We start from the raw sequence: 57,671 nt of genomic DNA, 5'->3' as shown, positions 1-57,671 counted from the left end.
GTATGGCCGTTGATGCCAACGTACTTATCTTCGAGCGTATTCGTGAAGAACTTGCTGATGGCCGTAGTCCACAACAAGCCGTTCACTTTGGTTACGACAGCGCATTTAGCACAATTTTAGATGCTAACATCACAACGCTTATCGCAGCAGTGATCCTATTTGCAGTGGGTACTGGTCCTATTGCTGGTTTCGCAGTAACGCTAGCGATTGGTATTATCACCTCTATGTTTACAGCCATTGTTGGTACCCGTGCGGTAATCAACTTATTCATTGGCGGTAAACGTATTGATAAGTTGTCGATTTAGGAGTCAACATGCAAATTTTAAAACTTGGTGGTAAAACACTCCCGTTTATGAAGTTAAGAAAGTTTGCCATGACATTATCAACCTTGTTGATTTTGGCTTCTTTCGTGTCGTTTTTTACTAAAGGCTTGAATTTTGGTCTTGACTTCACTGGCGGTACCGCTGTTGAGGTAGGCTTTACACAAGCACCTGATCTTAAAAACGTTCGTGATGCAATCACTGAAAGTGGCTTTGAAGATTTCTCGGTGCAACTGTTTGGCTCAAGTAAAGAAATTTTAGTGCGTCTTGCTCCGCAAGGTCCTGGCGTGAAAGCAGAAGTAATTGGTAACCAAATCATTACGGCATTACAAAAAGTAGAGTCGACAGTAGAAATGCGTCGTATCGAATTTGTTGGCCCAAGTGTTGGTGAAGATCTAAAAGAGCAGGGTGGCCTTGCCATGTTAACTGCGCTTATCTGTATCTTAATTTATGTAGCGTTTCGTTTTGAATGGCGTTTTGCGATCGGTGCTGTATCGGCACTATTACACGACGTTATCATCACACTAGGCTTATTCTCAGTACTTGGCCTAGAGTTTGACTTAACGATTCTTGCGGCTATTTTGGCGGTAATAGGTTACTCACTGAACGATACCATCGTTGTATCTGACCGTATCCGTGAAAACTTCCGTAAAGTGCGTATTGATGACACGATTGAAATTATCGATATCTCATTAACGCAAACGTTAAACCGTACCCTAGTAACATCAATCACCACTATCCTAGTATTGATTGCGTTATTTGGTTGGGGTGGTCAAACGATCCACGGTTTCGCAACGGCATTACTATTTGGTGTGTTCATCGGTACTTATTCATCTGTTTATGTTGCTTCAGCTGTAGCAATTGCAATGGGTGTAAGTAAAGAAGACTTAATTCCAGAAGTAATTGAAAAAGAAGGTGCGGATCTCGATCCTATGCCTTAATAAGTGATACAAAAAGAAACCGCCCTAATTAGGGCGGTTTCTTTATTTTTAAACTTACTTTGCCTGATACTATTTGGCCTTATAATTATTTAACAACGCTTCCATAATGTGCTCAATTGCCACTCCTGCATAAAGTTTGCTGATGTAATATTTATATTCATTACAAAATGACTCGTTCTCGATAATTGAGCCGAAAATGCTCGGTTGCTCAAGAAAAGCAAGTGGTGAAATTCGTGATGCATGAGCTGCCTGCTGTAATGTTTCAGCCATATCATCGATAACTTCTAAAGGCTGACTTTGTTGAGACGAATGCGTGTCGCTGTATAAGCACCAAGCTGCAATCACTAAATTAGCAATCGCACTATTACCACCAATTTTAAGGTTTTCTACAATCGTAGGTACTAAAAACGTGGAGACTTTACTTGCGCTTTGAGAGCAAATTCTTGCAAGGCTGTCCTTGATGTTAGGGTTTGCAAATCGAGTTATCAGCGTTCGCTTATAATCACTCAGATCAATACCAGGCACGTCATCTAAAATCGGTGTTACTTCGTTATCCATGAAGCTGCTTACCACTGTTGCAAATAAGGGATCTGAAATTGTTTGCTCTATGGTTTGATAGCCACGCAAAGACCCGAGTATTCCCAAAACAGTATGGCTTGCATTTAATAAGCGAATTTTCATGGTTTCATAAGGCGTAACATCATTGACTATTTGCGCACCTACTTTCTCCCAAGTTGGGCGTTGTTGACAAAATTTATCCTCGATGACCCATTGGTGAAAAGGCTCGCAAGTGACAGGCCATGAATCAATCACTCCCAGCTGTTCTGCTAGAGCAATATCTTTATCAGTGGTTGCAGGGGTAATACGGTCGACCATTGCATTAGGAAAGCTAACTTGGTTTGCTACCCAATCAGCAAGCTCTGAGTCATATGAACTAATGTAAGTAACTAATATTTTACGTATCACATCACCGTTGTGTTGAACATTATCACAAGACTGAACTGTAAACGGTTTTTGTCCACTCTTTCTGCGGCGCTCTAAAGCAGCAGCAAGGTAACCAAAAATCAGCTTTGGCTTGTTTGGGTTTGCTAAGTCATGTTGTATATCGGGGTTTGAAAAATCGAACTCGCCGGTTGATGGATCATAGTTATAACCCCCTTCGGTTATTGTTAATGAAACAATCTGGGTTTCCTCAGCGGCCATTTTATTTATAACAGCTTCTGGATCATCTGGCGCTAATAGAAAATCAGTTAAACAGCCAATTACTTGCACATCAGTTTTGCCATTTGGGTGCTTTACCAATAGGGAATACAGATAATCTTGTGCTGCTAGAGATTGCTTAATAGCCCGATCAGTCTCGCGTAATCCTATACCGCATATGCCCCAACTTAGATCGCCAGTATGGTTGATGTAGTTATCAGTATAGAAAGCTTGATGAGAGCGGTGAAATCCGCCCACACCAACATGGACAATCCTGGCTTTTAGTGATTGTCGGTTATAACGCGGCACTGATATAGATGTAGGAAAAGAGCTCAGTGTTGAGTTATTTAAAGAAAGTGCGCTCATGTTTTGCCCCCGAGCAGTTAAACGGCTGAAAATTGTTTTCTACGCTGCATAGCCCAATACGCACTCGCGAAGTAAATGATGGTACAAGCGAATCCACTATTGAAAAATAATGTTCTATTGTGTTCATAGGAAGCAACATCTGGTGAGTTGAACATAGCATTTGCTGCTAGCACGACAGTTATACCTAAACTTAACCAAGCAACCGCAGTGAGTACTTTGGTCAACAGACGTTGATCAAGAATAAATGCTGGTTCATTGGCTGCTTGCTCGGCGTGAAATCTTTCTACTTTTTTATCAAAATTAGTCAGTTCAGCTTCTTCTTTAGGATACTTCTGCGCAGCTCCATTTCGTTTTGCTAATAAAATATATACGACAATACTGAATACCCAAGTTGGTAAGAAAAGATAGTAAAATGGGATTATATTGATTGCGTTTAATGTAAATCCGAACACTAGGCCAAGTGCCCATGCAATAACAGCCGCAGAGCTATGCTCAAGCTTTTTGTAGGTAACCCAATAACGAGTTAGGCCAATTTTTGGAAATAAAAAGTGTTCAGCAAAAACGATAGCGCCAACAGGTACGACTAAAAGCCCTGCGTATGTAAGAAGTGGCAGTAACTTAGTAAATACAAATGGAAAGCAGGCAATTAAAACAGTAACTATACCCACTAAAAATGTCGTTCTGGTACGCGAAAGGTTACTAAATATAGCTTGTGCAGCAAGACCTGCACGGTACAAGTTTGCGTTTGCTGTTGTCCAGCCTGCAACAATAACAATAACTAACCCAGATAACCCAAGAGCATGGAACGCAACATCACCAGGATCTAGCTCCGTAATAGACTTTTTCACCAGGACAGCTGTGCCCGCACCCATAATACCAGCAGAGATCCAAGCGATATAGTGACCAAATAACATCCCCGCTGATGTGCATAAACCATAGCTTTTTTTCTTCGCGTAACGTAGCAAAGCCATGTCTATTAAACCAAAGTGAGTGATGGTGTTCGCAGCCCAAGAAAAACCGATGACTTCTAATAGCCCTATACCTGGCTCACCATTGGCATCTAACCCAGTCCATACGGAGACACTGCCAATGTGCATGAAGTCTCCCCAACTCGAGACTGAGGTTTCACCAATGACCGAATTGGCAAGTTCAGGCATGAGTACTAATGGACCGCTGATGAACATAACAAATAACCACGGAGCACAAATACCGGAGAATTGCGATACAGCGTTAAAACCATACATGGCAACCAATACAACGATAATGCCAACGGCAAGAACGACCATGACAAACCATGCGTTTGTTGGATACCAATTTAATTGCGCGGGAATATCAAGTGCAAAGCGAACAGCCGTTGCAGAGACGGTGATCATAGCAGCAGATATTACTGTAAAGATTATGACGTTCGCCCAGTTATATAACCGGGTCATTGAGTTTCCTGCTATTTTTTGAAGGTAAGTATATAGACTCAGGCGTGTTTCAACAGCGATTGGAGTTGTGATTAGTGTCCAGCTCAGCACGGCGAGAATATTACCAATTAGCAAGCCAAGCAGAATATCCGTCATGGTTGCGCCAAGTGCGACAAAGGTGGCGCCAAATACAAACTCAGTAGCAGCAACATGTTCACCTGCGTATAAACCTAAAAAATGTCTCCATCCTTTGAGCTTATGTTTTGCAATAGGTAATTGCTCTTCTTCTATGTGGTTTAGGTCTTTATGATCAGTATTCATAAGTAACGATCCCAGTGCTTTTTAGGCATGCTGATTTGTAAGCAAATAGCTTAACTGCATCTTTATTTATGTGTTCATTGTTTAACACTTAAAACTTTTTATTAAATAAATAGAAAATTTCAAAATTCAACACGCCCATGATTGTTGTCATTTATCATTTACATAAAAGTAAATGCTTATTTTGAGCAAATTTATGCTTAGTGGGCATAATCCTATTCTGTTTATTGTTTGTCAATGTTGATGAATCAGTCTATTTAATCGGCGGGTTGTCATTAATAAGTCGAAGTGATTGCACTAGTTTAGCAAATTTAAACCTCATTAAATTAAGCTTGGTAAGGTTGTTATCTTTTAATTAATTCCATCAATGTCTTATTTTATGTTTGTTTTGTCTCAAAGAGCCGTTCACATAAAAGAGGATTAGTTTTATCCATTTTAATTTCTCTTTTACCAATTCTAATTCCATTTCATTAGAATTCGAGCTCTATTTTTTGATGTTGACAAATGTGTTTGCATTAGGAATATGCTCATGCAGTTGTCATTTGCCCTTTTCTGGGCGTTGAATACTAGATGTTGATCAAGCTAGGACAAATTAAAATGGAGAACACGCATATGAAAATAAATCTACAACCTAAGTTTTGCCGTATATGGAAATGGAGCAGTGAACGCTATTTAAACGTAGATTGGCGTAAATCTATTGCAGCCATTATGTTGCTGTATTCTCAGTCAGGTTATGCAGATGATATTTTTGATGTTCACAGCCACCTAAGTGGCGATTGGCTAGGGGCAAGAGATAATCTAGCAGAGCAAGGTGTGGATATTCGCTTAAGCTACTTCAGCCAAACGGCGCATAACTTAAAAGGAGGAGAAAGCACAGAAACAGCCTATGCTGATCAGTTTTTTGTCGGTGGCTACTTTGATTTAGAAAAATTGCTTAATTGGTCGGGTGCTGAATTTAAGGTTGAGCTTACCAATCGTAATGGCGAACTTATTAATGAAAAAGCAAATCTGCCAGTTTTGCTGCAATCGCAACAAATTTATGGACGAGGCAATGTCACGCGTTTAACTCAGCTCTCTCTAACTCAACATTTATTTGAAGATCAACTGAGTATTAAAGTGGGTCGAATTTACCCAGGTGCTGATTTTTTTGCCATGAGTTGTGCTTTTCAGCACCTGACATTTTGCAGTGGCGGCTCATCCAATTATTTGAGTAGTAGTTGGTATGGTGACCCTCTCAGTGCACTAGGGGGGCAACTAACATACAAAGTCACTGATAATTTGCTATTTAAACTAGGCAGTTATGATGCAAACCCTGCAGCTATGTCATTAAATCAAGGGTTAAAATTAATAACATCAGGTGATGTTAACGGAACGACCTTGGTCGGTGAGCTGGAATATAAACGCCAATACAAGAATGGTTTAGATGGAGATTATCGGTTTGGCGTTGTCCGCAGTAGTTTAGATAAAACTAAATTAGTCAATAATGCGAATTTTTCAGATGATGAAATACTCGTAAGGGAGCATGAGTACCCGATTGAGTTAAATTATAATTATGTTGTTACCCCAGCAATACAGTTAATGCCTAATATTCAGTATATCATCGACCCTAATGGTGATAATGATGCTGAGAATGCAATGATTGCGGGTTTGCAGCTGAGTTTAAATTTTTAGCTAAAGCTTTTAAATTGACGTTATTTGTCAGCAAGTGCTCGACTTTTTCATGCAGTTGCGAATGGCTTGCGGTTATTAACACTTTATGAAATACATAGGCACCTCACTAATTTTGAAACAAATCTAGTTAGGTGCTTTTTTAGTTGAGAGTGTGAACCCTAAAATTGTTATTCATGACAGATTATGTATAGAATAGCCGCTGAATAGCTGATTTTGCTAATCATTTACCTCATTTATTGTTCAAACAGGCGTATAAAATGGCTTCAATTCCTAGCAATGATAATCAAAAATTAGAGGAAGCAGCGAGGGCAGGCTGGCTCTACTATGTTGCTGGTAAAACACAAGATGAGATAGCCAAGCAACTTAATACGTCTCGCCAATCTGCGCAAAGGCTTGTGGCTTTGGCAGTATCGCAGGGGTTAATAAAAGTACGATTAGAGCATCCAATTCGACGTTGCATGGAGCTTGCTGATGCACTACAAAATCGATACGGTTTGCTTAGTTGTGAAGTGGTGCCTAGCGAGAGTAACGATATTAATTCTACCATTGGCTTGGCTCAAGCGGGTGCCGCAGAAATTGAAAGGCAGCTAAAGCAGCGCCATGCAAAAATCATTGCGTTTGGTACTGGAAGAGTGTTGCGTGCATGCGCAGAGGAGCTCCCTACGATGCAATGCCCACACCATCGTATTGTATCTTTAGTTGGAAATATTGCTCAGGATGGCTCAGCAAGTCGCTATGAAGTTGCAATTCATGTTGCAGAAAGGGTTGGTGCGCAACATTTCCCTATGCCAGTTCCTGTTATTGCAGGATCTGAAGCTGATAAAGCAGGCTGGCAGCAATTAACGCATGTTAAAAATGTACATCAACTGGCATCACAAGCTGATGTTGCATTTGTGGGCGTTGGTGATTTAGGAATAAATTCTCCCCTTCATTTAGACGGCTTTGTTACTCGACATGAACTAGCTGCGCTTGACGCTATTGGTGCAACAGGTGAAGTAATTAGCTGGATTTACGATAGTGAAGGTCATCTCGTTGAATCAGAAATAAATAATCGCGTGACGAGTGCAGTACTTTCTCCAACTAATGATAAACGAGTAGTTGGGATTACAGCGGGTGACAGTAAAGTGCCAGCCATTGCTGGAGCGATAGAATCAGGAATGATCAATAGTCTCATTACAAATGAATTAACGGCAGAGGCACTGTTGCTGAGGTAAGTTTTGGTATGAATAAGCTTACTAAATTGGTAACAAGTGACAGTTTTACAGTGGTTAATGATTTCTTAAAACGAGTCTAACTATACTCCCGGAGACATTATGAAACACCTGATGTTTTGCGTGTTTGTACTTTTAATGCTTAGTGCTTGTGACGATAAGCCTGAGCCAGAACAGACTAATGTGCAGCAAATACCTGAGGTAACACTTAAGCAGCAGTTCGACAGCTATAAAGGGTTGGCTTGGCAAGTTGTAGAAGCACTACAAAACCAATCAACTGCTCAGCAATTACAAGACTTGACGCTTAAGCTAATTACTTCATCAACAGGTTTGTTTTTGAATCTAAAAGCACAGCTGCCAGAGTGTGAGGCAAGCTTGCAAGCGATGGCAGACGCTACAGAGTTTCAGCAACAACAAAGTGATGATACAGAGGCGTTGAAGAATGTAATAACAATTAATGTAGAGCCTGAACTACCTGAGTTTGCTGCGCCAAGCTGTTATCACGCACAAAAGTTATTACTTAATCCGCTCGCAGTTTATAAATTTGCGCAACAAGCTGATTTAGCACAGAGTGATTACCAAAAGGCTAAATTAAAAATGACTGATAATTTTGCCCGCATTAAGCAGCTTGAGCTGATCACCGCTATTGAGTAATCTGCACTCGTCATAGCCTTGCCATAAAATTGTCATACAAGGTTGATAATTTACCCACCAATTTGTATTACTAACGCTAGGTGTAAGGTGAACGCACAACTACAGCAGATCTTAGATAACAGTGCAATTGAGACCTTGTTTCAACCTATCTTTGATATTTCTAATCAACATATTTTGGGTTATGAGGCATTAAGCCGCGGCCCGAAAGGGTCTGAGTTAGAAATGCCGAGTGCATTATTCAGTGCAGCTATTGCTTGTCATAAGATCTCTGAATTAGAGCTACTTTGCCGCAGTAGAGCAATTGAGAACTTTGTTAAGCTCAATCTAGAAGGCAAGCTATTTTTAAATGTAAGTCCTAAAACCTTACTTGACCCTTGCCATCCTAAAGGTGAAACATTACACCTAGTTGAACACTTTGGCCTTGCAACTAACCGGGTAGTTATTGAGGTTACAGAACAAGAAAAAGTCGATGATGGCTTTTTATTGTTAAAGACCATTGCTCATTATCGTGAGTTAGGTTTTTCGATTGCCATTGATGACTTAGGGGCTGGCTATTCGGGCTTAAAGCAGTGGTCTGAGCTATGCCCTGAGTTTGTAAAAATAGACCGCTACTTTATCGACCACTGCGATCAGAGTGTGGTTAAAAAAGAGTTTTTAAAGTCAATTATTGAGCTTGCAAAAGCCACTAATACGCAAGTTATCGCAGAGGGCATAGAACGGGCAGAGGAGCTTCGTTTACTCGAAAGTTTAGGCGTACAACATGCGCAAGGCTTTTTACTCGAAAGGCCGAGTTTACAGCCAAGTTACGAAATTAATATCCACTGCTTAAAGCACTTAGAGTCATCAGATAATAGCAATGCATTTGAGCAGTCTATGGCGATTGGTTGGTTGGCAGTCGAGCACGCCAGCATTGAAGCAACAACCCGCTGTAAAGACGCTCACAGTATCTTTGAGCAAGATAAAAGCTTAACGAGCTTGGCAGTACTTGAACACAATATTCCTGTTGGTTTATTACACCGAGATCAACTCACTGAAGTGTTTGCCGCTCCCTATGGCCATGCACTTTATGATAAGCAGCCAGTTACTTCTTTAATGGATAAACAGCCGTTAATCGTTGACGAAAACGAGTTACTCGATACGGTGAGTCAGCAAATTACTGAGTTTGAGTTTGATATTCGACGCCACATTGTTATCACCCGAAGTGGTGAATACTTAGGTTTGGCGCCATTGCGTAATATATTAAAACACATTACCGAAGAAAAAATCCGCCATGCACAACATGCCAATCCACTGACTATGCTGCCGGGTAATGTCGCGATTAACGAAGCAATTGAGCTGAGGCTTCGTAATAATTATCCGTTCTCACTCGCGTACGTTGATTTAAACCACTTTAAACAGTTCAATGACCTGTACGGTTATGCCAGTGGTGACAGCGTTATAAAATTACTTGCAGAAGTCATCGTAGAGGCCTGTAGTACTAGCAAAGGGTTTGTCGGGCACATTGGCGGTGATGACTTTATGGTGGTGTTCGATAAAAATGATGCAGAGCAAGTTTGCCATGACATCATTAGTAAGTTTGAGCTGCAGTCTCGCGCCTTTTTCACCCCAGAACATATTGAGCAAGGGGGTTATTGGGCAAGCAATCGAGAAGGTAAAAAGCAGTTTGTGCCACTACTTACATTATCAATCGGTTTAGTTAAGCCTGATTTAGAGTTATGTATTAACAGCCACCAAGTTGCAGCGCTGGCAACTGATGCGAAAAAAGAGGCCAAGCGTTATCAGAGTAGTCATTTGTTTGTATGTAAACGTAGCCGACCAGCCCCCGCAGTGGTGCGTTTAAGCAGCCAAAAAGATGAAGCATTCCCTATTAGTTCATGAAGAAATTTTAAGTTCGCTTAATTTTACTTGTGTCCCTGTTTAACTGGGTGTAGCTTAAAAAAAACACAATAAACAAAAATAACAATGAAGCGACTATGTAGTGCAATTCTAGTATTGCTAAGCCTAGGATACAGCCTTACCACAGAAGCTAACAATGTGGTCAATTTAGCGATTGAACAACGCCCACTGTATAAACGCGATTATTATCTTCATGAATTGCTGGCAGCGGCTTTACGCGCCAGTAATTATCAAGCAGAAATTAACGAAGTTCTGGTTCACCCTCATCAACAACGTACCTTGCTGATGCTCGATGAAAAGCAAGCCGATGTGTTTTGGAGTATGACAAGCCCTGAGCGAGAACACCTTGCAATAGCAGTTAAAGTACCTTTGTTTAAAGGCTACATTGGTAAACGCGCATTACTAACTAAGCGAGCGTTTTTACCGCGTTTTAAAGATTTAAAAACGAAACAAGATTTAGCGCAGTTTAGTGCCATTCAAGGCCATGATTGGCCCGATACTAAAATCCTTGCGCAAAACGGCTTAACAGTCAGACCGCTGGCAAATTACCAGGCAATGTTTAGCTTAGTGATCAGAGGGCGAGTTGATTATTTTCCGCGTTCGTTCATTGAGGTCATTTCTGAAATGGAACAAATCAAAAGTGACGATCTGGCTATAGTGCCTGACCTTTATATTAGCTATCCAACGGCATTTTACTTTTTTGTCAGTAACCACAAGCCTGAATTGGCAGAAGCTCTGTTAAAAGGACTCAAGGTGATGAAAAGCACTGGCGAATTTGAACAGTTATTTGCCAGTTACTTTGCTGAAGACTTGGCTAAGTTGCCATTTAAAGAAGGTGAAGTCATAGAGATAAAACTCGACAACGATTATTTTCAGCCACAAAAAAAGGAGCCTTAGCTCCTTTTTTGCATTTTTACATTACAACCCGCTATTAGCGAAGTAGTGACTCAGTTAACACTGGGCGAATTTCACGAATGATTGCTTGAGTTAACTTAGGTGCACCACAAATGATGTTGCCGCTTTGGTTGTAGTTAATACCACCTGCGAAATCAACAACCATACCGCCAGCTTCTTTAACTAAAAGCTCGCCTGCTGCTGTGTCCCATGGCTTAAGGCCAATTTCAAAGAAACCATCAACACGACCCGCTGCAACATAAGCCATATCTAATGCAGCAGAACCTGCACGGCGGATATCAGCAGTGTGCACGAAAAGTGCTTTAAACGCTTCAGAGTATGCGTCTAAGTGGTGCTTTTGTTTGAATGGGAAACCAGTTGCAAGTACAGAGCCCGCTAACTCGTTAGTTTTAGTTACGCGTAAACGCTTGCTGTTAAGCTGTGCGCCTTGACCACGAGAAGCAGTGAATAATTCACCACGGATTGGATCATAGATAACAGCTTGGTCTAAACGACCTTTAACTTTAAGTGCAATAGATACTGCGAAATGAGGGATACCCTTGATGAAGTTAGTTGTGCCATCAAGAGGGTCTACAATCCATTGGTAATCTGCATCTTTACCTTTATGCTCACCAAGCTCTTCACCTACGATAGTGTGATCAGGGTAAGATTTTAAAATGGTATCACGAATTGCGGCTTCAGCTTCTTTGTCGATGTTAGTCACTAAGTCGTTAGTGCCTTTTTGTTGTACATCAACTTTTGATAAATCTTCACTTGCGCGAAGTAAAATTTTGCCTGCGTTACGCGCAGCGCGAACCGCAATGTTTAACATTGGATGCATAGCATTACCTTTGGGTTGTAAAAGAACGAATATATTTAAGCCGGCGTATTCTAGCGATTTCTAGCGTAAAGTAAACAATAAACTCGAATAAATTAGTTTGTTTTTTGTACAGTTTTGATTTTGTTGTTGATTTAATTTCAGAAGAAGGGGTTAGTGGTCAGCCGTCAGCCGTCAGCCGTCAGCCGTCAGCCGTCAGCCGTCAGCCGTCAGCCGTCAGCCGTCAGACTGATAGCTGATAGCTGATAGCTGATAGCTGATAGCTATGTTATAATCCCCGCAATTTTTGACTTTCAGTAAGTAACAACGCAATGACACTTGATGATATTCGTATCGTATTAGTTAACACATCACATTCTGGTAATATTGGCTCAGCGGCACGTGCTATGAAAACGATGGGCTTATCAAATTTATATCTTGTTGATCCTGCTTGTGAAATTGATAGTCATGCGAGTGCGCTTGCGGCCGGTGCAACTGATGTTTTAGGTAAAACAGTAGTTGTTGATACATTGGCAGATGCGATTGCTGATTGTGGCTTAACAATTGGTACCAGCGCACGCTCACGTACTTTATCTTGGCCTATGGTTGAGCCGCGTGAATGTGGTGAAAAGTTAGTAGCTGAGGCTGAACATGGCCCTGTTGCACTCGTGTTTGGTCGCGAAAATAGTGGTTTAACGAACGAAGAACTACAACAATGTAATTACCACGTATGTATTCCTGCAAACCCTGAATACAGCTCACTAAATCTAGCAATGGCCGTGCAAACGCTGTGTTATGAAACACGTATGGCATATTTAAATAAACAGCCAAAAGTACAAGAAGAAGACGAAGCAACCTACCCAAATGCGAAGCAAACTGAGCTTTTCTATGAGCATTTAGAGCAAACGCTAAACGACACAGGTTTTATCATCAAGCAACACCCTGGCATGGTGATGACTAAACTACGTCGCTTATTTAACCGCGCACGTCCAGAAGAAGCTGAGATGAACATTTTACGCGGTATTCTTACCTCTATTAATAAGTCTATTAAATAATCACAGGTTATAAGTATAATACTTGACTATATTACTCAGGTAATTACAATGTGTCCAGTACTTGACTGTTTTTGTCAAGTATTCGGTTTTATCAATGGCAAGTATCAATTTTTATCAAGTGATAATACTTGACTATTTTGGTCTGGTAATTAAAATTTGCACACCTTAGCGTGCAGTAACATCGGGGGCTCCATGAAGTTAACATCAAAAGGCAGATACGCAGTAACCGCCATGTTGGATGTTGCACTACATACAAATGTGGGTGCAGTGCCTCTTGCCGATATTTCTGAACGCCAAGAGATTTCGTTATCTTACCTTGAACAACTATTCGCCCGTTTACGTAAAAACGGCCTTGTGACCTCTGTGCGTGGCCCAGGTGGCGGATATTTACTAGGTCGAGAAGCGAACGAAATTTCTGTCGGCGATGTGATTAACGCCGTTGATGAGTCTGTTGATGCAACACGTTGCCACAATGCAACGGGTGGCTGCCAAAGCGGCATGCGTTGTTTGACTCATACCTTATGGTCGGACTTAAGCGCACGTATCGAAGAGTTTTTAAATAGTATTACCCTTGCTGAATTGGTGGAAAAGTCTGATGTGAAAGAAGTCGCATCGCGCCAAGATAACAGCATCAACAATGCAATTAAGCAACTGGAAAACATTCAAGTAAGCTGTCAACTGTAGCTTGACGAAAGCGGAGAGAGAAATGAAGTTACCGATTTATTTAGATTACGCAGCAACCACGCCTGTTGATGAACGTGTGGCAAAAGAAATGATGCAATGCCTGACTATGGACGGTAATTTTGGTAACCCTGCATCACGCTCACATCGTTTTGGTTGGCAAGCAGAAGAAGCAGTTGATCAAGCGCGTACAGACATTGCAGATCTGATCAACGCTGACCCGCGTGAAATTGTTTTCACTTCAGGTGCTACAGAATCAAATAACCTAGCAATTAAAGGTGCTGCGCAGTTCTATAAGAAGAAAGGCAAGCACGTTATCACTGTTAAAACGGAGCACAAAGCAGTGCTTGATACGTGTCGTGAACTAGAGCGTCAAGGTTTCGAAGTAACCTATATGGACGTTGAAGAAAACGGTTTACTTGACCTTAAAAAGCTTGAAGCTGCAATGCGTGACGACACAGTACTTGTGAGCGTAATGCACGTAAATAACGAGCTAGGTGTAATCCAAGATATCGCGACAATCGGCGAAATGTGCCGTGAGCGCAAAATTATGTTCCACGTAGATGCTGCACAAAGCGCAGGTAAAGTACTTATCGACGTGCAACAGTTAAAAGTAGATTTCATGTCGTTCTCTGGCCACAAAGTATATGGCCCGAAAGGTGTAGGCGCACTTTATGTTCGTCGTAAGCCACGTGCACGTTTAGAAGCACAAATGCACGGTGGTGGTCATGAGCGTGGTATGCGTTCAGGCACACTAGCTACTCACCAATTAGTTGGTATGGGTGCGGCATTTAGAATCGCTAAAGAAGATTTCGAAAAAGACCATGCACACATCAGCGCACTTCGTAAGCGTCTGATTGATGGCATCATGGCTGATATGGACGAAGTTTACTTCAATGGTGAACCAAGTCACTCAGTTCCAGGTATTGTAAATATCAGCTTCAACTTTGTTGAAGGTGAGTCGTTATTAATGGCTGTTAAAGACATTGCTGTTTCATCAGGTTCAGCCTGTACCTCAGCAAGCTTAGAGCCTTCTTATGTACTACGTGCATTAGGCCGTAATGACGAGTTGGCACACAGCTCAATTCGTTTCAGCATTGGCCGCTTTACGACTGAAGAAGAGATTGATTACACCGTTGAACTAATCAAAAACTCGATCGGCCGTTTACGTGAGATGTCTCCTCTATGGGAAATGCATCAAGAAGGTATTGATTTAGATTCAGTTGAGTGGGCGCATCACTAATCAGTGATCGCCGCCGCTAGCAGGTAGTGAGGATAGTATTATGGCTTATAGTGATAAAGTAATCGATCATGTTGAAAATCCACGTAACGTGGGTGCTTTAGACAAAAATGATCCGTCAGTTGCAACAGGTATGGTGGGTGCACCAGCATGTGGTGACGTAATGAAATTGCAAATCAAAGTATCACCAGAAGGTGTAATTGAAGATGCAAAATTCAAAACATATGGTTGTGGTAGCGCAATCGCTTCTTCTTCACTTGTAACTGAGTGGGTAAAAGGCAAAACATTAGATGAAGCTGCAACAATCAAAAACACTGATATCAGTGCTGAGCTTGAATTACCGCCAGTGAAAATTCACTGTTCAATTTTAGCAGAAGACGCGATTCAAGCAGCAATTGCTGACTACAAAAGCAAACAAGCGAAGTAAGAGATAAATTCATGGCAGTGACATTGACAGATGCGGCAGCAAACCGCGTAGAATCATTTTTAGCAAATCGCGGCAAAGGCATTGGCCTACGCGTTGGCATTAAAACGACGGGCTGTTCAGGTCTTGCTTATGTTCTTGAATTTGTTGATGAGTTAGCAGACGGCGACGAAATTTTTGAAAGCCGTGGTGTGAAAGTAATCGTTGATGCTAAAAGCTTAGTCTACATTGATGGTACTGAGCTTGATTACACCAAAGAAGGTTTGAACGAAGGGTTTAAGTTTAACAACCCGAACCAAGCCGATGAGTGTGGTTGCGGCGAAAGCTTCACCGTTTAAGCTTATAAAACTTTCTTTGCTTGAAGCCCTGCCTATGTAGGGCTTTGTTCTTTCCTGTTTACCGAGTTGGATTATGTAATGCGTTACTTTGAGTTATTTGCAATTCCAGTAGATTACAACATTGATTTAGCGACTATTAATAAACACTACCTTGAGCTGCAACGTGCAGTTCACCCAGATCGCCACGCAAGCTCTAGCAGCCGTGATAAATTACTTGCTGTGCAAAATGCAGCAGAAATCAATGATGCATTACAAACCTTAAAACACCCGGTAAAACGTGCTGAGTACATGCTAAGCGAGCTTGGTGTTGATATTCGCGCCGAGCAACAAACATTACAAGACCCGCTATTCTTAATGCAGCAAATGGAGCTGCGTGAAGAATTAGAAGAACTTGAAAATGCCGCAGATCCTGATGCAGCAATTGCCCAGTTTGAAGCGCAAATTAAACAGCTCGATAAACAATACAGCAGTGAATTAGCCGCTCAGCTGGCAAGTAATGATGAGCAACAATGGCAAGCTGCCGCTGATAATATTCGTAAATTGAAGTTTGTTTATAAGCTACGCGATGAACTAGAGCGTATTGAAGACAGTTTATTTGATGATTAATCGTTAGTTGTTATACAACAGCTATTTAAGAGTTTAAAAAGAGCATTATGGCATTATTGCAAATTGCTGAGCCGGGGCAGAGCGCGGCACCACATGAGCACAAATTAGCAGTCGGTATTGACCTTGGTACAACTAACTCGTTAGTTGCAACAGTGCAAAGCGGCGAAGCGCGTACACTGACTGATTTAGCAGGCAATGCGATGCTACCTTCGGTTGTTCAATATCAAGCAGATAGCATTGTGGTTGGTGAACGAGCGGCTGCAGCTGCAACTCAAGACCCTGCAAACACACTAATCTCGGTTAAGCGTTTTTTAGGTAAAACTCAGGCTGAAATCGAAAAAAGCTATGGTCAACTGCCGTACGAATTTTGTGAGCATGATGGCTCATTAGCAATCAGCACGGTTGCGGGTGCAATTAGCCCTGTTACTGCATCGAGTGAAATTTTAAAAGCATTAAAATTACGTGCAGAAGACAGCTTTGCAGGCCAAGACATCTTAGGCGCAGTTATTACTGTGCCAGCTTATTTTGATGATGCTCAGCGTCAAAGCACTAAAGATGCCGCAGAGCTTGCTGGTATCAAGGTTTTACGTTTATTAAACGAGCCAACGGCTGCGGCTGTTGCTTATGGCCTTGATTCAGGCCAAGAAGGTATTATCGCCGTATACGATTTAGGTGGCGGTACCTTCGATATTTCTATTTTACGTTTACACCAAGGTGTATTTGAAGTGCTTGCGACTGGCGGTGACTCAAGCCTTGGTGGTGATGATTTTGACTCGCTTTTAGTTGATTACTTCAAAACGCAAACGGGTGTGAGCGAGCTTTCTGCATCGGTATTGCGTTTATTCATCAATAAAGCAAAAGCGTGTAAAGAAGCGCTAAGCCAATACCAAACTGTGAATGTAGGTTTAGAGTTTGATGGTCAAAGCCACAAAGTTGAAGTAACCCGCGAAACGTTTGATGAGCTTGCTCTTAGCCTGGTTAAGAAAACACTACGCTCTTGTCGCCGAGCGGTTAAAGATGCCGGTATCGAGAACGAAGAAGTACTACAAGTTGTAATGGTTGGCGGCTCGACTCGTATGCCAATTGTACGCTCTCAAGTTGCTGCATTTTTTGATAAAGAGCCACTGACTTCTATCGATCCAGATCGCGTAGTTGCACTCGGTGCAGCACTGCAAGCAGATGTATTGGTTGGCAATAAGCCAGATTCAGACATGTTGCTATTAGACGTACTACCACTGTCGCTAGGTCTTGAAACCATGGGTGGCTTGGTTGAAAAAATCATTCCACGTAACACTACGATCCCTGTTGCACGTGCACAAGAGTTTACTACTTTCAAAGATGGTCAAACGGCTATGTCACTGCATGTATTACAAGGTGAGCGTGAGTTAGTTGACGATTGTCGTTCACTGGCTAAGTTCAGCTTAAAAGGTATTCCGGCCATGGCTGCTGGTGCTGCGCATATTCGCGTAACCTTTAAAGTAGATGCTGATGGCCTATTAAGTGTATCGGCAATGGAAAAATCAACCGGTGTGCAAGCTGAAATTCAGGTCAAACCATCATTTGGTTTATCGGATGATCAAGTTGCAAACATGCTAAAAGAATCAATGACTAATGCAAAAGACGATATGCAAGCGCGTATGCTGAAAGAACAGCAAGTTGAAGCGTTACGTGTTGTTGAAGCGCTTGAAGCATCTCTGGCAACCGACAGTGCATTACTTGATGAACAAGAATTAGGTGCGTTAAAAGCAGAAATTGCTAAACTTGTTGCCGTACGCGAAAGTGCAACAACACCTGCAGAAATTAAAGCAGCGATTGAAGCTGTAGACAATGCAAGTAGCGAATTTGCTGCTCGCAGAATGGATGCATCAATCAAAAAAGCGCTGCAAGGGCAGTCAGTAGACGAAGTTTAACGAGGTAAGGTATGCCACAAATTATTTTTCTTCCACACGAAGAGTTATGCCCAGAAGGCGCTGCTATTGAAGCTCCTACAGGTGAAACGGTATTAGATGTTGCACTAAAAAATGGTATTAGCATTCCACATGCTTGTGAAAAATCATGTGCGTGTACTACATGCCACTTAATCATTCGTGAAGGCTTCGACTCTTTAGATGAGAGTGATGAGCTTGAAGACGATATGCTAGATAAAGCATGGGGTCTTGAGCCAGAGTCACGCCTTGGTTGCCAAGCGGTGATCAAAGATGAAGATTTAGTGGTTGAAATTCCAAAGTATAATCTCAATATCGTTAATGAAGAGCATTAATTTTTAACGGCTTTGATTTCGTAAAAACCGCTGTAGTTGCTTGGTCTCTACAGCGGTTTTTTGTTTTTTAGAGCTGATAGCTGATAGCTGATAGCTGATAGCTGATAGCTTTTACTTGGAGGTTCTATGTCTGATTTGGTTTTTTCTGATTCGTTTATCGACGGTGACTTTTATTCTACGAGCCAGCGTTTTAGTGTAGATAACCCCGCAACCGCTGAGGTAATTACTCAGGTTTCTGATATTGATGAAGCTGGTGTTGAGCAGGCTTTAAAAAGTGCTGACGAGGCATTTAGCAAACTAAAGCAAACAACTGCAACCGAACGTAGTGAAACGCTGCGCCGATGGTATGAGTTGGTTATTGAGCACAAGCAACAACTTGCTGAATTGATGACTAAAGAGCAGGGTAAGCCTTTAAAAGAAGCCTTGGGCGAAGTGGAATACGGTGCAGGCTTTATTAAATGGTTTAGTGAAGAAGCAAAGCGTAGTTATGGCGACACAATTCCTGCTACCGATAGCAAACATCGTTTAACAACGATAAAGCAACCAATTGGTGTAGTGGCTGGTATTACACCTTGGAATTTCCCGATTGCCATGATCACCCGTAAAGTGGCACCCGCTTATGCCGCGGGTTGTAGTTTTGTGATTAAACCTTCGGAGCATACGCCATTGTGCGCTATTGCCTTAGCCTATCTTGCTGATAAAGCCGGATTTGTAAAAGGTGCGCTGAACGTGGTGGTCTCTGAAAACGCAAAAATGGTGGGTGAGATCATGACCGAGTCGGAGCGTGTTCGTAAGTTCACATTCACTGGCTCAACCGGTGTAGGTAAGCAGTTACTATCGCAGTGTGCCTCAACAATTAAACAAACGTCAATGGAGCTCGGCGGCAATGCCCCGTTCATTATCTTTGATAATGCCGATTTAGATGAGGCTGTTGCTGGCCTTATGGGGGCTAAATTTAGAAACGCAGGACAAACCTGTGTTGCCGCTAACCGAATTTTTGTTCAGCGCTCAGTGCTTGAAACTGTGCTTGAGAAACTCACAGACAAAGTAGCTGAGTTAAAGGTAGGTAATGGTCTAGATGACGGGGTAGATATCGGCCCATTAATTTACCCTAAAGCAAAAGAGAAAGTTCAAACGCTTGTGCAAGATGCGGTTGATAAAGGGGCGTCGTTAATCGGTGACAACAGCGAGCTTGAAGGTAGCTTTCAAGCGCCATTAATTTTAACCGATGTGACCCCAGAGATGGATATCTATCATGATGAAGTGTTTGGCCCTGTAGTCAGCATAATCGCTTTTGATGATGAAGAAGAAGTACTTCAACTTGCGAACGACGTACCTTATGGTTTAGCTGCATATTTTTATAGTGAAAACATCAAGCAAGTTTATCGCGTAAGCGAAGCACTCGAATACGGCATGATAGGTATTAACGAAGGCCTTATCTCAAACCCAGTAGCGCCATTTGGCGGCGTTAAACAGTCTGGCTTAGGCCGAGAAGGCGGTCACCAAGGGTTAGATGAGTATTTAGAAGAGAAGTATCTTTGTGTTAAGGTTTGAGCCGTCAGCCGTCAGCCGTCAGCCGTCAGCCGTCAGCCGTCAGCCGTCAGCCGTCAGCCTGATAGCTGATAGCTGATAGCTGATAGCTGATAGCTGATAGCTGATAGCTGATAGCTGATAGCTGATAGCTGATAGCTAACTCCTCATCTTTATTTTTCATAAAATGATAGCGCTGTCATTTTAGTTTTTATATGATAGGAACGAATTATTAACAAAAATGAAAAATAGTACGCAGAAATACCGTACACTCAGGGCTTAAACGAGGAGAAAGTAATGGATTTTAAGAAGTCACTATTCGCGGTAATGCTAGCGACTGCGCCTTTAATGGCTAGTGCAGCATTAACTCAATCGCAAGTTGATCAGTTTGCGAAAGGTACCGAACTGCTGTTTTCGGTAGAAGATAACTTTCGTAATAAAGATGCGGGCTTTTTAGGAAAAATTACCCTCAACAATGGCTCTGATGTGGCGTTACCTGCAGGCGAGAGCGACTGGCAGCTTTATATTCACTCAGTTCGTAAAATCTCAACCGAGCATGTTGCGGGCCTAAACATTGAACACGTTAATGGTGACCTTCATCGCATCGTACCAACGAGCTCGTTTAAAGGTTTAGGTGCAGGTGAAAGTTTAGCGTTGCCGTTTGATGCGCAAGTATGGATTGTAGCTTACAGTGACTTTATGCCACGGGCATTTTTTGTTTCAGATAAGAATAAACCAGCCGTATTTGCCAACACCGACACTGAAGACTTTAAACAGTTTGTGACGCCATTTACCCGTGAAAATCAGTTACGCCGTTACAATGAGCCAAAAGATTTATCGGTTTTAGCAACGGCAAAAGTACGTTTCGAGCGTAATAGCACAGATAAGGTGTCGATCAGTAAAGACGATGCTTTAAAGCGTATTATTCCGAAGCCTCGTAAAGTTGATTTTAACCGTGGCAGCGCAACGTTAAACAATAATTGGCAAATCAGTTATCAAGGTCAGCTTAAGCACGAAGTTATGGTGTTTATGCAAGACTTGCAAGATGACTATGGCATTAGCCTTAAAGCACAGCCTGATCATATCAATGTTGGCAAAGACAAAGTAATTCGCTTAAAAGTTGACCCTAAACTCAATAATGCAAAAGCAGAAAGCTACACCCTAGAGATTGATGATGAAGTGATCAATATCGTAGGTAGCGATAACGCAGGTGTGTTTTATGCGATGCAAAGCTTATTGAACCTCATTCCTGCAAATAGCCAAGGCAGTGCCAGCTTACCGCAGTTAGAACTTGAAGACTCACCGCGTTATGGTTGGCGTGGTATGCATTACGATAATGGTCGTAACTATCATGGCAAAGAGGCAATGTTCAAGCTGGTTGAGCAAATGGCTCGCTATAAAATGAATAAGCTACACTGGCACTTTTCAGAAGATGAAGGCTGGCGACTTGAGATCCCAGGCCTACCAGAGCTTACCGACGTTGGTGGCTATCGCTGCTTTGATTTAGAAGAGCGCGAGTGCTTATTAACTCAGCTTGGCACTGGACCGTTTAAATCAGGCTCAGGTAATGGTTATCTGAAACGTGATGAGTTTGTTGAGCTATTAAAGTTTGCGAAAGACCGCCACATTCAAATCATCCCAGAAGTTGAAGGGCCAGGCCATGCGCGTGCCTCAATCAAAGCGATGGAAGCGCGTTATCACAACATGTTAGAAGAAGCTGAGAAAGCCGCTAAAAACAACATTAAAACGCGCTCGGCAAACAAAGAAATTCAACACATAGATATGGGGCCAGCAACGCAATATTTGCTTACTGATCCAAAAGATACCTCTGTGTACATGACCGTACAAAACTACAAAGATAACTCAATGAATGTGTGTATGGACTCAACCTACGCATTTTTAGATAAAGTAACTTATGAACTTCAGCAGATGTACCGCGAAGCAGGTGTGCAGTTAAAGAACCTGCATATTGGTGGTGATGAAGTCGGTGCTGGTTCGTGGATAGGCTCGCCAATCTGTCAGGCGTTATTTGCTGATCCTAATAACGGTGTAGCTGGCCCGGCTGATTTAAAACCTTATTTCACACAACGTGTTGCAATCTTACTTGAAAAACGCGGTATTTCTCCGGGGATTTGGGAAGATGGCATCATGTACGACCGTGAAAACTCGTTTAAACGTGATGAGTTCCCTAACAAAACCTTTACCGTAAATACTTGGGATAACATTTGGGAGTGGGGTGTTGCCGATAGAGCATACCGCCTAGCAAATGCCGGTTATCAAGTGGTGTTATCACACGGTACGCATTTGTACTTTGACCACCCATACGAAGCAAGCCCTGAAGAGCGTGGTTATTACTGGGCCACTCGTTACACAGATACTAAAAAAGCCTTTAATTACATGCCTGATGACGTGTATGCCAATGCCGATTACACCCGCACTCGTGAGCCAATTGTTAATTTAGAAGCGTTGGTGGGTCGCCCATTACCTAAACTTGAAAAGCCAGAGAACATTCTGGGCATGCAAGGTCAGGTATGGTCAGAAACAATCCGTACTGAAGAGCAAGTATTAGCAATGATCTTCCCGCGTATTTTGTCTGTTGCAGAGCGCGCATGGCATAAAGCCGATTGGGAAGGCGAAAACGTCGATAGTAAAAAACAAGTAAAAGACTGGGCTGAGTTCTCAAGTGCTGTAGGCTTAAAAGAGCTTGATAAGTTAGCCAAAGATGGCATCAATCTGCATTTACCAGTACCAGGCGGTGTGATTGAAAATGGTAAGTTATTTGCCAACAGTGCATTTGCTTATTTGAGCATTGAATACAGCCTAGACAACGGCCAAAGCTGGCAAACTTATGCCGAGCCTGTAAAAGTTGATAACAATGCAAAAGTTGCGCTACGCACCCGTTTAAATGCACAGCAAACCAGCCGCGTGACCGTTGTTGGTGAGTAATGTTTTGCGATGAATAAATGTGACGCCTACAGCAAAGTGTAGGCGTCATATTTTGTTTTAAGCCACTTATATTCACAAAGAGGATAAGAGAGCGCTACGCTTACAGAAAAAGAGCACTATTATTACTTCCTCATTTTCTTCTCATTCACTTCTCTTTGTGAATATATTTTCGCGCGAAATAAATTTCACGCCTTCATTAAAGATAACTAATCGCACAAAGAGGCCAAGAGACGCTGCGCTTTAGAGGATGTAAAAAATATTCTTTTGGTTTCCTCACTCTTTTCTCATTCACTTCTCTTTGTGCAATTACTTTCGCGCGAAATAAATTTCACGCCTACATTAAAGATAACTAATCGCACAAAGAGGCTAAGAGGCGCTTCGCTTAAGAGATAAATATTCCTTTGGTTTCCTCATTCTTTTCTCATTTACTCCTCTTTGTGCAATTACTTTCGCGCTAAATAAACTTCACGCCTACAATACCCCGCACCTCGTAGGCGTCACGCTTGCTTGGCGCGTTTTACATTCAACACCTTTCGGCTCAAAACTGACGGCTGAAAGCTGACGGCTCCTAGAAACCACTTAAAAGAAATATGTCAGCGCTGTCATTTTTGTTGCGATAGTGTTATAAATGTTTAATATCACTTTTATATAATCATCTGAATCAGCAGCGCTGTAGAGTCGAACTGTGCTGTTATGGGAAATGTTATGTCTGAAATGAATAAACAAAGCAGTGTTGTGCCTATGGCGATTGTTGCAACGCTGTTTTTTATACTGGGTTTTGCTACATGGTTAAATGGTTCACTGATGCCATTTTTACAGCAAATTTTGCAGCTTTCACCGTTTCAGGCATCGCTGATTATTTTCTCGTTTTATATCGCCGTGACTTTTACGGCCCTACCTTCGGCGATGATCATCAAAAAGGTAGGTTATAAAAACGGTATGGCGCTGGGTATGGCGACCATGATGGTGGCGGGTTTACTGTTTATTCCTGCTGCAAAAACGCAAGTTTTTGCACTGTTTTTATTCGCGCAGCTTGTTATGGGAGCAGGGCAAACGTTATTACAAACAGCGGTTAACCCATACGTAGTAAGAATCGGCCCAGAAGAATCAGCCGCGGCTCGCGTTAGTATTATGGGTATATTGAATAAAGGTGCAGGTGTTGTTGCGCCGATTGTGTTTACCGCACTGATACTCAGCGATTTTAAAGGCTTTGTAGGTAAAGAGCTTAGCCAAGCTGATATTGATGCCATGGCCAATGGCTTAATATTACCGTATTTAGGGATGGCTATTTTTATTGGTATACTCGGCTTTGCAGTTACTAAAATGCCATTACCAGAGTTAATTTATGACGACGTTGATGAACAAAAACCAGGGCAAGTAAAAGAAGCGTTAAGCCATCCGAGCCTTGCATTAGGAATAGTGGCACTTTTTGTTTATGTAGCCGTTGAGGTTATCGCAGGTGATACCATTGGTAGCTTTGCGTTGTCTTTAGGTGTTGAAAAATACAGTGTTATGACATCGTACACCATGGGTTGTATGGTGCTAGGTTACTTTTTAGGGATTTTACTTATTCCAAGAGTCTTATCGCAGCAAACAGCGCTGACAATTTCAGCGGTACTGGGTTGTGTGTTAACTCTAGCGATAGTTACAGGTAGCAATGAAACTGTATTTATATCAACATTGTTTGGCCTAAAATCGGTACTACCTGATACCTTATTGCTCATTGCTGTGCTAGGCTTTGCAAACGCGATTGTTTGGCCTGCAGTTTGGCCGTTAGCATTATCTGGTTTAGGCAAGCTAACTAGTGTAGGCTCTGGTCTGCTCGTTATGGGCATAGCCGGTGGCGCATTTGGTCCATTATTTTGGGGCCTGGCAAGTGGCGGCGTAAAAAGCGCAGAAGCACAACAAATGGCTTATATTGTGATGTTGCCTTGTTATTTATTCATACTTTTCTATGCTGTTAAAGGTCATAAGATGAAAAGTTGGAAGTAATTATGAGTTTGAGGTTGGGTGAAAAGCGCACCGCCTTGAACTTTGAAAAGCATTTCTAGTAAATAGAAATAATCCCGTGTGTAATGCCACCGAAAGGTGGCATTTTTTGTTTGGGGTTTGAAAAATTAGGCGCTAGGTATTAGGGGATAGGCTCTAGGTGCTAGGCTTTCGCGTGAAATAAATTTCACACCTACAATATTTCGCATCTCGTGGGAACGGCTTTAGCCGTGATTAGGTCCGATCTGTTCGGCGTTAAAACGCATCTTACCATGTAGGCGTCACGCTTGCTTGGCGCGTCTTACATTCAACACCCAGACGACAAATCAATACGGTACCCACAAACAACACAGTTCGGCTCAAAACTGACAGCTGAAAGCTGACGGCTTTTCGAATTGAAAACAGGTATTGAAGATAAAACTAAATCTTGAAATTCAAAATAAAAAATATTTAAGAAAATATAGGAATTTACAAAGGGGGGAGAAGTGGGGCGACTGATGGGGCTTGAACCCACGACAACCGGAATCACAATCCGGGGCTCTACCAACTGAGCTACAGCCGCCACTGAGATACACCTCGTTTGGTGTGGCGCGCATATTACATAATTAAGGTTGGCTTGTGAAGCCCTAAATTGAAAAAAGTAAAAAAAACTTATTTACTTCAGAAAATTCAGAAAACTATCAATGGTCAGCTCGCGTTCAGTTTCGCAGATTAGACTTGCGACTTTTGTAATTGAGCAAATACTCATTTCGTAGTTTTATGCGTAATTTAATGATTTTTTAACCAAAGATCATATATAATTTGTACAGCGTTATGCTAAAAATGAACTTCAGGAGAGAACATGGATACAATAATGAACTGGATCAACGAGAATTCAGGTTTAATCATACATTACGCCGTTCAGGCGGTTCTAGCGCTAATCATTTTCTTCATCGGTGGTCGCATCGCTAAATTCTGCGAAGGCTTAACTGAAAAAGCATTTGATAAAAAGAAAGTCGATAAAGCTGTAGGTTCATTTGTTGCTAGCATTGTCTATGCAATTGTATTTGCTGCAACAATCTTAATGGCACTATCTCAACTTGGTATTGAAACTACATCATTCATTGCTATTTTAGGTGCGGCTGGTTTAGCAGTAGGTTTAGCATTACAAGGCTCATTATCTAACTTTGCATCAGGTGTTTTAATCATCTTACTTCGCCCTTTCAAATCAGGTGACTATGTAGAAGCAGGTGGTAAAGCGGGCACAGTTAAGAAAATCGAAATTTTCTCTACAGAATTACGTACACCAGACAACAAAGTAATTATCATGCCTAACTCATCAATTATGGGCAGCCCAATTACAAATTTCTCTCGTGAATCAACTCGTCGTATCGATTTAGTAATCGGTGTTGGTTACGATGCAGATCTTAAAGAAGCAAAGGCAGTACTTAAATCAGTTTTAGATAAAGAAGAGCGCTTATTAAAAGACCCAGCATACACAGTAGCGGTATCTGAGCTTGCAGATTCAAGTGTAAACTTTGTAGTTCGCCCTTGGGTTAACTCAGCTGATTACTGGCCAACGTATTTCGACTTAATGGAAAACATTAAGATCGCACTAGACGATGCCAACATCACAATCCCATTCCCGCAAATGGATGTTCATTTGCACAAAGAAGACTAATTAAGTCTAACGTACAAGTAGTAAAGGTTATTTTTTAATGAAATTAAAAGCATTATCAATTCTAGTTGCAGCAAGCGCTGCAACTAGCGCATTCGCAGCAGATGAAGCCAAAACTTGGGATGTAACCAGTGAATTAGGTGCTATCGTAACAAGCGGTAACACTGAAACAACCACACTTAAAGGTGGTATCAAGGTATTACATAACCTAGAAAACTGGAATAACGAGTACAAGTTAGACGGCATCTACAAAGAAGATGAGATCGAAAACGACCAAGGTGTAAAAGAAACACAGCGTACTAACGAAAAGTACTCAATTTCAGCGCAAGGTAACTATAAATTAAACGAAAAGCACTCACACTTATTCATCTACGGTTCGCACGTATCTGATTACTTTGGTGCATATCGTAATGAATCAGTAATCTCAGCGGGTTACGGTTTACGCTTAATCGACCGTTCTGACATGTGGCTAAATGCTGAAATCGGTCCAGGTTATAAGTACTTCCAATATCCAGACGACAGCACTGAGGTTGATGACAACGGTAACTCACTTGCAGGTGAGCGCGAAGGTGAAGCAATCGCACTAGGTAAAGTAGATTACAACTGGCAGATTTCAGACAGTGCACGTTTTACTCAGTTAGTATCAGTTGAATATGGTGATACCAATACTAAAACACGTTCAGAGTCTGCAATCCTTGCTAAGATCAACGGCTCACTACAAATGAAAGTAGCTTACAACATCACTCACAACTCAGATGTTGCTGATGACAAAGAAAACACAGATACAGAAACGTCACTAACGCTTGTGTATAGTTTTTAATTTTTGAGTTAATTATAAATGGGTAAACTTGTTTACCCATTTTTTTTGCTCAAAAAATGATGTAGTATGCCGCGGTTATCTTTATTTTCTTAGAAGGGAAACTTTGTGAAGTTTTTTAAGTTGTTGATGGCAATATTTTTGCTCAATTCTTTTTTATATTCAGTTGCTCATGCGCAATCTGTATCCCCAACAAAACAACAAATTGAACAATTTAAAAAGCTACCCAAAGCTCAGCAGCAAGTGCTTGCTAAGAAGTATGGCTTAGATATGAGCCTTCTGAGCGATAGTAATCGTAGTTCTTCAGAAGTTGTCACTGATGAGCCATCAGTATTACCAAGAGATCCGTTTGCAACCTCACAAGAGCAATTTACCATTGAAGAGGAGCGCTATAAGCCAAAAGAAGAGAGCATTGAGCCATTTGGCTATGAACTTTTTTCTGGGCAACCAACCTCATTTGCGCCACCTGAGAATGCTCTTGTTCCTGATAGTTATATAGTGGGGGCTGGAGACACTGTTAGTGTAAACTTTTTTGGCAAAGAGACTTTATCTGAAGAAGTAACGATTGATCGTGAAGGCCGTCTTAGTATTTCAAATCTTAAGCCTGTAACCGTCGCTGGTATGGAGTACCGTGATGTTGTTAACTTAATTAAAGCTAAAGTTAAAAATGAAATGATCGGTACTGATGTTTTTGTGTCGATGGGTAAAACTCGTACCATTCGTATTATGGTTTTGGGTGAGGCACACAAGCCAGGGGCTTACACAGTTCCATCACTATCATCAATAACACACGCACTGTTTGTTAGTGGTGGTATTTCTGAAATAGGCTCTTTGAGGAAGGTTCAACTTAAACGTGCTGGTAAAACGATAAAAACATTAGATCTTTATGATCTATTAATTCAAGGTGATAGCACTGATGATGTCATGCTTAAACCTGGAGATGTAGTCTTTATTCCTGCCGTAGGTGAACAGGTGACAATTAAAGGTGACGTTAGACGTCCTGCAATTTATGAATTAAAAGGTGGGGAGTCTAATAAAGATTTAATGAAGATGGCGGGTGGATTAAATGCGTCAGCTTACCCCCAGGGTACTGTAATTGAAAGGTATACAGGAAACAGTGATAAAACAGTACTACAGATAAACCTTGCAATGGCCAATCAATATACCCCTCAGAATGGTGATGTAATCAATATACCTTCTTCAAGTGAACAACTAGACAAAGTTGTTACTTTAATTGGTGCTGTAACGTACCCAGGTAACTTAGCTTGGAACGAGGGCCAAAGAATTAGTGATCTATTTAATTCGATTAAAACAGATGTATTACCAATAGCAGATTATGATTATTCATTATTAGTACGTGAGATAAATGAAAAAGGCGATATTGAACTTTATCAATTCTCATTATTAAAGGCATTGAATGGTGATTTAGAGCATGATCTAGCATTACAATCTAAAGATAAAGTACTCGTTTTTAGCCGCTATTTATCTAGAGAAAATGAGCAGCTAGCAATGTCAAACGCTGCACTGACTCAAGAGCAAATAGAGCGAAAAGAACAGCTTAAGTTGTGGAATGCATTTGAGCAAAGAAAGTTTTATGACTTTATTGGTTTAGAGTCATTATCTAAAAAGAACGTAAAAGATGCTGAAGAGGAGCAAAATCAAATTGCTTCAAACTTTAGTGGGCTGAGTTTTGGCGAAGAAGAAAATCTGCCTGAGAGCGATTTAGCTTTTTTTAGTAGAACAAAGTTGCTTCAGCCAATAATTGCAAAACTAAAAGAACAAAGTTTGCTTGGCGATAAAGTGGATACTTTTACGATTCGTGGAGAAGTTTCTTTTCCTGGTTTGTACCCACTAGCTAAGAATACTTCTGTTCGTAACGCAATCATTGCTGCTGGTGGGCTTAAAGAGTCAGCCTATTTAGAAAGCTCAGAAATAACAAGGTTGGTTTATGGGCAGGATCACGATGTTGAGCATATTAATATAGAGCTATTATCAGAGCTAACTAAAGCAGATAGAGAAGGTTTCCAGTTAATTAGTAAAGATAGTATTAATATCTTTCCAAAACCAAATTGGCAAGAAGATATCAAAGTTAAACTTTTTGGAGAAGTTCGCTTTCCTGGTACATATAGCATAAAAAAAGGTGAATCACTCTCTCAACTTATTGATAGAGCCGGTGGCTTAACTCAATTTTCAAGCCCTAATTCAGCTGTATTCACCCGTTTATCAATACAGAATAAGCAACAGCAAGAGTTAATTAAACTTTCTCAAGAGTTAAGGCGTGATATTGCGGCAAAAAGTTTTAATACCTCTATCACAGAAGCTAGCTTATCGTACCAAGATATGAACAACTTAATAGAGGATTTATCAAAAGTTAAGGCTGTTGGAAGACTGGTTATTGACTTGCCTGACATCTTAGCTGGAAAGAAAAGTTTAGCATTGGAGAATGGTGATGCACTATACATTCCGAGTAAAAGTGTAAGTGTTAATGTAGTAGGTGAAGTTAACTTCTCTAGTTCTCATTTATATGATTCTGAGCTTACATTAAATGATTACATAAACCGTAGTGGTGGCCTTAAGCAAAGAGCTGATGAAGAAAAAATTTATATAATTAAAGCAAGTGGTTTAGTTGAAATTCCTGAAACTTCGTCATGGTTTGCTGTTGAAAATAAGGTGCAGCTATCCCCTGGTGATACGATCGTGGTGCCACTTAATACTGACCACATTGATAACTTGACTCTTTGGAGTTCAGCAACTCAAATATTATATCAATTAGGTATTGCTGTTGCTGCGATAAGCTCGTTGTAAGCATGAAGCACAAGCTTTCTAAATTAAAGTCAACCTGCAAGCGTTTTATTTTAAACGTTTGCAGTTTTAACTTTGTTTTAGCAAAATTTTATTTTCTTTTTAGCAGAAGTTACACATTTGAACAAACAGCCCTTTTGTCGGGGCTGCGTCGCTTTAATTTGATAGCTAAAAAGAAGAAACAATCTAACTCTTTGCTTAGGAGAAATATTCATAGGCTAGAAAAAGGGCTGATTATGCAACCTCGCAAGCCTGAGTTCGCTACTGATTATATTGAAGAAACGGTGGAGACATTTAAAGGGTGTTCATCTAGTTCACAATCTGCTACTTCAGAGCTAGACTGGGCTTTTAGTGTGTTAACGGAGTACTTTCGAGTTGTAAAACTAGACCATAGAAAAATCCAATCTAGCTTAAAATTATTTCAAAGTATAAATTACCTCCCTAAATCCTCGAGTAAAATACCCTACCTACATAAAGCTAAACCAGATCTTGAGCACCGCTCTGAATTTGAGGAGCTAGTTTATAAAAGAGCCTCTGTGAGATGGTTTGAAAAAAACAGTTCTCCTTCAATAGACATTGTAAAGAGGGTTGTGGATATATCATTGCAGGCGCCCAGTGCGTGTAATAGGCAGTCTTTTGAATATCGTTTCGTCGATAATAAGGATTTGTTAGCTAAATTACTAAAGTTACCAGGTGGTGTAACAGGCTTTGCTGATAATATACCAAGTCTGATGGTTGTTATTGGTGACTATTCTGGTTATTACTTGGAAAGGGACAGGCATCTTATTTACATAGATGCATCTTTATCTTCTATGATGTTACTTTTGGCTTTTGAAAATTTTGGTTTTAATACTTGTGTTCTTAACTGGCCAGAGAATGACAAAAAGAATAAAGAGATAAACAGTATTTTAAACCTACCTACATACAAGAGAGTAATTATGTTAGTTGCTGTTGGAAAAGCTGATTGTAGTGGAGGGGTCCCTTATTCACAAAAAAAAGATTCTTCAACGTCGTTAACTGTAAATGAATAATATACCTGCTGTATTCAAAAGTAACTCTTTTTATATTTTATTTGATAAAATTGTAAAAATAATTAGCGGGTTAGTCGCAGTCTCTATAATTGCAAGAAGTTTAGGCGTAGATAACTTCGGTGAGCTCAATTCTTTACTTGCAATTGCTGCGCTTTTTATTCCATTAGCATCCCTCGGGATGAATAAGTTAATCATTAAAGAAATATCAGATATTAATGAACCTCAATCCAAAGGAGAGTTATTAACTACTGCTGTTTTTTTTAGATTTTTTTTTGGTTTAGCCCTTAGTCTTCTTACTCATTTTTATTTCAATAACTTGGCTTTTAGCTTTTTCATTTTTTCTCAAGCTTTCCTTGCTTTTCAGTTGTGTGAGTTATCGCTGCAGTATCAAGAGCAATTTAAGTTAATATGTAAGTTTAGAGCTTTAATAACACTTATTTTTGCATTTCTAAAGTGCTTAGTTGTTCTTGAATATCCACAAGTATCAATAGTGTTATGCTTATTTGCATTCGAGACATTAACCGTTGAATTAATGATTCTTGTCGTCTTTTTTAAAAAATCAGACTTTGCATTAACTTTCAATGTAAATCTGAAACAAGGCTTTAGGTTGTTGAGAAAATCATTTTTATTGATGCTCTCTGCTTTTCTATCCGTTATCTATTTAAAAATGGATGTGGTCATGCTTGAAAAACTACATTCTACGTATGAAGCTGGAATTTATAGCGCAGCTTCAAGGGTATCTGAAGCGTGGATTTTTATTCCAACTGTACTGCTTGCACGTTACTTTCCTGTTTTACTGAAAATAAAGTTACAGAATTCAGTGTTGTTTAACAAAACACTACAGTTCCTTATGGATAAGACTTTACTGTTAGGCTTATGTGTAGTCGTTACAGTTAACTTGTTTGCAGAATTAATTATTACTGTAATTTATGGTGAAAGTTATGTGAATTCTATTTTAATATTGCAGTTGCATATAATTGCAACAGTTTTTATCGCCTTAAGAGTCTTGGTAAGTCAGTGGCTTATAATACATGAACAGTTCATGTTATCAGTTTATAGTCACCTTTTAGGTGCTATAACCAATCTTATTCTCAACCTTTGGTTAATACCGTCATATGGTGCTCTTGGTGCAACAGTTGCTACTATCTTCGCCTATTTAACAGCTTCGTATTTAGTTTTGTTTTTGAGTACGAAAAGTACTGAGCTTATGTATACAGTTAGTTTGAGCTTAGCTTTTGCTTTCAGGTTTAGAGCCTTTTTAAGCTTAAATAAACCATGGCTCAGTAACAACATAAAGCTTTAACTTACTATTTCATTTCAGTATCATCACTTACATCAATTAAATTATGTTTAGGACAGAGTCATGCGAAAAACTAAGACTAATATGGGTTTTACTCTTATTGAATTGTTGATCACTATAGTTATTTTAGGTTTACTCGTTTCAATTGTAGCCCCTGAAATGTTTTCTAAAGTAGGCTCATCAAAAAGAAAAGCAGCAGAAGCACAAATGCAAATGTTAGAAACTGCAATTAGTGCATATAGATTAGATACAGGTAGATTGCCTGAAGCGTTAGCGGAGTTGAGACGAAGTGAAGTCAACAATTGGGACGGTCCATATTTACCTAAAGACGTGCCATTAGATCCTTGGGGTAATAGTTATAGTTATGAGACTACAAATGATAAACTAAAACCTTTTATTCTTAAATCCTTAGCTGCAGATGGAGCTGAAGGTGGGGAAGACGAAGATGAGGATATAATCCTACAATGACCAAGCTAGAAACCTTGTTAGTTAATTCATTTGGTATCAATAATCAAGACTTAAGCAAAGCATTAAGCTTTCAAGATGAGTTTGGTGGAAAGCTAGAGTTGATATTAGAAAACATGGGAGTTATCGATGAGGGCGTTGTTGCAGAAATTTATGCGACATACTTTGATCTACCTCTAATTGATGTAGATAAAATCGATGAGCTTTTAAATAACGCTGATTCTGTAAGCAAAATATCAGAAGGAAAAGCGTACAAATTATCATTTATTGAAACAAATGATACTTTTCTTGTTGCAGAGCCATTTGAATCAAGCTTCAACAACTATATATCAAACCTTAATCCTGAAGAAATAACAATTTATATTACTAAAAGAAGTGATATTGAACATATTAGTAAGGATAAGAATGATGATATATATAACGAAATCACAAATACAGAGTTAGATAAGCTAAAAGAGGCTGCTTTAGAAGCTCCAGTTGTTAACTTACTGAATAGCTTAATTCAAAAAGGCTTAAAGCTTGGTGCTTCTGATATGCATATCGAACCTGTTAATAGTGATTTGATTGTTAGGTATCGCGTGGATGGGGTTTTAAAGATAGACGAGAAAATAGCTCGTTCTTTACAGATGGCTCTAATTACAAGGTTGAAAATTTTGAGCAATATGGATATTGCAGAAAAGCGACGACCTCAAGATGGAAAGATTGCTATGCGTATTTCAGGCGAAGAGCTTGATTTACGCGTATCATGCTTACCACTAGCTAACGGTGAAAGCTTTGTACTGCGTTTTTTACGCAGTGAAGCTTTAGCATACGATCTCAATAGCCTTGGCATTGAAGCTGATACACAACAAGAACTTGAAAAAGATATTCAAAAGACCTCAGGCGTTGTTTTACTAACAGGTCCTACAGGAAGTGGTAAAACAACAACACTCTATTCATTCTTAAGTAAATTAAATAGTGAAAAAGTCAAAATTATTACTCTTGAAGATCCAGTAGAGTACCAATTAGAAAATATAAATCAGGTTCAAATAAATACGGATATTGGTTTTGATTTTGCGGATGGCCTCAGAAGTATAGTAAGACAAGATCCTGATATTATTATGCTAGGTGAAATTCGAGATAAAAAAACTGCACAAATTGCATTACAGTCTGCGCTGACAGGTCATTTGGTATTTAGTACCGTTCACACAAATGATGCTGCTAGTGCTTATACTAGGCTAATCGACTTAGGTGTTGATGAGTTCTTACTAGAGGCTGCATTAATATCGATAGTTGCACAGCGCTTGGCAAGAAAATTATGTTCGCATTGTTCAATACCAGATGAAAATGCAGAACTTAAATTACAGCAGCCAGTAATAAGCAAACTTATTAAAGAATATAACTTAGACTTAAAAAATAGTTGTTTACATGAGCCTGTTGGTTGTAATTTTTGCAGTGGAACTGGTTATAAGGGGCGGGTTGCATTAATAGAATATTTAAAATGTAATGAAGAATTAGCTGAACTTGATAAAGATGCTAAGTTCTTAAGTAAAGCAAGAAAACTAAATAAAGAAAATGGGTTTAGAAACTTGCTTGCAGATGGTATTTTAAAGGCTTTAAAAGGCCAAACAACTATTGAAGAAGTATTAAGAGTGGCCGGTTAATGCAATTCACTTACAAATGTATCTCAAAAGCTGGAAATTCAATACAAGGCCATATTGAAGCTGAAAACACAACTTCAGCTATAGAAAAACTAAAAAAAGATGGATTGCTAGTTGTATCAATAAAAGCTTCAAAATTAAATACATCAAAGTTAGAATCAGGAAAAGTAACACTAAAAGACTTAGAGTTTTTAACTTCAGAACTGAGCATCTTGCTAGGTAACGGTATTAAATTAGATAAAGCTCTTAAAATGCTTGCTAAAGCAAAGTCTCATACTGCGGCTGGAGAGCTAATTAACTCACTTTCAAACTCTATTTCGAAAGGTAACTCTCTTCATGTGGCCTTTTCTGCCTACCCACAATATTTTTCACCATTATACTTAAACTTATTAAAGATAGGTGAAAAAACCGGGGAATTAAAAAAAGTATTCTATGAGCTTGCAAAAGATTTAAAGTTTAAAGCAGAACTGAAAAAAAGAATAACTCAAGCGTTGGTTTATCCGTCAGCAATATTGTGTGTATGTATCGCCTCAATACTCTTTATCTTTAATTTTGTTGTGCCAAGTATGTCAAGTATATTTGAAGGAAGGGATACCATTCCTATATATACAGAAATAATACTTAACTTGAGTAATTGGCTGCAGAATTATCAATTTTATTTAATAGCCATAGTTTTCTTTCTGGGGTATCTACTCAAGGTAGGGTATTCAAATAATAAGTATCGTGATTTAATTCAAGAGATAGCTTTTAAATTACCTTTTTTGGGTTCATTAATGATAGAAGTCGAAAGGGTTAATTTTACATCAGCTGTTAGTCTAATGCTGAAAAGTGGCTTAAAGATAGATCAAGCGTTACTAAATGCAACCGATTCCATACAGAGTCTTGATTTAAAAAGGCAGATTGAGTTTTCGATTCAGGAGCTGAAGCGAGGTAATTCATTAAATAACGCATTGGCCTCATCTGATATATTTCCGGATTTTTACCGTTCATTAATTGAAGTTGGTGAAGAAACAGCTGAATTAGATAGCGTATTTACGGAAATCGTGTCTCGTAGTCGTAATGAATTTGATAGCAAAATAGCACAATTTTTGAATTTACTTGAACCGGTTTTGATACTTTTTATGGGCTTAATCGTTGGGGGGGTGGTTGTTACTTTAATGTTGAGCATCACATCAGCGAATGATGTCGGTTTATGATAATGAGAAAGAGCTTTGGATTTACATTGATTGAAATATTAATAGTTATTGTTATTATTTCGACGTTACTTAGTTTTGTTGCGCCAGTCGGGATTAAACAAGTTGAAAGAGCTCAGTATAAAAAAGACCTCTTAGAAATAAAAAGAGTACTCATCAATGTAAGTAACTATAGTTTTTCCAGTGGAAGCGTAAATGATATTTCTTTTCGAAATAGTGAAATTAAAATTAACAGTTTAAACAAAATAATCAAATTGAAAAAATTGAGTTTTAAAAACGAATTTATTGTTAAATTTAATAGAAATGGTTACCCAGATAGAAGGGTTTTACGATATCAAAAAGATGACTCTTTAGAAGAGATAGATATTTTTGAGGTCTTATTTCCCGAAGAGTTTGAATATGTATATGCAAAATAATAAAGGCTTTACAATAATTGAAGTGCTAATATCTGGGGTGATTTTATTTATAGCACTATCTTTAGTTTACGAAGCATTTTCACACTCATTAATAAATACTAAGAGTGCGGAAAAATCTATAAAGTTTAATGCCGCAATACCAATAATAGTCCCTAGAGTCAGTATTGAGCTCAATAATAACTTAAATAAAAAAAATATGACGGGACAAGGAAAGCTTGGAGAAATTAGCTACGAATGGAAGTCAAGAAAGTTAAAAGAATCTCTTTTAAAAACTCAGGCCTTGGATGAGGGGACTGTAAAAAAAACGATTCTAGTTTTCGAGGTAAGTATTAGAGTTTATATGTCTGAAAGTGATAGGCTTTTTACATACAAGGAAACCGTATGGTATTAAAAGATTCCAATAAAGGCTTCACTCTCATTGAGTTACTATTATCTTTGAGTATATTTTCGACTTTAATTGCCCTCTCAACATATTCTATCATGCATTTTGATCGCTTTTGGAATAAAAGTACGGGGCATTTTGAAAATGTTCGTGTTCGATATCAATTACTAAATCAATTAAAGGATGTCTTTGTTTCAGGGTACCCACAAACCGTTTTGACTTCAAAAAATGGTGATTACACTGAAGTTTACTACTTTTTAGGTGATGAAAGTGGGATGACTTTTGTTACAGAGTCGCCAATTTTTACAGGTAATAAGGCAGTAGTTCGGGTGTTTAAAGAGAAAGATGTAAAAGGGTATCGCTTAATGTATGAAGAAGCGCCTTTAACAGATAGCACACCCCTTATTTACTTAGATCAAGAATTGAATTTCCAATATCGAGTTAAGATGCTGGTATCAAAAGGCAATATTGAATTTTCATATTGCGGATTCAAACAACGCTTTGCAGATATAGATTCAATCACGCGACAGGCACCTAGCTGTTACAACAAATTTGATGGAGTTACAACAAGTCTAAATCCGGAGAGTATAGTAATCCAATCTGGTGAAACAATAATTTCATTTAGACTTAGCAACGGGGAAGCATTAACAGAAAAATCAGGCTTTGATCTATGAGTAATCAAAAAGGCATTGCAATGGTCATGATGCTATTCGTCTCAGCTATTATGGCTATAATTACATTAAATTTTATTAAGCAATCGAGCCATCAATTAAAAATAGCACAAAGATTACAAGATAAAACAAAAGCTTTTAATAACGTACAAAATGCTAAGGCAGAAGTATTCTTCAAATTATTAACCAGACCAATACGAGAGCTAGAAAATGAAGGCTGGAAATTCTATAATGAGAGCTTTTTTATTGAGAATAGTGATGTAAAAATACAAGATCTCCGTGGCCTTTTTTCTTTATATGGGTTTATTGCTCCGAGCACAATGGAAAACTTACTAAGGTTATGTGGTGTTAAACAAGTTGATGTTTCAACAGTCGCGAGCAAAGTGCTTTTAAAGCATGACGGAAAATCAATAATGCCTATTGACAGGCTACAGCGATTAGAAATGTTTACAGAAAAAGAAAATCACAAAACCAAAATTTGCCTAAATAAAAATATTACAAGGCATAATGTTGGTAACTTTAATCCATCATTAGCGCCAAAAGAATCTTTAGTTGCGAGGATGGGAGAAATCACTGCCGAAGAGTTTTTAAAAGTGCGGGGTGCCGGTGTAGATGCACTAAATACAGTTTTTGAGAAATACTTACTTGATGATTCGTTAAATTCATACTCAGTCATTGCTGGCCCATACTTTCGTGTTATATTGCGTTCACAGGTTGGAGAGTCTGTATGGACTGAACAAATTGAATTCAAAATAAAGTTATCCACTCCACATGAACCAATAATGTTTCTATCGCATCAAATGAGTGAAAATGAATAAACTAAAAAGATTAATAAGACAATTAAGTGAAGTTTTAATACAAAGAGCTATTCATTCTTTTGTTATTGTTTTTCGCGAACGTCCTTTTCTGATCAATAGCGTTGAAAATACAACAGAGCCAACGAAGAAAGAAAAGTCATTACTGTTAATTTTAGGTTGTAAAAATTATAGTGAGGTTACAGAAAGCTATCATCTTAAAAGCTTAGTAGATTTACATAAAATTCTTCGTCTTGAACAACAAAGTAGTGATACACCGTTTTTATATCGAATATCTGATTACAAAGATAATCAAAGGCAAGTTACTAAAGCTTTTATTAAAGAAGATGTTTTGCCATATTTACCTAAGGCGAAAATCTTATATCCTGAATCTTGGCTTATTTCAGAACAGATAAAAAAAGATCTTGTAATGGTTGAAAATGATAAGACTAGATATATATTCTTTCCATCTGAGTATGAACATACAGTCTTAGCTTTATCTGGCTTGTTACAGACTAAAGATGACATATACGCAAGTGCAGGTGTGTCATCAAATGTGAAAGTTATAAATAAAGACCTCAGGTGGCTAAATAATAATTTAATATCATTTACTCTCATAAAAGGTTTATTAGGACCGAAGGTGGTTGGTCTTTTTGCCCCAAAGCAGCTTTTTGGTGAGCAAATTAAAATTAATTGGAAGCTTCCTCTTTTTACAGTTGTACTAGTTTTTTCTGTTTATTTGATTGGCGTTCAAGCTTATTTAGAGTTATCTCTTCGGGATCATCAGCAAAAGACTGTACAACTAAATGAACAGTTAAACCCTTTATTTGATCAATTAAATCGTAACCAAGAAGGTAAAGAGTTAGTAAAAACACTTTCCTCCTTCGATAATCGCACTGGCTGGGGTGTCAGTGTATGGGTTGTATTAAAACCTTTTCTAGATGAAAATATAGACATATTAAGTTTCAATCTTTTAGAATCAGAAAAAGTGACTATACGGGCAAGAACCTCGGGTAAAGCTGCGAGTGAAATATTGGCTGATTTATTAGAGATAAAATCAGTTAGCAGTGCACAGTTTGTTGGCAATGTTTATAAGCGAAATAATGTTGAAGATTTTACAGTTAGTATCGAGATGACAAATGCAAAATAAACAACTTCTAATTTATTTTATTTTAGTGTTAGCCTGCATAAAGTTTTTATTAATTCCTTTTTTTGATTATCAGGATAGTCTAGTTCAAGAAAAACAAAATGTTGTAATAAAAAACAACAAGATGGAAAGCATAATTGAAAAAAAAGCTATTCTAGAAAGTCAGCAAACTGAGATTAACACTGCTCTTTTAGAGTTAGAAAAAAAAATCCCTTCTTTTTCGAGTGAAGCGCAAGCAAAATTATCAACACAGCAAAGGTTAGAAGTGATAGCTTCAAATTTAAATTTAAGTATAGATAGTTTTAACTGGGAAGAAATAAAGAGAAATGAAGCATACCCCTTTTTAAGAGAAGGTAATTTAATTGTTACTTTTAGTGCAGATTTATTGAATATTATAAAAGCACAAAAAGAAATTACTGATCTTGCACCGTTTTTCACTATTGAGTCAGCTCGTAATGATTTAAAGCTACAAAAAACGAGGAATATGTCTACTTCTAGGGTTGTGCTAAGTGTATTATTTAGAGTGGAAGATATATGAAGGCAGGAGTTTCTATAACACTTTTATTTTCTATACTAATAGTTAGTTATGATTTTTTTAATCGTATTTATGTTGGAATAGAAAATACAAAAGAACGAACGATTTCTAATTTTGACTATAAACCTTCAAGTAAAGAAAAATTTGATATAGATGGGTTTTTAAAAGAAAATTTTGTATCACTTGTTGAGGAACAAGAAAAAAAACGTTTAGAAGAAAAGGAAGCGGCAGAAAAGCTAAAGCGTAAGAAAGCACTAGCAAAACAGAAAAAACCCGAAAAAGTGCCGCCTAACTTTATTAAAGTGATAGGAACAACCTACGTTAATAATAATAAAACAGTTCTACTCGAAGTATTGATGCAAAAAAAACACAGAAAATTATATACTTTACAGGAAGGTGAAAGATTTCCAGGAGGGAAAGTCATTAATATCTCGCCTTTAGGTGCCACGCTTGATATAAGTGGCAAGCGCCACACGTTACCTATTTTTAAAGATAAAAGTATTAAAGTTGAAGGGTAAAAAATGTCTACAAGATTGAACAAAGTACATTGTGTTCGTAGTATGTCTATAACGTTATTGACGTTAACATTGATAAGTTGTGCTTCAACAGAGCAAACGCCATACGTTATTAAAAAGTCAGCTTTATTACATGAACAGTCGGTAGATGAACAAGATAGCTCTTTCACAGAATATGAAGATACTATCAAACCTACAAAAATAGAAGATGTAGGAAGTATTGCTAGAGCTGAACACAAAAACACGCATGCGAAGGATGTCATACAGTTTAAAAACAATGATGAAGTGCTGGCAGCATTCGACAGCCTAAAAGTTGAAGAGTTTATTCATCAGGTTTTTGGAGAGGTTTTAAAGGCAAACTATGTAATTGAAGATAAAATTACTAAGTCAAATGAAACGATTACGTTAAACATCAATAATGCTATTTCATCAAGGATGTTATACATCAATACTAAACAGATTCTGTCTGAGAAAGGAATCGACATTGAATTTAAAGATGATACTTTTTATGTTTATCAGATTGCAAAAAAGAACAGTAAGATAATATCAAATGTAGGTCGAACAGCAGAATCTGTGCCTGCTTATAATGGTGAGATATTACAAATTATACCCTTAAAATATGGTGTTAATATAAGTTTAGAGCGAACAATAAAACAGCTTTCTAAGGCCCAAGTTAGCGCTGACCCTGAGCAAAGTACTGTATTTGTTAAAGGTATGAGAGATGAAGTGTTACAGGTTATTGACCTAATAGATATTTTAGATAGGCCTGCCCATCAAGGAAAGCATATCGGCTTTTTACAATTAAACTATATTCCGATTGAAGAGTTCATAAAAACAGTAAAAGAACTACTTGATAGTGAGGGAGTGCCAACAGGAATGAAAGTAAGCGGACAGCGCAATTTAGCTTTAATTCCACTTCATCAAATTGGTGCTGTCGCTATTTTCGCAAGCGAGCAAGAGTTTTTAGATAGAGTTGAGTTTTGGGCTAAAAAGTTAGACAAAGCCCCTTCTGGTGATACTAAACAATACTTCATTTACCGACCTAAGTTTGCAAGAGCTCAAGACTTAGGTGAAAGCTTAGCACCTTTATTTGGAAATTTAGCTAATACATCAAATAAAGCAGGTAACACATCAAGAGATACACAGTCAGCTGTAGCTAACAAAGTTGACTTGAATAAAAATAACAAAAGGATGGGTAATGAAGAAATTAATATAGTTATAGATAAGCGTGCTAATTTTGTTATTGTTCATTCAACAGGTCGTGAATACCAGGCCATTTTACCTCTAATTAAGAACCTTGATGTAATGCCAAAACAAATCTTGCTAGAAGCAACGATAGCAGAAGTGACATTACGCGATGAGTTTGAGTATGGCGTTGAATACTTTTTAGAAGATGGTAAATTCACGCTATCTACTCAAGGAGCGTTAGGGCTAAATGACATTGCCGGTGGGGTATTAAACATAGCGGGTTCAGTTAGTTCTTTACAAGCAAAGTTTATACAACGCAATAATCTTGTTAACATTCTGTCAAACCCAACATTATTAGTTAGAGACGGCACTGCTGCTACAATAACTGTTGGTGATGAAATCCCTATTGTAACTTCTACAGATACAAATGATGAAACAAATGTAGTACGAACTAATGTACAGCGTCGACAAACAGGTGTTACACTAGCGGTTACCCCAACGATCAACACTGAAGGGGTGGTCATAATGGAAATTGAACAAAAAATTTCAAACCAAGTCGCAGGTAGTGATCAATCGATTTTAAATCGCGAAATTAAAACAGAAGTTGTTGCAAACAGTGGTAGCACTATTTTACTTGGGGGCTTGATCTCTGAAAACAATTCAGATATAGATACACAGGTTCCAGTTTTAGGGGATATCCCTTTGATTGGTAACTTATTTAAAGGTAAAAGTAATGCTAAAAGTAAAACAGAGTTAGTTATACTTGTAACACCAAGAGTTATATATGATCAGAATCAATGGATCAACATAAAAGAAAACTTTAAAAAAGGGGTTGAAAATATTGATTTCTGATTACAAAATGACAAACCTAATGGGTTGACAAACAATAAAAACTCATAAACAATTAACATGCTTTACAACTGAGCTTTTGCTCGTTTAAGGAAAACAATGGAATGAGGTCTCCAGCCGAATTCCAGTTTCATGAAACTTGGAGATATAAAATGAAAAAACTATTGAAGTCTACGCTAGTAGCTGCTTCTGTAGCTGCAGTTTGCGGCGTACAGGCAGCAGATTTCAACGACCTAACTACAACTTATTCTAAGCAAGGTACTGTCAGTGTAGGAAAGATTACAACGTCTCAAGCAGTAAAACTACAGCTAGAGAAAGAATATGCGAACGGGGATCTTTTAACTTTTTCACTTTCGGGTGGAGCATTACCAGATTCATTCGTAAACTTTCCTAGTACAGTAACAGCTTATGTTGGTTCTGTTGGTGCCAGCAACAGTGTAACATTTGGTTTGCTTAGTGGTGGTTCAGAAGCCATTTATCGTGTAACCAATGTTGATACTTCTTTTTCTGAAAACGGCGTGAGTAGTGCTAAGGCAACTTTTGGTACATTAAATGTTGATGGTGCAGCTGTTGTTGCATTAGACGCTGGCCAAACTATTAAAATAAAGAGCATTGCACGAGCAAATGGTATTGCTGATGTTATTGGTGAGTTTGATCCAGGTGAACAAGCAATTGCTGAAGTTAAAGATCAGATTTTAGACGTTACAACTGGTCCTGTACGTTTTGACGCAGTTATCGATGTAACTCAAATGCGTCAATTGTTCACTGGTGGTGCTACTGACACTTTAGTTATTAACCACCCTCAGATCCCAGAAGCAACTTTAGATACTTGGGTAAATAAAGTTACTGAGCAAGATGTAACTCTTACAATCAAAGGTGATTTCACAGGTTTAACGAGTTCTCAGTTTACGTCTGTATATGGCGCGACTCCTACTCTTAGCGCTGCTAAAGACGCACTTACTTTAACGTATGGTCCTGACTTTACAACAGATACTATTGAATTTACTTCTTTAGATAATGTATCTCTTGAAAGCCAAACATTCTTTATTGATGGTGTACAAGAATACGTTGATTCTAAATCTGATACAGTTGAAGAAACTGTAGCTAGCGACCTATACGCTGGTGAGTGGGAGCTGAATGGCGCAAACATCAACCTACCATATGTACCTTATGATAATGTACAAAAAGCGGTTACAGAACGTAAGCTTCAGCAAATCATCTACGTTACAAACCACGGTATGCAAGCAGGTGATGTATTTGTTACTGCTATCGGTGAAGATGGTAAAGTTTGGTTAGATAACGTGATGCTAACAAGCATTGGTCCAAAAGAAATGGTTAAGGTTGCAGGTCTTATGACTGCAGCTCTTCAAGCTGAAGGTTTCGACAGTGGTAAACTTTCTGTAGATATCGTTGTTAACGCACCAGATGAAGACATCAGTGTTTACGCTGCGTACAAGCACAAAGAAGAGCTTGACCGTGGTGTTATCATCAATGATCAATACAAAGGTAAAGAAGGTAACAACAACCTTCGATAATTTTTGTATAGTTAAAAACGAGGCTTATGCCTCGTTTTTTTTTGATTTATAAAAGGCTGTCAATGAGTAAAACTGATTATAAATATCGGCTATTTGTTTTTATTTTAACGCTTACTATTATTTTAATTTATTGTTTAAGCCTTTCTGTTCCTAATTATTTAGATGATAGGGTTGTATTATACCAAGCATACAACTTAGACGTGCCTTTTGATTTTTTTAGATGGTTGCAATTACGATACGTAGGCTTAAAGTCCTTTTTTATAAGTAAGCACTATAACGGGAGCTTATTTGCAATACATAGTGTTTCCATCTCAATTCATATTCTAAACACACTGCTTATATATTTATTATTGCATTTATTAAATGTTAATAGGTGGCTTTCTTTATTTGTCGTGGTCGTATGGGCAATTCACCCATTAAATAGCCAAGCTGTTGTTTATATTAGTCAGCGTTTTACACTAGTAGCTACATTTTGGTTATTGTTAAGTTTTATCTCATTTATTTTATTTTTACGTTATTGGCAAGTTAATGGGAAAAGTAAGCTAAAAGAAACTAGCTTTTGGTGTCGTAGTATTTTTTATTTTACTATGATTGCTATATTCTTTTTGTTAGCGCTATTTAGTAAACAAAGTGCCGCTTTTTTTCCAATTTATTTAACTGTGGCTATATTTATTGTTAGTAAAAGTAAGAGGGCTATACTGCTCTTTGCCCTAATGATAACAGCAATCATTCTATCACTTTACTTTTCACCTGAATTATTAGGCAAGATAGATACGTTAACAAGAGAAACTAACTCTTACTCAAGAGTTGATTACTTTTCAACACAATTATATATAATAATTATTTATATTTCTAAATTATTGATACCAATAAACTTAACACTTGAATCGAGCGTGGCCCTGGTTAAGTTTGGTTCATTAATTTTTTATATTTCATTAGTGTTCCATACTTTTTTTATTTCTACTGTTATTTACATAGCCAAGAAAAAGAATAATTTGAACTTGATACTAGCATTGATGTTTTTTTACTTTTCTATGTCAGTAGAGTCTAGCTTTATTCCAATACAAGATCTGTATTTTGAACATAGGATGTACTTACCATCAGCTTCTTTGATTTTTATATTCTTTACTTTGTTTAATATCTTTTTTGATAAGGTAAATATAAAAGAGATACTAAAGCTGAAAATGCTTTTGATAATTTTTGCCTTATTTTCATACTTAACAGCAAACAGAGTGATGCTATGGCAAAAGCCATATGACTTTTATAAAAACGAGTATGAAGTTAATCCAGGTAGCTCACGAGCGATGAGCAGTTACGCTAAGGAGCTTGCTAAAGCAGGAGAAAAAAAGGAAGCTTTAGAACTTTTTTTGAAAGCATATAATGATGACTTAAAAAAAGGTATAATTAGGCAGTCGAATTTAGTTGGCTTACTTACAATTCTCATTGATCTAAAATATTATAAAGATGCTTTAAAGTTAGGTCATAAAGCAATCAGGGCAACCAAAACAAGGCCAAAATTACAAGCTGTCACATATGCTCACTTGGCTCTTGTCTACTACAGGATGAACGAATGCGGCTTTGCTTCCGGGTGGTCTAAAAAGGCATTATCACTGGATAGCTCAGTAACACTAGCTAAGCAGCTTATTTATTTATGCGGAAATACGAAGTGATGGAAAAACAGGTTTTATCTATATTCCCACATAAATATAGACATTTAGTTTTGAAGCTCAATGCGTTATTAAAGAACCCTCGCCTTTGGACAAATTGGAATCGTAACTTTGCGATAGAAGATAAACCGGTATTGCTTCTTTCGATGCCAAGAAGCGGCTCAAGTTGGCTTGGTGAAGTGCTCGCACAGAGTCGTTCAATTAGATATTTGCGTGAACCAATCACTAGTGTATATATGAAATCTGCTTTCGAGCCAGTTTCCTTTTTCATACCAGATAAATGCTTGAATCATACTGCACATGACCAAGCTGTAACGAATGCTTTCACGGCTAAATTAAACTACTTTAATAGTGTGCTCCATAATAAAAATGATTGGTTAGATCCAACGATAAAAAGAAAGTTACTAATTAAAGAAATAAACCCACTTTGCCTCGATTATTTTCAAGGCAAGTTCGACATTAAAGTTATTTATTTAGAGCGTTGTCCTTACGCAATAGCTAAAAGCTTTGATGCGCTAAACTGGCGTTCGGAAGAGCTTTTCAGTCGTAGGTTTGACCTTCAAACGCTAGAAAAGCTAAAAGTAATCAAAGATGATCTCTTTGAGCAGTGCTTTTTCTATCAAATGGGGTTTTTACAAGGGGTAATAAGTGCAATAGTTGAACCATCATTAAAGTTAAGTGACTGTATACAAGTTAGTTATGAGAACTTAATACTTGATACACAGGCTGAGCTAAAAAAAATAGCTGATTTTTTATCCATCGATAACATGAAAGAATTAACAGATTATATTGTGGAATCGTTCAGCGATAGTCAAAGTGCCAATCTTGGTTCTTTTTCTACAAAGCGTAACAAACATCAATTAATAGATAGAATTCGCAACAATAAATTAGAAAAAGAGTACTTAATTACTTTACAAGCTTATGAGTTAGGGTTTTACGGATATAAAAATTACGATGATGATTGAAATTAAAGGTGTGCAGTTTGAAAATAAAGGTGCAGAACTCATGCTTCAAGCTATTCTTTTCAAGTTAAAAAATGAGTTTCCAAACTTTGAACTTTGTTTAGAACACAATGTTAATTCACCCTATTCAGAAAGAGTTAAAGTAGATGCTTACCAAAAGATTAGCTTAAAAAAGAATGTTTTAGACCTTAATTTTGTTTTTTATCTTTTTCCTAAAAAATTCCGATTATATTTAAAAAATAGGTTTGGAATAGTATCAGAGGCTGATGTTGACGTTTTGTTAGATGCATCAGGCTTTAGTTATGGTGACCAATGGTCTGATACAATACTCAAACAAACATCCAGTGAGGTAAAAAGGTTTAAGAAAAAAGGGAAAAAATATATTTTTATGCCTCAGTCTCTTGGCCCTTTTACTAGGGCTGCGAATAAAAAACATGCAAAAATAGCTTTTGAAAATGCAACCTTGGTGTTTGCGCGTGAGCTTCCTTCTTATAATAATGTGGTTAAGCTAGTTCGAGATCAACAGCATGTCTATAAGTCACCTGATTTTACAAACCTAATTGAGCCTGTCAGCTCTATTAAATTAAAGGAATATGAAAATTCAATAGTCTTAATACCTAACTCTAAAATGCTAAGCTCAAAAAACAAACAAACGTGGTGGCATAAAAATTATGAAAAGACGTTTAAGACAATAGCTGAGCTAGCCTATAGCAAGGGTGAAAATGTTATTCTTCTTAATCATAGTGGAAAAGAAGACAAAGCTCTATGTGAAAGATTAAAGAGCAACTTTTCATTTGCTATCGAGGTTATTGAGCCATCTAATGCTCTCGAAGTTAAAGCTATAATTTCATTAGCGAAAATGGTAGTTAGCTCAAGGTTTCATGGTTGTGTGAGCGCTTTATCGCAAGGTGTTCCTTGCATTGCTACTGGCTGGAGCCATAAATACCAAGAGCTTTTTAAAGACTATCGTTGTGAATCAATGTTATTAAAAGAGAATCATGATCAAGAATCACTACAGAAACTATTCTTAGAAGTTTTTAAATGTCGTGACAAATATCATTCTACCTTAATCGAAATATCAAAGTCTTATAAGTACGAAACTGAACAGACGTGGCAGCGTATTTTCAAGGGGATTATCTAAACAACCTCTTTACTGTTAACCCTAAAAAGGTAGCTTTTTACTATGAAAGTTTAGTCGGCCAGATAGTAAAAACTGTTTAACTTAAAGAGGTTTGCCATAAAAATTAATACTGAGTTCAATTAAGGTCATTATTCTGTGGGTAGGTTTGTTATTTCATTGGATCCTTCTTGTATGAAGCTTAATATTCTTATATCATTCTGTTCCTTTATTTTTAAGTTTTTATGCTTAAAACTTGGTTAATTACAAAAGCATTACTATTTGAAGCAAAAGTACTGGTTAATTTTCTTCCTTTGACTAAGCTTACTGCCATAAGTGTGTTAAATTATGCGACTTCAATTTGTATTACAGGCTCGCTTTTAAGGATAGATTTGGGATTTTTATGTTAATTGAGGTTGGCTCTTTGTGATTCTTACAACTATTGCATTGGTTCTATGTTCTTTTTTGAGCCTCTTAGTATTTCGTAAATTTGCTATTCTTATAAACTTGGTAGATCAGCCAAATGCAAGAAAGCACCATAGCGGTTCTGTCCCTCTAGTGGGTGGGTTGGCTGTATTTGTTGTTGTTTTTTCGTATTTGCTTATTTTTCCTCATACTATTTCGTCGTCATTGTTATATCTGTTTTGTGCAAGTACATTATTATTTGTAGGTGTATTAGATGACTTATATGATATTAGCTTCCGTTTTAGGTTGTTACTTCAAATAGTTATTTCTATCTTAATGATGACTTTTGGTGACTTATTTTTATCTCATGTTGGTAATGTTTTTGGGTTTGGCACTCTTGAAATCTCTTATTTCGGTTACCTATTAACTGCTGTTGCTGTTGTAGGAGCCATTAACGCTTTTAACATGGTTGATGGAATAGATGGCTTATTAGGGGCTTTGGCAACAATTACATTCAGCTCGATGGGTTTGTTGTTTTACCTGAATTCTGAATATGCATTAGCCGCATTTTGTATGGTAATTGTATTCGCAATTATGCCTTATATATTGATGAATTTAGGAATTCCTCTTGGTCAACGTTTCAAAATTTTCATGGGCGATGCAGGAAGTACAGTTATCGGTTTTACCGTAATTTGGTTATTACTTGAGGGGTCACAGTCTCCAGAGGGAGCATCGTTTAGCCCTATTACTGCTCTTTGGTTAGCTGCAGTACCTATTATTGATGCAGTATCAACAATCAGCAGACGTATAAAAAAGGGGCATTCACCATTCAGGCCTGATCGAGAGCATTTACATCATATATTACTAAGGTTGGGTTTTTCTAGCCGACAAGCTTTGATGTTTATTTGTTTTATCTCTATAGTGTTTGCGTCTGTAGGTATCTTCGCTGAACTTATTGGTATACCAGATTGGCTATCATTCTTTTCATTTCTCATTGTTACATTCATTTACTTTATGATCATGCAAAAAATTTGGCGCATAAGTGTTCGAATTCGTCGTTTTTTAGGTGTTAGTAATAATCGACGTAAATAGGTCGAAATTTTAGGTTTTAATATGTCTCAAAATAACCAAGCCCCTGTGCTTGTGGGTGGTGTTGCAGTAAACCCGTATGAAAGTGTTGAACAGCTTCTCGCTGATGTTATTTCTCCTGATGGCAAGGTTATTCCTGGTATGGCCGTTGCTATAAACCCAGAGAAAGTACTAAAGGCATTAGATGACCCAGAAACCAAAGAAATTTTAGCACAAGCAACACTTCCTTATGCTGATGGGATTGGTGTTGTTAAATCATTACAGCAAAAGACAGGTAAAAAGTGTATCAGGATTGCTGGTTGTGAACTTTGGTTAGACATATTAAATCACTCTGTAGCACACCAATCTAAGGTTGTTCTCATTGGCGCAAAGCCGCAAGTAGTTGAGCGTTGTAACGAGATATTAACTAGTCAAAATGTCAATGTGGTTTCTTATCAAAATGGTTATTTTGAGAGTGAAAATGTGATATTTGATTTAATTAAAAAAACATCACCAGATATTGTTATTGTAGCCTTAGGCTCGCCAAAACAAGAAAAATTAATTGCTAAAATGAGGTTAATACATAACAAAGCCTTGTATATGGGGGTCGGGGGAAGCTTCGATGTTTTAACTGGCAACGTTAAGCGTGCCCCTAAAGCTTGGCAGAACCTTAACTTAGAATGGCTTTACCGCTTGACAAAAGAGCCTAAGCGTATTTTTAGGCAATTAAAATTATTAAAGTTTCTTCATCTTTACCTTCTAAAGAAGCTGTAATGAAAGTCCTTGTTGTATCAAATATGTCCGCAAAGAAGTCTGCACCCTTACAGGGACTCTTTGTGGATAACCAAGTAAAAGTGTTGCAAGGCAAAAGTAATGAGATTGAATACTATAAAATAAAGTGGAATACAGACAGCTTACTTTGTAGATTGTTTAAATATCCTTTTTTTATTCTATGTTTCTTTTGGGACATCATCCTGCAAAAAGAAAAATATGATCTAATACATGTTCACTTTTATTTTCCTACAATCATTTTAGTTGCATTGTACAAGTTTCTAAAAGACAAAAATGTCAAAGTAGTAGTGACGTGCCATGGCAGCGATATTTATTCTTATGATCCCCCAAGTTATTTATATAAAAAGCTATCAAACATAGTTAATTTTTGGATTTTCACTTCATCTGAATTAGAGAAACGTTATTTCAGAAGGGTTTCTAATTCAGAGGTTTTATGTGCTGGATATGATGATAGATTATTTTATTTGAATGAAGCTTCATGCTCTTACATGAATAAATCTTATGATTTCCTACAAATCGGAACATTGAATAACAATAAAGGTTTGGATAGGCTGTTATACCTTGTTGAAGCACTACCACATTGCCGCTTTGCTCTTGTTGGTCAGGGGCCTCTTGAAAATGAGGTTAAAATAGCTTCGAAACGCTTTAGTAACTTTAATTATTTAGGAAGTAAATCGCCAGAGCATTTAGCTAACGTTATTCGCAAGTCTAAATATTTACTTTCTTTGTCTAGAAATGAGTCTTTTGGGTTGACGATAACAGAAGCTCACTCATGTGGTGTGCCATGTATAGCAACACTAACAGACGGTTCAATAGCACAGATTAAAAATAGCGAACAATTAGTTGAACAAGATGGAGTAAAAGAAGGGAAAATTAAAGAAAATTTAAAATCCCTAGCTCAGCGTATGTATTTACTCAATGAAAATGAATATGTTAAGTTATCGCATCGTGTTTCATCATCAACTAGCCAATATTCTCTTAGTTATGTAACTGAGCGGATCTTATCTATATATAAAAACTTAAGGGGTTCTTAAATGCTTGAGAATCCGTGTATTGGTGTATATATACCAACAAAAAACCGCGTTGAGTTATTAAAAAAAGCTGTTGATTCTGTGCTGCAGCAGACTTATCAGAATTTTAAAATTTTAATAGTCGATGATGGCTCATCAGATGGGACTTTTGAATATTTGACCTCTATTGATGATTCTAGAGTTTCATTTATAAGAAATGAAATTTCTGAAAAGGCTTGTAGAGCGCGTAATAAAGCAATAGCAGCTTTGGATACTGAGTTAGTAACAGGCCTTGATGATGATGACATATTTTTACCAAATCGCTTAGAAGAGTTGCTCAAAGTTTATGATCCTAACTATGCATTTGTGTGTAGTGGTTATATTTGGGATTACGGAGTGCAAAAAAAATCTTTATTTTCTAAATCAAAAGTAATTTCGCTCTCAGATGCATTAGATCTAAACCAGTGTTCTAATCAAATTCTAGTTGAAAGGCAAAGGTTGCTAGATGTTGGAGGTTTTGATGCAAAATTACCGGCATTGCAAGATCATGATCTGTGGGTTAGGTTAATTGCTAAATATGGGAGTGCGTATCGTACGGGGAAAGAGCTTTATATTGTTAATGATGATCAAGAATTAGAACGCATTTCATCTGTGACAAATAAGCTTCAAGCGATAGACTTATTTGAAAAGAAGCACAGATCTATAATGTCTACTCGCAATAGGGAAAACTTTGCTTTTTATAGAAAAAAAATAGCCGGCGAGAAAGTTTCATTATTAGAGTTATTTCACTCCACGCAGTACGGTCTGCTCTCTCTGAAAGTTAGGCATGCGCTTACGCAAAAATTAGAGCGGTTAGCAAGGTATCGTTTAGAATATCTCCATACAGGTAAAGTGAGCCATCCTATAATTCATTGGTTTATGAATTATCTTGTTCCTTTGCTTGCCACTGGAGGGCCTGGAGCCTCCAGAGTCATTTTGTTATCTTCATGTATTTTCTTTTTAGGTGCTACTAATACAGCCTCTTTCGGTAGTGATTTTTTTATTTTAATGCTAATAAATACTATGTTTAGTCAAAGTTTTGGATTTTTCTTACTAAAACAAGACTACGCAAACTCGTTCTCTGCGCTTTCAAAAAAATCTATAATTGGGCTGTTTGTTGCAATTTTACTCCTTTTTTCTTTGAATTCTTTAGGGGTAGTGTCAAACCTAATTTATACACTACCATTATTAGTTATTTTACATTTCTATTATCTTCTCAGGTTTCAAAGAATTGCTGAATCAGGCTTTTTTGTTCTAGCTTTATCAGAGTGTATGATATCTCTTATTTGCTTAATCGCGCCGATTATATTGAGTCAGATGCATATAACCCAAGTAAATGCACCTTATTTGGTTTATGTTATAGCTTCTTTGATAGGTTTACTTATCTTATTACTTTTCTCAGTAAAGGGGCGGAGCTTCAATAAAAAAACTCCACCTTTGAAAAAGGTTTTTAACATTGCTATTTCAACCTCAGCAAGCATATTTGCACTTTTTTGCTTTCCTTATGGTGCAAAAGAGATACTTGATGCAGATATGGCTTCTTATGTCGCTTTGTGCATTTCATGCTTTTCAATTGCAATGTTAATACCTAGAACACAGGCAAATAAATCTTTACCTATATTGGGGGCTGAGGATATATTAGTTTCTGATGTTTTTGCTATTAATCAGAAGTACACCAAAATAATTTTAGTAAGTTGTTTCATTAGTCTTATTGTTGCTAGTTCATACTTAATTCTTCTAAAAGTTCCATGGCAGTTGGCTTTAAGCATTTCAACAATAATAATGGTTATTTTCATTTGTTCACAATATGGTTTTATTTATCTCACGACGTTGAGCTTGCATGATAAAGAAGGGGTAGTTGCAAAGTTAAACTTAATGGTTTTAGTTGCTACTTTGTCTGTTCTGTCAGTAGTTGTAATGAAGTCTATTGCTTTAGAGTCTATATACCTCTTACTCCCTGTTATATGTATTGCTTTTATTACACGTAATGTGAGGGCAAAAAAACATATTGTAAACAGTTTAGTAGTTGATTAGCCAATTGCTGATAAATTAATTTAGATTATTTCAGGGCTATAGTGATTAATTTTTATAATTTTTATTGCACTAGTCGTAGTGGGTTTTATTAAGTGAATAAGTACAGAAAAGATTTAGATGGTATCCGAGCAATCGCTGTATTACTCGTCCTTTTTTTTCATGTTGATATTGTTGTTTTTAAAGCAGGTTTCATCGGTGTCGATATCTTTTTTACAATTTCAGGCTTTTTGATTTCAGGCATAGTTTTGCGCGAAGTGCAAACTACAGGCTTTTCGTTTAAAAAGTTTTATATCCGTCGGGCTACCCGCCTTTTACCTGCTTATTTGTTCATGCTCGTCATAACATTATTGGCTAGCCTATACATATTAGCCCCACTTGCGCTATTTGACTTTTTTAAAAGTGCACTTGCTTCATCTTTATTTGTTTCAAATTTTTATTTCTTATTTAACCATAGCGGTTATTTTTCAACGTCTGTCCATGAGTTGCCTTTGCTACATACGTGGTCATTATCTGTTGAAGAACAGTTTTATCTCATCATGCCTTTGTCATTAATTCTTTGGATGAAAATCAAAAGTTTTAAGATTCGCTTTGCTGTCTTACTCGGGGGCTTAGTTTTTTCTATTTTCGTAAGTGCCTTTTTAACGAGCTTTAATCAAGGGCTAAGTTATTTTTTAGTACCAAGCAGAATTCACGAGTTTTTATTCGGAACATTACTTGCCGTAATAATCAATCAATTCTCCAACAAAATTACTCCATCTACTTTTGTATCAAATCTATTATTTGTTTTATCAATATTAGGAATATTCCTTGTCTCAACTATGCTTTCTTCAAAAGGGGATTTTCCTGGTTATATAGCCTCTATAGTTTGCCTTTTTACTGCTCTATTGATTTATGTTGGCCTAAATGAAAACTGCATTAGCCATAAAGTTTTGGGTAATCGTTTGTTTGTTTGGATTGGGCTATTGTCATACTCAATCTACCTTTGGCATTGGCCAATAGTTTCATTATTAAAGTATATGCAAGTTGAGTTTTATTGGTACACTCAGCTTTCCATAGTGATGGTATCACTCTTTTTTGCTGCAATTAGCTACTACTACGTTGAAAAACCATTCCGTTATGGTGTCTATTCTAAAAATAGTAAAGTGGCTTTAGCATTGTATTCACTTCCGGCTGTGGTCCTTATGGGTTTTGTGTCATTTCATTCTTTACTTCCTAGTAAGTTTTCTCAACAAGCTGTTTTAGCTGAGTCAATGACGAAGTCAGCACCTGAAATGGGCCGAGAAATTTGCCATTCAAAGTATTTTGTTGAGGGAGAGCAATGTTATTTAGGTGATACAAATAGTAATCTAAGTGGGCTTTTATGGGGGGACTCTCACGCAAGTCACTTTGCTCCATTTATAGATGTTTATGCCAAAAGCACTCACTTAAAAGTTAAAGACACAACAATGGGTAATTGCCCTGCGATAGTAGATGCATCCACTTATGTTAGTAGTGTAAAATCTGAGTGTTTAGAAAAGAATAGCCAAGTACTAAATTACATAGAGCAAGAGCGCCCAGATAATTTATTTATCGCCAGCTCTTGGTTTGGCTATGTTCGATCCGAGATAAGTGAACACTCTACTGCTCGAAATACGCAAAAAATCATAGATGGCATTGTCAAAACTCTTAATAATGTTCATCAACTTGGGGTTAGTAAGGTATATTTCTTTACAACGGTTGCTCGTCCCGAGAAGGACTTAAGTCACTGTTACCTAAAGCAGCTTCGATTTACAAATAGTAATTGTAATTTTCAATTAAACGAGAAGCAGGTTGATTTTAGTGCGGATTTGAAAAGTAAGTTATCCACATTAGATTTTGTTTATATAGTTGATGTAAATACAATTATTTGTAAAAAAGGTATTTGTAATACTAACATTGGTGATATCCCCTTGTATCGGGATTCTAATCACCTTAATAAATTTGGTGCGCAAGAGCTGGCTAAGCTTTACATGCGACAATTATGATATTGTCATAACCATTGAAATTTGATGGGTTTTTAATAGGTTTTTAATAGGTTTATATGGACGTCTTGAATTATAAAAATATATTTAAACTAGTTTTACTTGATAAATATAAAATATTGATATTGTTTGTGATTTTTGCATCAGTTTCAGTGTTTTATGCCTTAAGTCTACCTAATATTTATACTTCTCGGATAGTTGTTAGCTCTACTATTAATGAAGGTGGAAAACTTAGTGGCAGCTTGGGGGGGCTTGCTTCAATGGCAGGTATCTCGCTAGGTGGTGGAGAGATGAGCCCTGAAGTTGTAAAAGAGTCGTTAGTGAGTAATTCATTTTTGGGTAACTTTGTTAAAGAGAATAACTTAGGCAGCATATTGTTTGCAGCTGAGTCATTTGATCCATCGACTAAAAAGTTTGTTTTTGACGAATCAATTTATGACTCTAATTTAGGTGAATGGACTCGCGAGGTTAAATATCCTCAAGAAGTTATTCCTGCGATTGATGAGTTGGCAAAAAAACTTAAAGAGTCGTTAGTTGTAGGATATGACAGAAAAACAAAGTTAATAACTGTGACCCTATCTTCATACTCACCTGATTTTGCAAAAGAAACATTAACCTTATTGATTTCAGATTTTAACATGTTCATGAAAAATAAAGAAAAAGAGGAAGCTGAGCTGACTATTAAGTATTTAAAAGATAAACTTAATCGTGAACAGGTTTCTGAAATTCGCTTGGCACTTCAGCAACTGCTAGAGGAGCAGCTTAAAAAATTAGCGCTAGCAGAAACAAAAACGGAGTATGCTTTAAAGGTTATTGATAACCCATTAAGAGCTTCTCAAAAGAGCTCTCCAAGGCGCTCAATTATTTGTTTGGCAATAACTTTGTTCGGTACTGCGTTTTGCACTTTATTGTTACTTACATTCAGAATTGCTAGGCTAGAAAGGTAGATGCACAAGCCTTTGTTATTCCAGTTTTATAGTGACCTTATCCGCTACCTTGCAATAATCTATTTGTTATTTCAAGTAGCAGTGATATCGATAATACCTGCAGTTACAATCTTAGACGAAATTATTCAGTTTATATTTTTATTGGGGATTATTGCATATTCAATAAAAAATGAATCTGCTAGGTATGTTCTAAAATTCTACCTTTTAATTAGTCTATGTATGGCTTTACTGAGTATTCAAGCTCTGTCACACAGAGGAATAGTTAATGTAGCATTTCAAATATTTGTTCATACAAAGTATGTACTTTACATATCGGCATTATTTATATTTTTTGAAGTGAGCCGAATTAAGAAGTTAATTACGGCCTTTATGCTGATTAGCGTTCTATTTTTAATTTTCGATCTACTTTTTCCTGGCGTGCTACATAAGTTCTTTGGTGTGGATATATTATTGCGGGGTGGAGTAATAAGACCTATAGGGATTCAAGCACATACAGGTACATTAGGATTTTTGTTTTCACTCTACAGTGTGTATATACTCTTTCAGGTTAGGTCGGGTAACTATTTATGGTTTGTCCTTTTTTCGATCTGTCTCATTGTTGTTTTTCTGACAAGTGTCAGAACCGCGATGCTTGCGTTCCCTATCGTATTGCTCTGGCTTTTTAAAGATTCGTTAAAGCAGGCTTCGATTCTACTGGTGTTAATAATCCCTGCTATATTTTTATTCAGTAAGACAAAATATGCGGATGAGCTTGTTTATATTACGCAGCAGAATATAGAGATGAGTATCGAAGAGCCGCAAAAAAGCGCATATATCAGAGGAATGATGCTTTATTTTTCGTTTGAACTTGCAAATGAAAATTTTCCGATGGGTACTGGAGCCGCAACATTTGGTTCAGTGCGTTCTGATGATAGTGATGTATATGCTTATCTAGGTGTTCATAATAGTCGCTTTTTTATAGAAAAAGATGGTATTTATGATAGCAACTTTGCAAGTATTCTGGGTGAGTTTGGCTACATTGGCTTACTGTTTTATGTTGCGTTTGTAATCTTCATAACCTCTTCTAAATTACTTCCTTCGGGCTATAAATTAGGTAATGGGGCTTATCCTTTGATGATTCTCTTTATACTTTATAGCTTCACTAATCCAGTGTTTATGAATACATTTCAAATAGTTGTATTTTCTTTACTGTATTTTGCTTCAATTGAGAAAATAGATAGCAGAAGTGAGCAATTTAAAGCTTCTCCCAGTTAGCATCAAATAGCTTTTCATTGATAGGTTTAGATGTCGTTGTATTTAAAATTGTTTAGTATTTTTAGTTATAAATGTGGTTAGGTTATTCTTTTTGTTGTACATTCGCTGGGTAAGCCTAATAAGTGTCTGGCGCTATCAAAAAAATGCTCATTATTTTACCCCTTAACATAGTTATGCTAAGGTCTTTTTTGTAAGTTACAAATATTAAAGCTACACTGCAATAACACAAAAGTAAAAGGAGTTAACGAATGAAGCTTCACGCTTTATTATATTCAATTGTTCTATTATCACCCTTAAAAGTTTCTGCTGATTCTATAACTATCCATGAAAATAAAGACACAAAAATCACGGGAATTGAACAAAACGGGGAAATATACGTACCATTCTCATATCTAAAAGAAAAATATAATCTTTATGGAAAAAAAGTAGATGAAGGGTTTGAACTTTCACACTCAGGCCGTTCACTTATAAAGTTCGAACCTTACCAGGCTCAAGGCGAATATTTAAACTTTCAGTATCACAATATCCAGTCTCGCTCTACTATTATAATGGATGCTCGAGGAGTACCAAGAGTAAAGTACAATTGGGGTATAGAGCAGGGTGAGAGCATACTTTGTTAACAAGTATTAACCAAAGATAAGCTCAGCCCTGAATTCATCGTCAAAACTAGCCC

Annotated in this window: 49 protein-coding genes and 1 tRNA gene (1 of these 50 running past the window's edge); 46 read left to right on the top strand and 4 right to left on the bottom strand. The window is 37.7% G+C overall.

Annotated features, from left to right (window positions below):
* Together secD and secF are read left to right on the top strand one after the other, a co-directional pair.
* Positions 1-305: the final stretch of a protein translocase subunit SecD gene (gene secD / locus HUS62_RS08215; protein ID WP_175079137.1), read on the top strand. The gene continues 1,555 nt to the left of window position 1, outside the view; the window shows 305 of its 1,860 coding nt (coding positions 1,556-1,860); its start codon lies beyond the left edge, outside the window; it ends in the stop codon at positions 303-305.
* Positions 306-313: 8 nt separating this feature from the next.
* Positions 314-1,261 carry a protein translocase subunit SecF gene (gene secF, locus HUS62_RS08210; RefSeq protein WP_175079136.1) on the top strand — a complete coding sequence of 316 codons (948 nt, stop codon included), beginning with the start codon at positions 314-316 and terminating at the stop codon, positions 1,259-1,261.
* Between the two features lie 69 nt (positions 1,262-1,330).
* Here secF and HUS62_RS08205 read toward each other — a convergent pair whose 3' ends face one another.
* Both HUS62_RS08205 and HUS62_RS08200 read right to left on the bottom strand, forming a co-directional pair.
* Positions 1,331-2,827 (bottom strand): mannitol dehydrogenase family protein, encoded by a 1,497-nt coding sequence (locus HUS62_RS08205; protein WP_175079135.1) that lies wholly within the window; start codon positions 2,825-2,827, stop codon positions 1,331-1,333.
* 17 nt (positions 2,828-2,844) lie between these two features.
* A complete protein-coding gene (locus HUS62_RS08200) occupies positions 2,845-4,557 on the bottom strand; it encodes a cytosine permease (RefSeq protein ID WP_175079134.1) in 1,713 nt (570 codons plus the stop codon).
* A gap of 609 nt (positions 4,558-5,166) precedes the next feature.
* Between HUS62_RS08200 and HUS62_RS08195 the strand changes: the two genes are divergently transcribed.
* The 5 genes from HUS62_RS08195 to HUS62_RS08175 all read left to right on the top strand — a co-directional run bounded on the left by HUS62_RS08195 (position 5,167) and on the right by HUS62_RS08175 (position 10,883).
* Positions 5,167-6,225, top strand: a complete 1,059-nt coding sequence (locus HUS62_RS08195) for a carbohydrate porin (RefSeq protein WP_220094994.1) — start codon at positions 5,167-5,169, stop codon at positions 6,223-6,225.
* A 257-nt stretch (positions 6,226-6,482) separates the two neighbouring features.
* On the top strand, positions 6,483-7,439 hold the full coding sequence (locus tag HUS62_RS08190; RefSeq protein ID WP_175079133.1) for a sugar-binding transcriptional regulator: 957 nt from the start codon (positions 6,483-6,485) through the stop codon (positions 7,437-7,439).
* A gap of 99 nt (positions 7,440-7,538) precedes the next feature.
* Positions 7,539-8,090 (top strand): hypothetical protein, encoded by a 552-nt coding sequence (locus HUS62_RS08185; RefSeq protein ID WP_175079132.1) that lies wholly within the window; start codon positions 7,539-7,541, stop codon positions 8,088-8,090.
* Between the two features lie 87 nt (positions 8,091-8,177).
* Positions 8,178-9,968, top strand: a complete 1,791-nt coding sequence (locus HUS62_RS08180; protein WP_175079131.1) for a GGDEF domain-containing protein — start codon at positions 8,178-8,180, stop codon at positions 9,966-9,968.
* 84 nt (positions 9,969-10,052) lie between these two features.
* Positions 10,053-10,883, top strand: a complete 831-nt coding sequence (locus HUS62_RS08175; protein WP_055198973.1) for an ABC transporter substrate-binding protein — start codon at positions 10,053-10,055, stop codon at positions 10,881-10,883.
* A 34-nt stretch (positions 10,884-10,917) separates the two neighbouring features.
* Here HUS62_RS08175 and suhB read toward each other — a convergent pair whose 3' ends face one another.
* Complete coding sequence (gene suhB, locus HUS62_RS08170; protein WP_054552496.1) at positions 10,918-11,721, bottom strand: inositol-1-monophosphatase; 804 nt, start codon at positions 11,719-11,721, stop codon at positions 10,918-10,920.
* A gap of 308 nt (positions 11,722-12,029) precedes the next feature.
* Between suhB and trmJ the strand changes: the two genes are divergently transcribed.
* The 11 genes from trmJ to nagP all read left to right on the top strand — a co-directional run bounded on the left by trmJ (position 12,030) and on the right by nagP (position 24,769).
* Positions 12,030-12,752 carry a tRNA (cytosine(32)/uridine(32)-2'-O)-methyltransferase TrmJ gene (gene trmJ, locus HUS62_RS08165; RefSeq protein ID WP_054563546.1) on the top strand — a complete coding sequence of 241 codons (723 nt, stop codon included), beginning with the start codon at positions 12,030-12,032 and terminating at the stop codon, positions 12,750-12,752.
* 192 nt (positions 12,753-12,944) lie between these two features.
* Positions 12,945-13,436: a Fe-S cluster assembly transcriptional regulator IscR gene (iscR, locus tag HUS62_RS08160; RefSeq protein ID WP_054552499.1), complete on the top strand. Its 492-nt coding sequence runs from the start codon at positions 12,945-12,947 to the stop codon at positions 13,434-13,436.
* Between the two features lie 22 nt (positions 13,437-13,458).
* Entirely contained in the window at positions 13,459-14,676 is a 1,218-nt protein-coding gene (locus tag HUS62_RS08155) for an IscS subfamily cysteine desulfurase (protein WP_054552500.1), read from the top strand.
* A gap of 40 nt (positions 14,677-14,716) precedes the next feature.
* Positions 14,717-15,100 (top strand): Fe-S cluster assembly scaffold IscU, encoded by a 384-nt coding sequence (gene iscU / locus HUS62_RS08150; RefSeq protein ID WP_054552501.1) that lies wholly within the window; start codon positions 14,717-14,719, stop codon positions 15,098-15,100.
* An 11-nt stretch (positions 15,101-15,111) separates the two neighbouring features.
* Positions 15,112-15,435 carry an iron-sulfur cluster assembly protein IscA gene (gene iscA, locus HUS62_RS08145; RefSeq protein ID WP_054552502.1) on the top strand — a complete coding sequence of 108 codons (324 nt, stop codon included), beginning with the start codon at positions 15,112-15,114 and terminating at the stop codon, positions 15,433-15,435.
* Between the two features lie 78 nt (positions 15,436-15,513).
* Entirely contained in the window at positions 15,514-16,041 is a 528-nt protein-coding gene (gene hscB / locus HUS62_RS08140; RefSeq protein WP_054552503.1) for a co-chaperone HscB, read from the top strand.
* A 47-nt stretch (positions 16,042-16,088) separates the two neighbouring features.
* Positions 16,089-17,951 carry a Fe-S protein assembly chaperone HscA gene (hscA, locus tag HUS62_RS08135; protein ID WP_175079130.1) on the top strand — a complete coding sequence of 621 codons (1,863 nt, stop codon included), beginning with the start codon at positions 16,089-16,091 and terminating at the stop codon, positions 17,949-17,951.
* A gap of 11 nt (positions 17,952-17,962) precedes the next feature.
* The gene (gene fdx / locus HUS62_RS08130; RefSeq protein WP_054552505.1) at positions 17,963-18,301 is read left to right on the top strand and encodes an ISC system 2Fe-2S type ferredoxin; all 339 of its coding nucleotides are present in this window, start codon (positions 17,963-17,965) and stop codon (positions 18,299-18,301) included.
* A 126-nt stretch (positions 18,302-18,427) separates the two neighbouring features.
* A complete protein-coding gene (locus HUS62_RS08125) occupies positions 18,428-19,855 on the top strand; it encodes an NAD-dependent succinate-semialdehyde dehydrogenase (RefSeq protein WP_175079129.1) in 1,428 nt (475 codons plus the stop codon).
* A 273-nt stretch (positions 19,856-20,128) separates the two neighbouring features.
* On the top strand, positions 20,129-22,777 hold the full coding sequence (locus HUS62_RS08120; RefSeq protein ID WP_175079128.1) for a family 20 glycosylhydrolase: 2,649 nt from the start codon (positions 20,129-20,131) through the stop codon (positions 22,775-22,777).
* Between the two features lie 705 nt (positions 22,778-23,482).
* Positions 23,483-24,769, top strand: a complete 1,287-nt coding sequence (gene nagP / locus HUS62_RS08115; RefSeq protein ID WP_258536737.1) for an N-acetylglucosamine MFS transporter NagP — start codon at positions 23,483-23,485, stop codon at positions 24,767-24,769.
* 483 nt (positions 24,770-25,252) lie between these two features.
* Here nagP and HUS62_RS08110 read toward each other — a convergent pair.
* Positions 25,253-25,328 (bottom strand) — tRNA-His (locus HUS62_RS08110).
* Positions 25,329-25,607: 279 nt separating this feature from the next.
* Between HUS62_RS08110 and HUS62_RS08105 the strand changes: the two genes are divergently transcribed.
* From HUS62_RS08105 to HUS62_RS07970, 28 genes are all read left to right on the top strand, one after another.
* Complete coding sequence (locus HUS62_RS08105; RefSeq protein WP_054563554.1) at positions 25,608-26,426, top strand: mechanosensitive ion channel family protein; 819 nt, start codon at positions 25,608-25,610, stop codon at positions 26,424-26,426.
* Positions 26,427-26,463: 37 nt separating this feature from the next.
* The gene (locus HUS62_RS08100; protein ID WP_175079126.1) at positions 26,464-27,243 is read left to right on the top strand and encodes a YdiY family protein; all 780 of its coding nucleotides are present in this window, start codon (positions 26,464-26,466) and stop codon (positions 27,241-27,243) included.
* A gap of 105 nt (positions 27,244-27,348) precedes the next feature.
* A complete protein-coding gene (locus tag HUS62_RS08095) occupies positions 27,349-30,045 on the top strand; it encodes an SLBB domain-containing protein (protein ID WP_309473919.1) in 2,697 nt (898 codons plus the stop codon).
* A gap of 2 nt (positions 30,046-30,047) precedes the next feature.
* Positions 30,048-31,073 carry a nitroreductase family protein gene (locus tag HUS62_RS08090; RefSeq protein WP_175079125.1) on the top strand — a complete coding sequence of 342 codons (1,026 nt, stop codon included), beginning with the start codon at positions 30,048-30,050 and terminating at the stop codon, positions 31,071-31,073.
* Positions 31,066-32,376: a flippase gene (locus tag HUS62_RS08085; RefSeq protein WP_175079124.1), complete on the top strand. Its 1,311-nt coding sequence runs from the start codon at positions 31,066-31,068 to the stop codon at positions 32,374-32,376. The genes HUS62_RS08090 and HUS62_RS08085 overlap by 8 nt, the downstream gene beginning before the upstream one ends.
* Positions 32,377-32,436: 60 nt before the next feature.
* Positions 32,437-32,841 carry a type II secretion system major pseudopilin GspG gene (gene gspG, locus HUS62_RS08080; RefSeq protein WP_175079123.1) on the top strand — a complete coding sequence of 135 codons (405 nt, stop codon included), beginning with the start codon at positions 32,437-32,439 and terminating at the stop codon, positions 32,839-32,841.
* Entirely contained in the window at positions 32,838-34,481 is a 1,644-nt protein-coding gene (locus HUS62_RS08075; RefSeq protein ID WP_175079122.1) for a GspE/PulE family protein, read from the top strand. Before gspG ends, HUS62_RS08075 begins: the two co-directional genes overlap by 4 nt.
* Positions 34,481-35,674 (top strand): type II secretion system F family protein, encoded by a 1,194-nt coding sequence (locus HUS62_RS08070; protein WP_175079121.1) that lies wholly within the window; start codon positions 34,481-34,483, stop codon positions 35,672-35,674. Before HUS62_RS08075 ends, HUS62_RS08070 begins: the two co-directional genes overlap by 1 nt.
* Positions 35,671-36,087 (top strand): prepilin-type N-terminal cleavage/methylation domain-containing protein, encoded by a 417-nt coding sequence (locus tag HUS62_RS08065; RefSeq protein WP_309473918.1) that lies wholly within the window; start codon positions 35,671-35,673, stop codon positions 36,085-36,087. The genes HUS62_RS08070 and HUS62_RS08065 overlap by 4 nt, the downstream gene beginning before the upstream one ends.
* Positions 36,071-36,478: a type II secretion system protein gene (locus tag HUS62_RS08060; RefSeq protein WP_175079119.1), complete on the top strand. Its 408-nt coding sequence runs from the start codon at positions 36,071-36,073 to the stop codon at positions 36,476-36,478. Before HUS62_RS08065 ends, HUS62_RS08060 begins: the two co-directional genes overlap by 17 nt.
* A complete protein-coding gene (locus tag HUS62_RS08055; RefSeq protein ID WP_175079118.1) occupies positions 36,469-37,143 on the top strand; it encodes a prepilin-type N-terminal cleavage/methylation domain-containing protein in 675 nt (224 codons plus the stop codon). The genes HUS62_RS08060 and HUS62_RS08055 overlap by 10 nt, the downstream gene beginning before the upstream one ends.
* Positions 37,140-37,958, top strand: a complete 819-nt coding sequence (locus tag HUS62_RS08050; RefSeq protein WP_175079117.1) for a hypothetical protein — start codon at positions 37,140-37,142, stop codon at positions 37,956-37,958. The genes HUS62_RS08055 and HUS62_RS08050 overlap by 4 nt, the downstream gene beginning before the upstream one ends.
* The gene (locus tag HUS62_RS08045) at positions 37,951-39,084 is read left to right on the top strand and encodes a hypothetical protein (RefSeq protein WP_175079116.1); all 1,134 of its coding nucleotides are present in this window, start codon (positions 37,951-37,953) and stop codon (positions 39,082-39,084) included. The genes HUS62_RS08050 and HUS62_RS08045 overlap by 8 nt, the downstream gene beginning before the upstream one ends.
* Positions 39,074-39,619, top strand: coding sequence for a hypothetical protein (locus HUS62_RS08040; RefSeq protein WP_175079115.1), 546 nt, complete (start codon positions 39,074-39,076; stop codon positions 39,617-39,619). Before HUS62_RS08045 ends, HUS62_RS08040 begins: the two co-directional genes overlap by 11 nt.
* Complete coding sequence (locus tag HUS62_RS08035) at positions 39,616-40,134, top strand: hypothetical protein (protein WP_175079114.1); 519 nt, start codon at positions 39,616-39,618, stop codon at positions 40,132-40,134. The genes HUS62_RS08040 and HUS62_RS08035 overlap by 4 nt, the downstream gene beginning before the upstream one ends.
* A 3-nt stretch (positions 40,135-40,137) precedes the next feature.
* Positions 40,138-42,171, top strand: a complete 2,034-nt coding sequence (locus HUS62_RS08030) for a secretin N-terminal domain-containing protein (protein WP_175079113.1) — start codon at positions 40,138-40,140, stop codon at positions 42,169-42,171.
* 149 nt (positions 42,172-42,320) lie between these two features.
* Positions 42,321-43,703, top strand: a complete 1,383-nt coding sequence (locus HUS62_RS08025; protein WP_175079112.1) for a hypothetical protein — start codon at positions 42,321-42,323, stop codon at positions 43,701-43,703.
* Between the two features lie 62 nt (positions 43,704-43,765).
* Positions 43,766-45,373, top strand: coding sequence for a hypothetical protein (locus tag HUS62_RS08020; protein ID WP_175079111.1), 1,608 nt, complete (start codon positions 43,766-43,768; stop codon positions 45,371-45,373).
* Entirely contained in the window at positions 45,373-46,335 is a 963-nt protein-coding gene (locus HUS62_RS08015; RefSeq protein WP_175079110.1) for a sulfotransferase domain-containing protein, read from the top strand. The genes HUS62_RS08020 and HUS62_RS08015 overlap by 1 nt, the downstream gene beginning before the upstream one ends.
* Positions 46,325-47,473, top strand: coding sequence for a polysaccharide pyruvyl transferase family protein (locus HUS62_RS08010; protein ID WP_175079109.1), 1,149 nt, complete (start codon positions 46,325-46,327; stop codon positions 47,471-47,473). The genes HUS62_RS08015 and HUS62_RS08010 overlap by 11 nt, the downstream gene beginning before the upstream one ends.
* A gap of 402 nt (positions 47,474-47,875) precedes the next feature.
* Positions 47,876-48,946: a UDP-N-acetylglucosamine--undecaprenyl-phosphate N-acetylglucosaminephosphotransferase gene (gene wecA, locus HUS62_RS08005; protein WP_282658459.1), complete on the top strand. Its 1,071-nt coding sequence runs from the start codon at positions 47,876-47,878 to the stop codon at positions 48,944-48,946.
* Positions 48,947-48,967: 21 nt separating this feature from the next.
* The gene (locus HUS62_RS08000; RefSeq protein ID WP_175079108.1) at positions 48,968-49,696 is read left to right on the top strand and encodes a WecB/TagA/CpsF family glycosyltransferase; all 729 of its coding nucleotides are present in this window, start codon (positions 48,968-48,970) and stop codon (positions 49,694-49,696) included.
* Positions 49,696-50,748: a glycosyltransferase family 4 protein gene (locus tag HUS62_RS07995; protein WP_175079107.1), complete on the top strand. Its 1,053-nt coding sequence runs from the start codon at positions 49,696-49,698 to the stop codon at positions 50,746-50,748. The genes HUS62_RS08000 and HUS62_RS07995 overlap by 1 nt, the downstream gene beginning before the upstream one ends.
* Positions 50,749-52,797: a glycosyltransferase gene (locus HUS62_RS07990; RefSeq protein ID WP_175079106.1), complete on the top strand. Its 2,049-nt coding sequence runs from the start codon at positions 50,749-50,751 to the stop codon at positions 52,795-52,797.
* Positions 52,798-52,889: 92 nt separating this feature from the next.
* Positions 52,890-54,800 (top strand): acyltransferase family protein, encoded by a 1,911-nt coding sequence (locus tag HUS62_RS23360; RefSeq protein ID WP_175079105.1) that lies wholly within the window; start codon positions 52,890-52,892, stop codon positions 54,798-54,800.
* 65 nt (positions 54,801-54,865) lie between these two features.
* Positions 54,866-55,744, top strand: a complete 879-nt coding sequence (locus tag HUS62_RS07980) for a Wzz/FepE/Etk N-terminal domain-containing protein (RefSeq protein WP_175079104.1) — start codon at positions 54,866-54,868, stop codon at positions 55,742-55,744.
* A gap of 219 nt (positions 55,745-55,963) precedes the next feature.
* Entirely contained in the window at positions 55,964-56,998 is a 1,035-nt protein-coding gene (locus HUS62_RS07975) for an O-antigen ligase (RefSeq protein ID WP_175079103.1), read from the top strand.
* 248 nt (positions 56,999-57,246) lie between these two features.
* A complete protein-coding gene (locus HUS62_RS07970) occupies positions 57,247-57,618 on the top strand; it encodes a hypothetical protein (protein ID WP_175079102.1) in 372 nt (123 codons plus the stop codon).
* The last annotated feature ends 53 nt before the right edge of the window (positions 57,619-57,671 follow it).

Origin of the sequence: Pseudoalteromonas sp. 0303 (assembly GCF_013349995.1) — a bacterium.
In the GTDB taxonomy this organism is placed as follows: domain Bacteria; phylum Pseudomonadota; class Gammaproteobacteria; order Enterobacterales; family Alteromonadaceae; genus Pseudoalteromonas.
Note: the sequence above shows the minus strand (reverse complement) of the source record. Positions and strands in the feature narration are given on the sequence as shown.

Coding starts and splice junctions, on each gene's coding strand:
- HUS62_RS07990 (WP_175079106.1), top strand. CDS start 50,749: ATGCTTGAGAATCCGTGTATTGGTGTATATATACCAACAAAAAACCGC.
- hscB (WP_054552503.1), top strand. CDS start 15,514: ATGCGTTACTTTGAGTTATTTGCAATTCCAGTAGATTACAACATTGAT.
- nagP (WP_258536737.1), top strand. CDS start 23,483: ATGTCTGAAATGAATAAACAAAGCAGTGTTGTGCCTATGGCGATTGTT.
- HUS62_RS08065 (WP_309473918.1), top strand. CDS start 35,671: ATGATAATGAGAAAGAGCTTTGGATTTACATTGATTGAAATATTAATA.
- secF (WP_175079136.1), top strand. CDS start 314: ATGCAAATTTTAAAACTTGGTGGTAAAACACTCCCGTTTATGAAGTTA.
- suhB (WP_054552496.1), bottom strand. CDS start 11,721: ATGCATCCAATGTTAAACATTGCGGTTCGCGCTGCGCGTAACGCAGGC.
- iscA (WP_054552502.1), top strand. CDS start 15,112: ATGGCAGTGACATTGACAGATGCGGCAGCAAACCGCGTAGAATCATTT.
- HUS62_RS08045 (WP_175079116.1), top strand. CDS start 37,951: ATGAATAAACTAAAAAGATTAATAAGACAATTAAGTGAAGTTTTAATA.
- HUS62_RS08015 (WP_175079110.1), top strand. CDS start 45,373: ATGGAAAAACAGGTTTTATCTATATTCCCACATAAATATAGACATTTA.
- HUS62_RS07995 (WP_175079107.1), top strand. CDS start 49,696: ATGAAAGTCCTTGTTGTATCAAATATGTCCGCAAAGAAGTCTGCACCC.
- HUS62_RS08190 (WP_175079133.1), top strand. CDS start 6,483: ATGGCTTCAATTCCTAGCAATGATAATCAAAAATTAGAGGAAGCAGCG.
- HUS62_RS08040 (WP_175079115.1), top strand. CDS start 39,074: ATGCAAAATAAACAACTTCTAATTTATTTTATTTTAGTGTTAGCCTGC.
- HUS62_RS08000 (WP_175079108.1), top strand. CDS start 48,968: ATGTCTCAAAATAACCAAGCCCCTGTGCTTGTGGGTGGTGTTGCAGTA.
- HUS62_RS08175 (WP_055198973.1), top strand. CDS start 10,053: ATGAAGCGACTATGTAGTGCAATTCTAGTATTGCTAAGCCTAGGATAC.
- HUS62_RS08020 (WP_175079111.1), top strand. CDS start 43,766: ATGAGTAAAACTGATTATAAATATCGGCTATTTGTTTTTATTTTAACG.
- HUS62_RS08105 (WP_054563554.1), top strand. CDS start 25,608: ATGGATACAATAATGAACTGGATCAACGAGAATTCAGGTTTAATCATA.
- HUS62_RS08185 (WP_175079132.1), top strand. CDS start 7,539: ATGAAACACCTGATGTTTTGCGTGTTTGTACTTTTAATGCTTAGTGCT.
- HUS62_RS08030 (WP_175079113.1), top strand. CDS start 40,138: ATGTCTACAAGATTGAACAAAGTACATTGTGTTCGTAGTATGTCTATA.
- HUS62_RS08090 (WP_175079125.1), top strand. CDS start 30,048: ATGAAGCACAAGCTTTCTAAATTAAAGTCAACCTGCAAGCGTTTTATT.
- HUS62_RS07975 (WP_175079103.1), top strand. CDS start 55,964: ATGGCTTTACTGAGTATTCAAGCTCTGTCACACAGAGGAATAGTTAAT.
- HUS62_RS08010 (WP_175079109.1), top strand. CDS start 46,325: ATGATGATTGAAATTAAAGGTGTGCAGTTTGAAAATAAAGGTGCAGAA.
- HUS62_RS08125 (WP_175079129.1), top strand. CDS start 18,428: ATGTCTGATTTGGTTTTTTCTGATTCGTTTATCGACGGTGACTTTTAT.
- trmJ (WP_054563546.1), top strand. CDS start 12,030: ATGACACTTGATGATATTCGTATCGTATTAGTTAACACATCACATTCT.
- HUS62_RS08195 (WP_220094994.1), top strand. CDS start 5,167: ATGAAAATAAATCTACAACCTAAGTTTTGCCGTATATGGAAATGGAGC.
- fdx (WP_054552505.1), top strand. CDS start 17,963: ATGCCACAAATTATTTTTCTTCCACACGAAGAGTTATGCCCAGAAGGC.
- HUS62_RS08025 (WP_175079112.1), top strand. CDS start 42,321: ATGAAAAAACTATTGAAGTCTACGCTAGTAGCTGCTTCTGTAGCTGCA.
- iscR (WP_054552499.1), top strand. CDS start 12,945: ATGAAGTTAACATCAAAAGGCAGATACGCAGTAACCGCCATGTTGGAT.
- HUS62_RS08120 (WP_175079128.1), top strand. CDS start 20,129: ATGGATTTTAAGAAGTCACTATTCGCGGTAATGCTAGCGACTGCGCCT.
- HUS62_RS08200 (WP_175079134.1), bottom strand. CDS start 4,557: ATGAATACTGATCATAAAGACCTAAACCACATAGAAGAAGAGCAATTA.
- HUS62_RS08100 (WP_175079126.1), top strand. CDS start 26,464: ATGAAATTAAAAGCATTATCAATTCTAGTTGCAGCAAGCGCTGCAACT.
- HUS62_RS07970 (WP_175079102.1), top strand. CDS start 57,247: ATGAAGCTTCACGCTTTATTATATTCAATTGTTCTATTATCACCCTTA.
- HUS62_RS08075 (WP_175079122.1), top strand. CDS start 32,838: ATGACCAAGCTAGAAACCTTGTTAGTTAATTCATTTGGTATCAATAAT.
- HUS62_RS08205 (WP_175079135.1), bottom strand. CDS start 2,827: ATGAGCGCACTTTCTTTAAATAACTCAACACTGAGCTCTTTTCCTACA.
- HUS62_RS08070 (WP_175079121.1), top strand. CDS start 34,481: ATGCAATTCACTTACAAATGTATCTCAAAAGCTGGAAATTCAATACAA.
- HUS62_RS08085 (WP_175079124.1), top strand. CDS start 31,066: ATGAATAATATACCTGCTGTATTCAAAAGTAACTCTTTTTATATTTTA.
- iscU (WP_054552501.1), top strand. CDS start 14,717: ATGGCTTATAGTGATAAAGTAATCGATCATGTTGAAAATCCACGTAAC.
- HUS62_RS08050 (WP_175079117.1), top strand. CDS start 37,140: ATGAGTAATCAAAAAGGCATTGCAATGGTCATGATGCTATTCGTCTCA.
- HUS62_RS08035 (WP_175079114.1), top strand. CDS start 39,616: ATGAAGGCAGGAGTTTCTATAACACTTTTATTTTCTATACTAATAGTT.
- hscA (WP_175079130.1), top strand. CDS start 16,089: ATGGCATTATTGCAAATTGCTGAGCCGGGGCAGAGCGCGGCACCACAT.
- HUS62_RS08155 (WP_054552500.1), top strand. CDS start 13,459: ATGAAGTTACCGATTTATTTAGATTACGCAGCAACCACGCCTGTTGAT.
- HUS62_RS08055 (WP_175079118.1), top strand. CDS start 36,469: ATGGTATTAAAAGATTCCAATAAAGGCTTCACTCTCATTGAGTTACTA.
- HUS62_RS08060 (WP_175079119.1), top strand. CDS start 36,071: ATGTATATGCAAAATAATAAAGGCTTTACAATAATTGAAGTGCTAATA.
- gspG (WP_175079123.1), top strand. CDS start 32,437: ATGCGAAAAACTAAGACTAATATGGGTTTTACTCTTATTGAATTGTTG.